This is a genomic window from Acinetobacter sp. 809848, from assembly GCF_000581275.1.
GTDB lineage: Bacteria > Pseudomonadota > Gammaproteobacteria > Pseudomonadales > Moraxellaceae > Acinetobacter > Acinetobacter pittii.
The window spans coordinates 57,672-115,342 of record NZ_JEXG01000004.1 but is presented as its reverse complement, the minus strand read 5'-3'; the positions used below and the strand labels follow the sequence as shown (position 1 = coordinate 115,342).

Here is a 57,671-nt window from a genome sequence, read left to right as displayed (position 1 = left end):
GATATTAAAGACTACATTAAAGCAGCTGATTGGATTTTAGCGAGCCCAGACTCAACCTCGATGGTTGCAGAGGTTATTATGTCCGGAAGCAAATTGCTAGTACTTTATGATGAAGTTGCAGTACAGGATGTGGCTATCAAACAACAATTAAACTCCTTAGCTCAACAGCGGTGGTTATATTTATTAAATTTTTTAGATGCTCATCAAATTGTTGAGGCTGTCCAAAAATTAAAAGTACAAGACCATACGGGAGAGATGACTCGAAAATTGAATAATATTTTGGGAAAATAAACTAAATATTTAGATTTTATTTTTTAATAATCGCCAACTTGATCATTCAATATATCAAATTCTAGATAAATTTAAAAAATAAAAAGAGCAGGAATCTCCTCTTTTTTATTTTGTTTGCTTTAATAATGCTTTATAAGGAGCAACGAAGCAAATTGATAAAATAAGTTGTATAAGTAGTTTTAGAATATAAATAGGTACAATGTAGAAAGGTAAAGTCTCCAGCGCTGTTATACAGGTTGGCATAATCCGATTATAATAACGACGACGAATAGCTAAAGAAGCATTTTTTCTTAATTCTTTTGATAGACATCTTTGGTTAATTTGATAAGCCTTATTCGCTTCTGGATGTTGATGGGAATAGGCTTTTAAAAACTGTGACATGCTTTGGCGGAACAAAATGACTTGACGTCTAACTTCAAAATGATCTTTTTTCTTTTTTGCCTGCGCAATAACGCTTGTATTATGATAACGAAAATAGTTTAAACATTCATGAGTAAAAAAAATATCGCCTTGTGTTACGATCTTTGCCCAAATTTCCCAATCGCCAATGAAGCGTAAGCTCGGGTTAGCCCCTCCCACATCAAAGTAAGTTTGTTTTTTGAAAATAACCCCACTCGCATTAGGAATAGTATTTTGAGTATTTAAAAATTTTTCTATATATTCAAGCCCTTTCATTTCAAAGTTGTTTTCGAAAAGTTTTGGGTCTACTTGATCTGTAAAATCTTTCCAAGAACCAGTTATTTCTCCTTTAGCGTTCATTCGATATGATTGGCTATACGCCAGTACTAAATTGTGGTTTTTCTCAAACTGTGGTACTAATTTCTCTAAAAAACGAGGATCTGCTATATCATCGGATTCAGCAATCCAGATCAGCTCTCCTTTCGCTAAATGCATCCCTTTGTTCCATTGGTAGAAGGTGGAGCCTGAATTTTTTTCATTGATAATGCAATGAGAAACTTTAGGATGTTTTCGGTATTTTTCTAAAATTTTAGCGCTATGATCTGGTGACAAATCATCTAAAAGGATTAATTCAAATTGTGAATAGCTTTGATTAAGAATACTATTAATTCTTTCTTCTAAATATTGAGCATGATTATAACTTGGGACAATGATACTAACAAACACTGAGTAGAACCTATAACATGAATACTGGTAACGATACTCTTAAAGCAATAGGTCAACAATCGTATCTATCCTATTTTTATAGGTATGATCTCGTTGAACCTTGTCCATTGCTAGTAAGGGATTAATAGAATTTTCTTTGAGTTTGCTTTGCAGTTCGGAAGGGTCTGAAAAAGTTATAATTTCATTTTCTATGCTGAATGCAAATTCAAGATCTTTTACATATTCACTGACTAAAATGCAACCGCAAGCAGGTGCTTCAAAACAACGCATATTCATGCCTTGTCGTATATTTACTTTATTAATGAGGTTAAGAACATACTTATGTTTACGGTAAAGTTCAGCGACATTGGGTAGACTAATATTATGTGGATGAATAATACTGTCATTTTTTACAAGATTATTCCAGCCTTTACCATAAATAGTAATTGGGAGCGGAATTCGTTCAATTAGTTCTTGTCTGTCAGGAGACCAAGCTCCTACAAATAAAAGTCTGTCATTTTTTTGTTCATCCTTCGGAAAAAAGATTTCAGGATTGTAAGCTAATGGAAGGTAGATTGAATGATCTAATCCTATATCTTTAGCATCTTTAATAAAACTGAAGTCGGTAAAGCAGTATAAGTCAATAATTTCTTTTGTTTTTTTTAGCCTTGAATCAAAAAAATCTCCGATCCAATGAGCTTTTTTGCATGGAAAGTCAGCTAAAACTTCTAGTAGATAATCATTAAAATAAAAGAGATCGGCAATCAATATTAGATCGGGCTGAAATGTTTGTAACTTTTTCTTTAGTAAATTAGCTGTATATATATCTTTATTTGGTAAAATTTTCTTAAGAAATCGTTCACAGGTATTATTGTGATTTAAAGCAAAGCCTTGAATCACATAATTAGGGTGTCGGTGAGAAGTGGCAAGAATATTTTCGAACCATTGCAATATACCCCCACGTTTACCAAGAATGAGTAATTTCTTTTGCATTACTCTTTGTCCGCATTTCCTTTTAAAACCATATAAATCAATGCAACAAAAATGAGCAATGCACCAACCAAGCTACTTACACAGAAAAATAAAATACGTTGATTTGTAGTCATGTTAAATAATTCATTTGCAAGAATATAGCGCATGAAAAACCATTGTGCGAGGGAGAATACAATCACGACTAAAGCATGTCGACGTACATCAGGGCGCATAGCCATAAAGCTGACCTCTTAATTAAAAGCAGCCTATTATGCCACTGACGTGCTTTTTCGCAAAGTATAGCTTATGAAAATTGAATGTTTGTTTAATACTGTCTAATAAGAAACCCTGCATAAGCAGGGTTTTTTAATTTGAAGATCTAAAAAATTATTTAGATTCTTCAGCTTTTGGCTTTTCACGTAAGCGGATACCCAAGTCACGAAGCTGGTTTGCTTCAACAGGAGCAGGTGCTTGAGTAAGTGGACATTCAGCAGTCTTAGTTTTCGGGAACGCAATAACGTCACGAATTGAAGTCGCGCCAGTCATAAGCATAACTAAACGGTCAAGACCAAATGCCAAACCACCGTGAGGAGGAGCACCATAACGAAGCGCGTTAAGTAAGAAGCTGAATTTCTCTTCTGCTTCTTCATCAGAAATACCAAGCGCTTCAAAAATCGCTTTTTGCATATCTAATGTGTAAATACGAAGTGAACCACCACCAACTTCAGTACCGTTCAATACCATGTCGTAAGCAACAGAAAGTGCTTCACCTGGATTGCTCTTCACGTCTTCTACGCTAGATTTAGGTAATGTGAATGGGTGGTGAACAGAAGTCCATTTACCATCGTCAGTTTCTTCAAACATTGGGAAGTCAACAACCCAAAGTGGAGCCCACTCACAAGTTGAAAGGTTCAAGTCGTGACCAATCTTGACACGAAGCGCACCCATTGCGTCATTTACAACTTTAGCTTTATCAGCACCGAAGAATACGATATCGCCATCTTGTGCGCCAACACGTTCCAACAGCTCAAGTACAATCGGTTCAATGAATTTCACGATTGGAGATTGAAGACCTTCAATTCCTTTAGCGAGTTCATTAACTTTAATATACGCTAAACCTTTTGCACCATAGATGCCAACGAATTTGGTGTATTCATCGATTGCACTACGTGGCAATGAAGCTGCACCAGGAACACGTAAAGCAACAATACGACCTTTAGGATCTTTTGCAGGGCCAGCAAATACTTTGAACTCTACTTCTTGCATTAAGTCTGCAACGTCAACAAGTTTCAACGGAATACGCAAATCTGGTTTGTCAGATGCATAGTCACGCATTGCTTCGCTATATGGCATACGGCGGAATTTTTCAAATTTTACGCCAAGCAAGTCGTTAAATAATTTAACAGTCATGCCTTCCATCAAATCCATGATTTCATCGTCGTTTAAGAACGATGTTTCAATGTCGATTTGAGTGAATTCTGGCTGACGGTCAGCACGTAAGTCTTCATCACGGAAACATTTCGCGATTTGGTAGTAACGATCAATACCACCCACCATCAATAATTGTTTAAACAATTGCGGTGATTGTGGAAGTGCGTAGAAGCTACCATTTTGTACACGACTTGGTACTAAATAGTCACGTGCACCTTCAGGAGTTGCACGAGTTAAAATCGGAGTTTCAACGTCTAAGAAACCGTGATCGTCTAAATAATTACGGATCAAGTTAGTTACTTTAGAACGGAAACGTAAGCGATCTAACATTTCTGGACGACGGATGTCCAAGAAACGATATTTTAAACGGTGTTCTTCTGACACGTTAATCGTGTCATCATTTAACGGGAATGGCGGAGTTTCAGAAGCAGCAAGAACTTCGATTTCTTTGCCTAAAACTTCGATTTGACCACTCACCATATTTTGGTTTTCAGTACCTTCATAACGGCGACGAACACGACCTGTAATTTTTAATACATATTCAGAACGTGCTTTATCTGCTGTTGCAAATGCTTCTGGAGTATCTGGGTCAATAACCACTTGAACGAGACCATCACGGTCACGCATATCAAGGAAAATTACACCGCCATGGTCACGGCGACGATGTACCCAACCGCATAGTGTAACGGTCTGGTCGATTTGGGCTTCAGTTAAAGAGCCACAGTAATGAGTTCGCATCATGATGAAGATTATCCAAACTATATTGGCTGAAAGGACGGATGCGTAAACCGCGCACCGTCAAAAAAGTAAGTTTTCGATTATGCCTTGTTGGATGGTTTGTCACAAGAACTAGATCAAAAAACCGCAGAAATTAACCTGAAAATGAGCAATTTGGCAGCAATTTTAAGTATTCATCCCATTCTTTGTTTTCGATCTAAAACCAAAAATAGTAAGCATCCTAAGCTAAAGGTACTTAACCAACCTTGCATAAATTCATTAATAGAGCGGCCCGTGAAATAATAGGTATCGGCATGCCAAATTTCATGAGGAATGTAGCGGGCATAATCCCAAAAAGAAAATAGGCCTAACAATGTAGATAAAATCAACAGACACCATGCGAAAATTTTAATTTTTTTACTTACTTTCCAGTGTTGTTTATAGCGCTGATAATAATGAACACACATCCAAGCAATAAAAGGTAGCGCAAGAGCAGAGGAGCCTAGCTGTAAAAGACGATGTAAGGGATAAGAGTGTCCCAAAAGATGAACTGTGGTCGCTAATACATCTTTAAATATAAAAGTCCGAAAGTCTGAGTGTGTTAGGCCATCCCAAATTAAATGAGTGGCAATCCCTAAAATAAGCGCGAGTAATGTTCCAATCAAAAATAAAAACATACGTTTTAAAGAGTGGAGGTCAAGATCATGTTGAATGCCCAAAAAACGATAAATTACAGGCCGGTAAAGTAAATACCAAATAGCACAGAATAATAATCCTAATGCAAGATTTGGGTAGAAAAGTCCTTTCCATTGATGTGTCAACATCCCTGACTGCATTGTAAATAAGCGGTAAAGATCGGGTGTCATACTTCCAATTGCTAGAACTGCAACTGGTAAAGTGTTTCGGCTAAGCTTTGAAAGAGGGGGTGCTATAACGGCATGAGAGATTGTAAAAGGCATTATAAAACAGAGATTACTCACATCATTTAATTGCCCAGTCTAACGAATCAGCCGATTGGAAATGTTTTTTATTGCAAAAAGACTGAAATGTTATAATATAACAAAACAAAAGGCGTAGCGATCAGAGAATCACCTCATGTTGTTCTATAAAAATATTTTGACCTTATCCATTTTAGCTGTCATATCCGTACCTTCGTTTGCAGCAGAAAGTGAAAATGTTGAAAAGCTAGAAACCATTCGAATTAAGGCTCATCCACTTGAGCAAACTTCACAAGATTTTGCTGTGGCAGATACTGTTGTTGATCAAAAGCATCTGTCGCAAGGCGCTGCTACCATTGGGGATGCACTCAGTAGTGAAGTGGGAATTTACGCGAATCAGTTTGGGGCTGGTTCGAGTCGTCCAGTCATCCGTGGACAAGATGGACCACGCGTTAAAGTACTTCAAAATTCATCAGAAAATATTGATGTATCGACCTTGTCTCCTGACCATGCTGTCACTGTAGATCCTGTGCTTGCAAAACAAGTCGAAGTAATTCGCGGCCCTTCAACTTTACTGTTTGGTGCGGGGACCGTCGGTGGTTTAGTTAACGTCATTGATAACAAGATCCCTACGCAAATGCCTGAAAATGGTTATGAAGGACAAGTTGGCTTACGTTACAACACTGGAAGTGATGAAAAACTGGCGAGCGCTGGCGTAACTGTTGGCCTAGGCAGCCAAGTTGCTTTACGTGTTGAGGGGTTAACTCGTGATGCGAATAATTATATTGCTCCCAATTATATTCATGAAGGTGAAAAAGAGCGCCGTGTAGACAATACTTTTGCGCAGGGTGACTCGGTTAATGTTGGTTTGTCTTGGATTTATGACCGTGGTTATACGGGTATTTCTTATAGCAACCGCAGAGACCAGTATGGCTTACCGGGGCATAGCCATGAGTACGAAAGTTGTAGCGCTCATCTAGGTGGAAGACCGCATTTGCATTGTGGAGACCATGAACATGAAGAGGGTGAAGAAGCTCACGATCATGAGCATGAAGAACATGAGCACGAGCATGGCGGCCCATGGATTGATTTAAAATCTGAGCGTTACGATTTTAAAACCGAGTTAAATGATCCATTTGCAGGCTTCCAAAAGTTACGTGCGCAAGCGAGCTATACTGACTATCAGCATGATGAAATTGAAGAGGGAGCAATTGCAACCCGATTCCAAAACAAAGGTTATGATGGACGTATTGAGTTGGTGCATAACCCGATTGCAAGTTGGGAAGGGGTAATTGGTGCACAGTTAGGTCAACAGAAATTAGATTTAACTGGCGAAGAAGCATTTATGGCCCCGACCACTACCAAAAAGTGGAGTTTATTTGCTTTAGAACATAAACAATGGAAAGACGTACATTTTGAGCTTTCTGCCCGTGCAGATCAGCAAGAAATTGATGTAGACGACAACTCTAAACAGGATTTTGATGGTTCGGCATTCTCTTACGCAGGTGCTGCGAATTGGGAGTTTGCACCGAACTATAAACTTTCTTTTGTCGCTTCACATCAAGAGCGTTTGCCTTTAGCTCAAGAGTTATATGCAAATGGTGGACATTTTGCGACGAATACTTTTGAGTTAGGAAATGATCAACTCAGTAAGGAAAAATCGAATAATGTTGAGTTAGGTTTGCATTTTGATAATGACAAACTTGATTATCATCTTCATGTGTACCATAACTGGTTTGATGACTACATCTATGCACAAACCCTTGACCGTTATAAAGACTTCCGTTTAGTTCAATACACTCAAGATAAAGCTCGTTTCTATGGTGCCGAGGGTGAAATTGGTTATCAAATTACCCCAATGTACAAGATCAGTGCTTTTGGTGACTATGTACGCGGTAAAATTGATGCAGAGGGTAATGCTCCACGTATTCCAGCGGGACGTTTAGGTACTAAAGTTGATGCAGACTTTGGCGATGGCTTTAGCGGTTCTGCCGAGTACTATCATGTCTTTAACCAAGATAAGATCGCAGCTTACGAGACCGAAACTGAAGGCTATAACATGCTTAATCTTGGCGTGGCATATTCTGGACAATATGGTGCAAAAACAGATTATCGTGTTTATATGAAAGCAAATAACTTGTTAGATGACACGGTTTATCAACATGCTTCATTCTTATCAAACATTCCACAAGTTGGACGTAATTTTACGGTGGGTGTTGATTTTAGTTTCTAAGGCTTTAACACGAAACTAAACTTGAAAAATCAATCCAAAAGACCTAATTTGAAAGCATCAAGTTAGGTCTTTTTTATGCGTATTTTTCAACGAATTCATCAAAAAATAAATTGGTCAGGGCGTCGTTATATGGCGGTATTACTTTGCGTTGTTGCTATTGCATATATTGCATCGGCGATTTACCACACAGTAAAACCATTACCACAAGGGATTAACTTTAGTGGGAAGCTTAGACATGCCGATGTCAAATTTTTAGCTGATAAAACCTACCTAGATGCGAAAGGACAACAGCAGGTTGATCAGCATATCTTTGATGAAATCTTGAAAATGATTGATGAGGCAAAAACCACAATTGTGGTGGATATGTTCTTGTTTAACTCAGAAGTGGGTGACTCCAAACTCAAGCAAAGACCATTAATGCAAGAGCTAACCGATGCATTAGTAAGTAAGAAAAGACAGAACCGCCAAATTCAGATCGTTATGATTACCGACCCGATTAACTCGGTATACGGTGGTATCAGCCCTGAACACTACCGTCAGTTACGTCAGGCAGGTGTTGATGTGATTGAAACGAATTTAGCCCCTTTACGAGCTTCTAACCCGTTTTGGTCTGGCTTCTGGTACATCTGCTGTCAAAATATTGGTAATAACCCTGAAAAGGGCTGGTTACCGAATCCATTCGGTGATGAAAAAATTACACTGCGCAGCTATCTAAACTTATTTAATTTTAAGGCCAATCACCGTAAGACTGTTGTGGTCGATACCGATGCTGGTTGGAAGTCATTGGTGACCTCAGCAAATCCACACGATGGTAGTTCTAGACACTCTAATGTCGCGTTGGTTGTAACAGGGGCAACAGCTGCTGATGTTCTTCAAACTGAAGCTGCAGTTGCACAAATGTCAGGCAGTAGCTCTCCATCGCTCATTTTAGGTGACTTTGAAAAAGACGTTAGCAAGCCTCAAGTGCAGGTGTTAACTGAAGGTGCAATTTATCAATCTGTATTGAAATTGATTAATTCAGCGAAGCCGAAAGAGCATCTTGATTTAAGTATGTTCTATTTGTCTGAACGTAAGATTATTAAAGCTCTAAAAAGTGCTCAAGAACGAGGTGTTGTTGTTCGTGTTTTACTCGATCCAAATAAAGATGCGTTTGGTCGACAAAAAAATGGTATTCCAAACCGTCAGGTGGCTTCAGAGTTACATGCTACCGGTATTCCAATCCGTTGGTGTGATACACATGGCGAGCAGAACCATAGCAAAATGATCTTGAAATATAACGCCCAACACGCTGAGTTGATCGTAGGATCTGCCAACTTTACGGCCCGTAATTTAAAAAATTACAACCTTGAAACGGATATGTTGGTCATTGGCAAAGTTCAAGATCAAGTCTTTAAAGATGCTCAAGATTACTTCAATACCTCGTGGTCAAACCTAAAAGATAGACAGATGAGCGTGGATTATGTGAAGTATGCTGATGAGTCTAAAGTGAAGTATTGGATTTATCGTTTTATGGAATGGTCAGGATTATCGACTTTCTAATTCTATTTTTTTATATAAACGTTGAGGCTATATGTTCACGACGGAGTCTTACTTAGTCTCACCCTAAAACTAGAGCTCATTCGTTACTTTGGTTTTGCCCAAAGTAACCAAAGGCATTTGTCATCCACAAAACCTGTTCAATATCTTCATTTAACCGATTTTATTGCAAAAACAATATATTCATAAATTTCGGGCAGGTTGTGGATGACATTTAGCACAAGCGAATATTGGAAAATATTAATTTCTATATCACTTAACCTACCCATCATTGAAATAATTTAAGGCGCTGGCGGAATCAATTGATCCAACGCTTTATCATCAAGTTTTTCGATTTCACTCAAATCCGTTTTAATTTTCCACTGTGACTCATCATCTACAGGATTCGGCAAACGCGCTTCAAGCCAATCGCAAACCACATCCGGAGAGAATTCAGGATGGTTACATTGAATAATCCATGATAAAAAATCTTTGGCTTCACCATTCATGTAAGGTGGCGGTGAAACAGGGAAGAATAATGTGGGTAGGCGTTCATTCGTCGATAGATAGTTTAAAACATGACCTAGTTCTTGAACTGTTTGCCATGCAAGTGCATGCTCTACGTCAATACTGAACTTAAACCACCAAGCATGTTCGCCATCTGCTCCATGAGCCATAATACGGGCTTCTTGTACACTTGGAACTTTGCAAAAAAATTGATGAAGACGCTCAAAACTGATTTCAGACACAGCAATTGACCTAGTTTGAAAAATGCTAATGGTAGCACAGATACAGATTCTTCATATTTTCTTTATAGTCATTACAAAGTTTAGCAATCAAAGCGGTTTTATTCATGGTTTCTCCTTGAGTCTCTTTTAATCTAGCTTCATATCAAGATTAAAAGGAAATAGGCCATGAAAAAGCCAATCGTTCTTGTACTTTCGACATTAATGTTAGGTATATCAGCTACCGCGATGGCCGATTCTGGACACCGTTGGAACAATGACCATGGTAAAAACTATGATCGATATGAGCATCGTGATGACCGCCGTCATGATTATCGTAATGATCACCGAGCGCCAGTTTGGTCAAATGCTGATCGTGGTAAGCATTATGGTAACTATGTTGCTTTTAAACGTGGTGAACGTATTCCTGCCCAATATCGCCATAGCCGCTATTATGTTTCGGACTGGAGAGCACACCGTTTATATGCGCCACCACGTGGATACCACTGGGTTAAAACCCCTAACCAATACTTATTAGTAGACTCAAGACACAACATTTACCGAGTTCGTTAAACGTAAAAATAAAAAGGCCTCAATAGTGAGGCCTTTTTCTATGCTAACTCGTCATCTTGCGGTTGAGGGGTTTTCAAATTATTAGAAGTTTTTGCATGTTTCTCTTTCATCACTGATGGGTAGTGCCATGAAGCAAATCGAACGACTAAAATAGATAAAGCTAAAATCAAAATTGAGCCCGTAATAATGACTTGATCGATATCCGCTTTATGATCATGTTGAATATCTGAAATGAGTAGACGGGTTAAGGCCGTAATCGCGACATAAATAAGAAAACGTACAGGCATATGGTTGGTTTTAAAGTAAATTCCAACCATTGCTCCAAGCTCTAAGTAAATAAATAATAATAAAATATCATCAATTGAAGCATACTTTTTGACGGTCAGAATTTCAAAAACCGTATTGGCTGCCGACCATGCCACCATACACCCGATAATGAATAAGGCTAAATAATGGAAGGCTTCTACGGCGTAATGACCGAAACGGTCGAGTATTCGTTCGTATTTTTTAGGATCAGGCATAATAAGATCTTTTGTTCACTTCGTAATGTTTAGAAATTAAACAAATTTTGTGCCAATGGAAATAGTAAATACAAAATAAAAAACGCCTGATTATTCAGGCATTTTTATGAAGATTTAATTCAACTCATGTAGTAAGGTGATATCTACTATAAATACAAAGACTATTTCAAATTTTTATATTCTTGAATGACATCTTCAAATGCAATATGACCTAAAAAGTTGCCTATACTCTTTACGGATTGTTCTTGTTCAATTGCATGTGCAAATTTAACCGCCGCCTCATTTTGTAATTGTTCATAAAGTCGTTTGCAGTTTGGAAATTGATCAATATCAATAACATTATGATATTTCAACCATCGTGCGATACCTGCGTAGTATCCGTCTACAAAAGACAATTGATCGCCCATTAGCCAAGTTTGATTTATCAGACTATTTTCTAAAGCTGTAAATGCTTTTTTAACTTGGACTGCTCCATATTCACGTAATGCTTGTTTATTACTTTCTGATGAAGAGTGTTCAAGACTATACCAGAGTGGGCTAAATGCATTGAATAAAGTCGTATTCAAAAAAGCTAGTTTCTGATTAAAGAGATTAAATTGTTCTGTTCCTTGTTCATAATGAAAAGCCGCATTCAGGCTTTTTGCCATGACATGGTTCAAGATAGCCATGCTTTCCGTTAAAACTTTACCATTATCGTAGAGCAGTGCAGGCGTTTCACCCATTGGATTAATTCTGCGATATTCCTCGGTGTTGCATTGAGCTGGCATCTCGATTCTACAGAGTTGATATGGTAAACCTGACCATTCCAATGCAACTATTGAACCAAATGAGCATCCAGAAGGTACGCCATAAAATAAAGTGAAAGTTGACATGATGATTACTCTTTTTTGATGTGTAAAATCATCATAAGTCGACAGAAAAGTTTCTAGTAGTCATGTATTATGAAACTTATTGTCTACATATATGGACATTGAAGAATGCTACTTAGACAAAACTTGAATGATGTTTATCTCTTTGTTGTTGCTGTAGAGCATCAAGGATTTTCTGCCGCAGCTAAACAGCTCAATTTACCTAAATCAACTATTAGTAAGCGTGTTGCAATATTAGAAAATAAGCTGGGCTTAACGTTAATTCATCGTAGTTCACGTAGTTTTGTCTTAAGCGAATCAGGAAAACTGTTTTATCACCATGCCAAAAATGCAGTAGATGAGTTTCGTTACGCAGAAGAAAATTTATTAATACAACAACAAGAGCCAAGTGGTGTAGTCAGGCTCAGTGCTTCTGTACCCATTGCTCAGTATCTTCTATCTGATTGTTTGCCTGAACTTGCAGAACGTTATCCTAAGCTGTTATTACAAGTAGAGGTAACTGATCGTTACGTTGATGTTATGAGTGAAAACTTTGATATTGTGATCCGTAGTCATTTTCAACCATTGCCGGATTCTGGATTAATTCAACGTGTGCTTAAAAATGATAAAATCATTGCTGTTGCAGCGCCTACCTACTTAATGAAATCGGCTCCTATACATACACCAGAAGATTTGCTTAAACATGAAGGTATATGGCCTGAATTGCAAATGAATCCATGGCATTTTCAAAATATAAATGGTCAGAAAGAGATAGTACGTCCAAACATCCGCTTTGTAGCAAATGAGTCAGAGATTTTAAAGGGGGCTGCAAAAAGGGGATTGGGTATTACGCTTTTACCTGAAACTTTTTGTATGAATGAACTATCTGAGAGCAGCTTAATTCATGTTTTGCCAGATTGGTCTGCTGGTAGCGTAACGACAAGTTTATTGATGCTGACAAGACGAGGGCTTTTACCCAGTGTCAATATTACAGCCGACTTCTTGGTCGAGAAATTAAAAACGTAAAAGTTATCTATCTTTTATGATTAGAAATAAAAAACGCCTGATTATTCAGGCGTTTTTATAAAGAACTTAATTAAGCTTGATTTGTAAAGTAATCTTCACTAAAGCCCATAATTAAGTCAGAACCAGCTTTGATTTTAGCAATACGTGCATCAATATCCGGCAAGATACGTTCAACAAAGTACTGAGCCAAAGCAAGTTTGTTTTGGTAGAAATCACCAGACTTATCTTTAGCAGCGGCAGCAATTTTTGCAAACATGTATGAGAAGCTGAGTAAACCAACCGCATGTAAATAATCAACCGCAGCTGAGTTCGGGAACTCTACATTTTCAGCAGCTTGCTCAATAATAAACTGAGTGATTGCTTCAATTTCAGTTGCAGCATCTAAAGTTGCATCTTTAATGAAGTTCAAGTCAGTGTCTAGGTCATTTGCAAAGTCACGGATTTCAGTGATGTATTCAGCAATGAATGCACCGCCACATTTAATGGTTTTACGACCAATTAAATCTTGAGATTGAACGCCGTTGGTTCCTTCGTAGATTTGAGCAATACGAAGGTCACGAATACATTGTTCCATACCCCATTCGCGGATGTAACCGTGACCACCAAATACCATTTGAGCATCTAAAGTTGCTTGGAAGGCTGTATCTGTGAGGTAAGCTTTTGCAATTGGAGTTAAAAGCGCAACACGGTCATTGGCTTTTTTCACTGCTGCTGCATCAGTTGAGAATTTAGTAATATCTAGTTGTTGACCTACATAGACTGCAAATGCACGAGATGCTTCATTATTGACACGTACATTTAACAACATACGACGTACATCACCATGCACTAAAATGCTGTCAGCAGGTTTATTTGGTGATTGAACACCAGCTGCACTGCGGCCTTGTAAACGGTCAGTCGCGTATTGAGCAGCATTTTGATAAGCAAATTCAGATGCACCTAAACCTTGAATACCCATTGATAAACGTTCGTAGTTCATCATCACGAACATTGCAGCAAGGCCTTCGTTTTCTTTACCAACGAGGTAACCTTTAGCTCCATCAAAGTTCATCACACAAGTTGCAGATGCTTTGATACCCATCTTATGTTCAATAGAACCTGGGCCAACATGGTTACGGTCGCCTAAAGAACCATCTTCATTTACAAGGTATTTCGGTACGATAAATAACGAGATACCACGTGAACCAGCAGGGGCATCTGGAGTTTTAGCAAGTACCAAATGAATGATGTTTTCTGCTAAATCGTTGTCACCGCCAGTAATGAAAATTTTAGTACCGGTAATGTTATATGTACCGTCTTCATTACGTTCTGCTTTAGTTTTGATAATACCTAAGTCAGTACCTGCATGTGGCTCGGTTAAGCACATGGTACCTGACCATTCACCTGAATAAATCTTAGGTAAATAAGTTTCTTTTTGTTCTTGAGATGCATAGCTGCTTAAAGCCATACCAGCACCTACTGAAAGTAGCGGGTAAAGCATGAAAGATGGGTTAGTCGCAAATAACATTTCATCAGAAAGAACGGTGAGCATTTTTGGCATGCCTTGACCGCCCCATTCTTCATCGGCACCTAATCCAATCCAACCACCTTCTGCATATTGACGAAATGCATCTTTAAAACCAGCTGGTGTGAATACTTCGCCGTTTTCATAGCGAGCACCTTCTTCGTCACCGGTACGGTTTAATGGATGAGTCACGTTCTGAGCAAATTTAGCCATTTCTTCTAAAATTGCTTCAGCTGTTGCAGCATCTACATGAGCGAGTTTCTCATTAGACTGCCAAAATTGTTCTGCTTTAAATACATCATTTAAGATGAATTTCATATCAGCTAAAGGAGCATTGTAAATTGGCATAATCGTTCACCTTTTTTGTGCACATTGGCCTGTGCTAGATATCCTGTAAAACGAAATGGATATGGAATTTAAAGTGTAAATTTATCATTGATTTTATAAAAAAAGGACCGTCAAAACTGAGCAGTCCTTTTTTGTTTTTTAACATTGCATATCGCAACTAACTATGGTTAGAAAGCGAAATGTTCAGCGTCTAATGACATTAATGGATCTAGACCACCAGCGATCACATCTACGTGAGAACGTACACGTGGCAAGATTTTCTTGAAGTAGAAACGAGCAGTAGTTACTTTCGCATTGTAGAAGTCAACATCGGTTGTACCTTCTGCCAATTTCTCTTGTGCTACAAGCGCCATACGAGCCCATAGGTAAGCTAAAGTGATATAACCTGCGAAGTATAGGTAATCTACAGCAGCAGCACCGACTTCATCTGGGTTTTGCATCGCACGCATACCGATTTGCATAGTAAGATCGCCCCATTCTTTGTTAAGCGCCGCAAGCGGTTCAACAAATTCTTTCATAGCAGCGTTGTCTTTGTTTGCTTCTACGAATTTATGGATGATCTTAGTGAAGTCACGTAGCATTGCACCTTGAGTTTGCAATACTTTACGACCTAACAAATCAAGTGCTTGGATTTCAGTTGTACCTTCATACAAGCAAGCAATACGTGTATCACGTACGATTTGCTCCATGCCATGCTCAGAAATAAAACCATGACCACCGAAGACTTGTACACCGTGCTTAGCAGATTCAGAACCTGTTTCAGTTAAGAATGCTTTTGCAATTGGAGTCAATAAAGACAAGATGTTGTCAGCAAACTTACGCTCTTCTTCAGTTTCGCCTTTTTCAACGATATCTGCGTATTGAGCAAGTAAGTAAACAAGGGCACGACCGCCTTCAGCAAACGCTTTTTGAGTTAAAAGCATGTTACGAACAGCAGGGTGAACGATAATAGGATCTGCTTCTTTTTCTGGAGCTTTAGGACCAGAAAGTGAACGCATTGCTAAACGTTCTTTCGCGTAAGTCAACGCACCTTGGAAAGATGACTCAGACGCTGCTAAACCTTGAACAGCAGTACCAATACGTGCTGTGTTCATGAAGGTGAACATACAGTTCAAACCACGGTTTTCAGGTCCAATCAAGTAACCTTTAGCTTGGTCAAAGTTAATGACACAAGTTGCGTTACCATGAATACCCATTTTGTGTTCGATAGAACCACAACGTACCGCATTACGTTCGCCAATAGATCCATCTGCATTTACATTGAATTTAGGAACGATGAATAATGAGATACCTTTAGTACCTTTGGGTGCACCAGGTAGGCGAGCAAGAACGATATGGATGATATTCTCAGCCATGTCATGTTCACCAGCAGAGATAAAGATTTTCTCGCCAGAGATTGCATAGCTACCATCTGCGTTTGGTTCTGCTTTAGTACGGATAATACCTAAATCTGAACCTGCATGAGACTCAGTTAAGCACATCGTACCTGTCCAAACACCTGAAACAAGGTTTGGTAAATAAGTATTTTTTTGTTCATCAGAACCGTGATGTTCTAATGTACGTACAGCTCCGTGAGACAAGCCTGGGTACATGCCCCATGCCCAGTTAGAGCTACCTACCATTTCAGAAATTGCGATACCTAAAGAGTTAGGTAAGGCCTGACCACCGTATTGTTCTTCTGCTGATAAAGACGGAAAGCCAAGTTCAATATATTTTTGATAAGCTTCTTTAAAGCCTGTTGGAGTAGTGACTACGCCATCATTCCAAGTACAACCTTCGCGGTCGCCAACTTGGTTTAAAGGAGAAAGTTCATTTTCACAGAAATCCGCCGCAGCTTCTAAATATTGATCAACCAATTCACGGCTTACGTTACCTTGGAAATCAGGTAATTTTGCATAGTGTTCTTCAGCATTTAATAATTCATGCAAAACGAATTGCATATCACGTAAGGGCGCTTTGTATTGTGGCATATCGGGTTCCTCAATACTGGTGAAACCAGAGTTATAATCTTAATCTATGATAATGTGCCATGAGGCACCTTGGACTATTACATCGTGCAACAACTTGCATAACTGTACAAGCACCTCAGGACCTTTACTTTGTGACTGCAAAGTCAAGAAAAAAATGCTGAAACTATGTAAGTGCTTTGAGTGTAAATACTTTTGGTTATGTTTATATGATACAAATAGTCAAAATCGTAAACACTTATGTATAAACAAAAGGCGCCTATAGGCGCCTTTTGTTTTATGATTTTTAGAATTATTTTGCTGGGGCTGGTACTGGAGCAGGAGCGTTAACTGGTGGTTGAGGGCGCTTTGGTTCAAAACGAAGGTTACAAGTACCTTCAAGTGTCTTATCTCCAACTTGAACATTTACTGTTTGTCCATTCGCTTTACCATCACATGCTTTTTGGATTTGTTCAAAGCGAGCTTGACGTTCTGCGCGGTGCTGTTCCCATGCAGCTTTTTGTTCTGGAGTGAACTCACGGTGCTTCATACGGTGGTGACCCTCACGTGGGCCATCTTGCATCATTCCATGCTCTGGTTTAGGTGGTTGAGTTGTCGATTGACACGCAGCCAAACTTCCCATTGTTACAATTGCCGCACTGAATAATGCAATTTTTGCCGTCATTTTCATATTTAAAGCCCTTTAATGTTGTGTTTTCTGATGGCTTAAAGATTAGATAATAAAGATGTAGAAACAATGGAGAGTTTTTCTTTTCGTTGTTGGTTACAATGCAAAATATAGCGTAAAAATGAGAGAGTGCTTTTGAACGTTCTACGTGTTCCCATTGCATTACGGTTATTTTTGACAGTCTTGCTCACCACATTGCTTATTGCGACTGCAAGCTTGAGCGTTTTGCACTGGACCATGCAAAAGAACTTTGCCAAATATGTGGCTGACGTTGAAATGCAGAAACTAGACCGCCTCATTACCAATCTTGGCGATGTCTATACGGTGTACCATGATTGGGGGAATGCGATTCAGGCACAGATTTTACAAATCGAAGGAACCGCGGCTCCCGATGACTACGATCGTCTTTCGCAGTGGTGGCTCCGTCGCCAATATGACATTGCCATACAGCAGCATTCTTTCGATGAACATGCCCTTATTAATATTTCACCGCAAGTTGCACCGACAAATAAAAATACTATTTTTAGTGATGAAGAGTTAAGAGCACTCGAGCAAAATTTACCTTCACAGTATCAACCTTTTGAAGGATTACGTTTCCCTTTAAGTGCAAACCAGTTTCGTCCAAGTGATGATAAAAATAAATCAAAGAAGGGAAGCTTAAAAGATATTGAAACCCAAAATGGGAAGAAACGTTTTATCGCTTTACCAGACCGTTTAGGATTGAGTTCGCGTCTATCTCTATATGATGCACAGCACCAGTTTGTGGTAGGTGAACCGCCTTCTTCAGATCAAATGTCATTTCGCCCGATTATTTTAAACAATAAAGTCGTGGGATATTTAGGTTTAAAGCCTGTTTTAGATAAAGAAGATGCTTTGAGTATTAATTTTTTTAGTAATCAAAAGCGTTATTTACTCTTAATCTATGCTTTAACCTTACTATCAAGTTTAGTTGCAGCACTGTTAATGGCGACTTATTTTAAAAAGCCAATTCAGCGTTTATTAAATGCAACCAATGAATTAACCAAAGGAAATTATCAACACCAAGTGGTCATTAAGCGAAATGATGAGCTAGGTGATTTATCAACCCAGTTGAACCATTTGGCAGAGATTTTACATCAGCATGAAGAGTCACGACGTCAATGGGTGGCAGATACTTCTCATGAGTTAAAAACTCCTTTGGCTGTATTGCAAGCACAAATTGAAGCGATGCAAGACGGGATTCGAAAAGCAACCCCAGAACATTTAGATGCGATGATGCGTCAGGTTTCAAGCTTGAAAAAATTGACCCAAGATCTTGCAGACTTAGCGCAGGCAGATGCTCAGCAGCTTAAGTGTTATTTGAGTTCTGTAAATCCTTGGGAAGTAGTATTACAAGAAGTTGAAAACTTTAAACCAAAACTTGAGCAGGCTGGTCTCGAAATTCAAGTTGAAGGAACAAGTTCTCCGCTATTATTAGATCGTGATCGGTTTAAACAGATTGTTGTTAATTTAATTAGTAATAGTATTCGTTACACGGAAACAGGTGGCAAAATTCATATTCATACAAGTCAGACTCCTCAAGAGTGGACTTTGTATGTGGATGACAGTCCGTTTGGTTTAAGTGATGAGCAGTTATCCCGTTTAGGTGAACGTTTCTATCGCGTAGATGATTCGCGTACGCGTAGTACAGGTGGAACAGGGCTGGGCTTAGCTTTGTCTTGTAAGATTGCGCAGGCGCTTGGTGGTACACTCAGTTTTGAACATTCACCATTAGGTGGTTTACGTTGTGTACTTACTTTTAAAAAGCAGAGTTAAATATAAAAGGAAAAATATCTCATGAAACATGTGATGTTGGTTGAAGATGAAGTCGAATTAGCGCATTTGGTGCGTGATTATCTTGAAGCTGCCGGTTTTGAAGTAAGTATGTTTCATGATGGTCAAGATGCCTATGCGAGTTTCCAGCAACGTAAACCTAATTTAATGATTCTGGACTTAATGGTTCCACGAATGGATGGTTTAACGATTTGCCGTAAAGTTCGTGAACAGTCAGACTTACCGATTATTATGGTCACTGCCCGTACCGAAGAAATTGACCGAGTATTAGGTCTTAACATGGGTGCTGATGATTATGTATGTAAGCCATTTAGTCCGAAAGAGTTAGTTGCTCGTGTACAAGCTGTGCTACGTCGTTTAGAGCGTAAGGCCGAGCCTGAGCAAAATGATTCTTTCCGCATCGATAAAGCACAACAAAGAATTTGGTATCAACAAAAATCATTGAGCTTAACGCCAACCGAATTTCGTTTACTTGAGCTATTTTTAGAGCATGTGGGGCAAGTTTATTCACGTGCACAATTATTAGATCACATTAATCCAGATAGCTTTGATGTTGCCGATCGTGTGATTGACAGCCATATCAAAAACTTGCGCCGAAAAATTAGTGAAGCAGCTGAAACTGGTAACCGCCATGAGTGGATTCAAGCAGTTTATGGTGTAGGTTATCGCTTCGAATATCCTGAAGAGTAAGTCTTTATAAAAGTTATTCTGTGGATAACCACAATGTTATCCACAGAAAATGTGGATAGTTTTAAAGATTTTATGGATAAATTATAATCTCGGTATGATTGGGTGCTAATTGCCAAATTTCATCTATATCTGCAATACAGTCCAGCCTTACTAAACTTTATCCTTCTTTTAAATATTTCTTTTTTATGTTTACTCACGTATCTGAGGGAATAGTGGCTTAAAATAGCTCACAATTTAAGTTTACCTCTTAAGCTTCTAAGTTATTTGGTTAGCTTAAATAAGAGGCTAAGAATAATAATAAGTTATATACTATTTTCTTTATGCTTTATAAAAATTCAAATATGAAGAAACTATTCATGGCTTTTGCTTTCACGATTACTACGTCAAGTTTTGCTGGCTTACCTGAAATGATGAAGATTTATAATAATCCATCATTAGCACCCAATACTGACTATTGTGCTGTCACTGATGATAATTGTAAGGCTTTTACTGCCTTAGCTAAGCATTGGCAGAGTATTCCCAAAAACTATCGCTATCATGGATTCGATATTAGAAAGCAAGCGGCTGATGGTGATGGCTATGGATTAAACAAAGGTTATTATTACCGCCAAGATCGAACAATTGAGCTTATAGAAGGTGGGGAAGTCTACTACGATTTATCTAGTCCAAGAAAAGAGGCCATTTTTGCTAGAGGCTTAGCTGTCCTTCTTTATATTGAAGATAAAAATGGTTGGGCAAAAGACTAATTATTTTTTTAATAGCAAAAATAACTTTTATATATTAAATAAAATAGGTAGCAATGAATTTTCAACTGCTATGTTTCCTTCAGTTTTTTATCAGCTCTTAAAGTACCTGACATTCATTGTGGGGTAACTGAGAAGCATGTTTCTACTCCTAAGAACAAAAGAATCCTAGCAGCTATAGAAGTACCTTTAATGAGCGGCTATCTATATACCCATCAATCTGTATTGAAGACTAAAGGGGGCAAGAGTCGCCCCAAGTTAAGTAGATGCACCTATTTGATCCTTCTACTAATCAAAATGACGTCGATTATTTAGAGAGTTTAGCTGGTGCAATTAGTACGGAGCCTATCAAAATAGGTCAAAACAATTTATATCCAGCCTATAGTTCTAAAGATGATTAGAGACCTTCAAAAAAATACTTAGGAATGGAATTCAAGTTTGATTTATAAAACTACTGCGACTCAGGTTGTCGCTTGTGTGTTGATACTTAAAAAAACACTATATATAGTATTCAGGGAAATAATGTGATGAGATTCACACTATAAAAAACTAGAACATTTTAGAATATACCCTATAGGTATCTCTATTTGGCTCTAATTGCGATTATTTTGCGTTATTCGCAATGAAGCGGGGTGTTTTCATATTCTCTATAGCAAATCGCTATATGGAGCTTAAAATGACAAATAAGCGCACACCCCACTTGACACATCACTTTTCTATGTTATTATTTATAGTGCAAAGTTTATATTTTTGTAGACGCAAAAAAGCCGCAACAGAGATGTCGCAGCTTCTTTGAAAAACTTAGATAAACCAAGCAAATGTATAAGGTGGATCAAAGTAGTCAATATTGATAACAAAATTGCAGTTTTGTTATCGACTTCTTAAATCTAGGAACCAATTGTACAGTTTCTTGTACAACTCTACAACTTAAAAATTGTAAGCGAGCTACAGATATGCAATAGGTTCCTATTTTTGAAGCGACTATTTCCACCGCCTTTAAACTTGTACATGGAGGAAATATAAATGTACAAACTACCGAAAATAGGTACACACAAGGCGCAGTTGTTAATTCAATTGTTAAATGGAAATGTCGTTCGTAATTCTAAAGCTAAAAATGATTTAGATAGTGCGAACCCAGCAACAGCAATGAGTCAACTTAGACTTGATGATAATTGGAATGAATATATCGAAAGAAAAAGCATTCCTAGTAAATCAAGTACGGGGCATGATGTATACGTTAAAGAGTATTACATGGATGCTGCGACTATTATGAAACTCAAAGCTAATGATCCAAGAATTGAAAAATACTTAGATCAGCATCGCAAGTCATAGATAAACTTAGCTTTAAAAAGAAGGTATCTTTCGAGATGCCTTTTTTATTACTCAATTAATCATGAATCTAATTTCATATATTATTCTTTAATGTTTAAGAAACTCTCTTAAGTGTTGAGAATGACTTAAGAGAGTTTAGTTTTTTTAATATTAAGATGAACAGCTTACTGCTACATCTGGAACATCACTTGGTAACGGCCCTAAATCTTGTGGTTGCTCAAGCTCTGGTTGTCTTGTGTAAGGATGATTAAGTAGTTTAAATAAACGATCTACTTCACTAAAATCATCTCGTTCAGCTGCTTCAATAGCACGCTGCGCCATGTGATTACGCAAAATATAAACTGGATTTGCTTTTTGCATATTCGCATCCAGCTCATCAATATCTTGATGTTCACGAATGCTTTCATATTGGTTAAGAAACTCATCAAACTGTCGAATATCAAGACAATCATCTCGTAAAGCTTTGAATTCTTTATTTTGAAGACGAATAAAACTTTGAGTGTAATCGAGTTGTTCAGTTTGTAAGACTCTTAAAAACGCAAAACTACAATCAAGGCTGTCTTTATGGAAATGAGGAAGTCCCATTTTTTGACATAAACCTTGTCCATAGTGTTCTAAAAAGATTGGTTCAAATTGTTCTAAGCAACGTGCTAACTCTTCTTTGAACTCATCTTTTTGTTCAGATTCAGCGAGAGGAATTAAGTTGTTTAGCCACGTCCATAAGTTCCAATGGCCTATACTCGGTTGATTTTGATAAGTATAACGACCTTGGTAGTCTGAGTGATTGTTGATCCAGTTGGGGCGGAAACGCTCCATAAATCCATATGGCCCAAAATCGAGTGTTGAGCCGGTAATATTTAAGTTATCAGTATTCATCACGCCATGAGCAAACCCAACCAATTGCCATTTCGCAATCATGATCGCAGTACGCTCAACTACCTTTTTGGCAAAAGATAAAGTTGGATTTTCGGTTTCTAGACATTCTGGATAATGCCATTCAATACATTTTTGAGTGAATTCTGACAGCAATTCAGGCGCATATTGATTAATCCATTCAAAATGCCCTAAACGGATATGACATTCAGATGTTCTGAGTAGCATTGCGCCTAACTCTAGTTTTTCGCGCTGTACGCCTTGAGTCGAGGTTGTGAAACCGACTGCATGACTAGATGCGACACCTAAAGCATTTAAAGCATGTCCGGCTAAATATTCACGTACCACAGAGCGTAATACTGCTCGTCCATCTCCCATTCTTGAATAAGGGGTAGGGCCTGCACCTTTGAGGTGTAGATCGATGGTTTGACCCTTTGTATTGAGTATTTGCGCAATCAGTAAACCACGACCATCACCGAGTTGTCCTGCCCATTGTCCAAATTGGTGGCCAGCGTAGACCATCGCCAGAGAAGGGAATTCAGAGAAAGTACGCTGTCCGCTACAGATTTCCACCCATGCATTTTTTTCGTCTTCTGACCATTGCAGTTCATCAGCCAAAGCACTGTTAAAATGTCCTGCTTTTGCACCACGTAAAAGTGATGGCTGCTGAACATGAAATAATTTAGACGGAAGTGAAGGGTAGAGCGGATTAAACTGCATAGGCTTAGCAAAATAGAAAGAGCAGATTTCACTATACCATAGTTAAAAAGCAGGCATAAAAATAGCTCCCGAAAGAGCTATTTTAGATCAGAATTTATTTTAGTCTGACACCACATTGGTATTCTTTTTAACACTACGCATGAGTGTTTCTAAGCATTCGCGGTGATGACTTAAACGGTGTTCAAGCAATTGGAAATCAACTTTAAGCTTATGATCCATTCTATGAATCTTTTCAGCCATTGCTGCTTTTTTCGCTTGTAACTCTTGTTCTTTAAGTTTTGCCCAATCATTTAATGTATGTGTAAATGCTTCGTACTCTTGTGCAATACGTTGCTTCATTTGAGTAATGTCTGCATTTACATCATGACCATAAATAGCGAGGTCTTGTTCAGCGTATTTAAATTTCATCGCCAGTTCTGCTTTTTTAATATTAAAGCTTGGAATACGACGTAAATTTTTAGCTAAACCAATTTTAGAACATGACCAGATCAACCATTTTGTTGGGTCATATTGCCACCATTTCACACCATTACGATAGTCGTATTGGAAGATATGGTGATAGTTGTGGTAACCCTCGCCCCAAGTGGCAATAGCTAACCAGAAATTATCACGTGCTGAGTTTTCGTCTGTATAAGGACGTTTACCAAACATATGGCAAAGCGAGTTAATAAAGAATGTAACTTGATGGCTAATGATTAAACGTAAGAGACCACCTAGAAGGACTACACCCCATAGGTCGCCAGTTGCCCAACCGATTAAACCTAAAATACCAACATGAACTGCAACTACAAGTAGCGCGTAATATTTATGCTGGAACATGACCAATTTATCATTGAGTAGGTCTGGTGCATTTTTAAAGTCTGGCTCAGATGGTGAATGATCGCGGATCATCCAACCCATATGGGCATACCAAAAACCACGCTCAATTGAATACGGATCTTCATCAACATCATCAACATGTCGATGGTGAGTACGGTGACCAGATGCCCAGAACAAAATACTATTTTGTACGGCAAATGTTCCACCGATCATTAAAAGAATTTTAAGCGGTAACGACGCTTCATAAGCTCGGTGAGCCCAAAGGCGATGGTAACCAGCAGTAATCCCCATACTACTTAGAGCTAAAAGAAAAAATAAGCTTACCCATGCGCTTACACTAAAATCATAAAAATACGCATAAATCGGGATTATGATTGCGGCAAGAATTGGTAAACCAATTAAGGTAATGCTAGCGGTCCAGTTAATTGGGGCTTTGAGTGGGGCGGAAGTCATATCCGGCAGCGCTCCTAGAATCCTTGTGAAACAAGGTACAAAGACAAAACGACATAGCAAAACCAATCATCAAGATATATTGCTATTCTATCCTTCATATTAGCACGTGCTTAGTGAGAATCACTAGCATTATTGTACAGATGTATTGAAAGAACCGTAACAGAATTAAACTATGTCAAAGAGTTTTTCAAGCAGGAGAAGTTGTTTAATGAACGTACAACGATTGAAAAAAAAGAACAGCATTGATATTTCAAGAAAATTATCATTGAAGTGTGTCTTAGTCACAGTCAGTCTTGTATTAGCCGCATGTCAAAGTGCACCCGAACAAACTACGAAAAAAGTTCAAACAAAAAGAACAGTACACCAGACTCAAGCACCTGTTGTAAAAAAGAGAGTGAGTCCAGATGGCATTCAAGATATTGATTGGCAGATCACTCAGATCAGTGGTCATAAGGCAAAATTCTTTAACCAATGGCCCACTCTTTCACTGAACTCAGCAGTCAAAACAGTATCGGGACATACTGGCTGTAATGCTGTTTTTGGCCGTTATACATTTAATTTCAGTCAGCAAAAACTTGATATGCAAGTAAATGCAGGCCATTCAAGCTGTGATGGTGCTTTGGCTCAAGAAGCAGAGCTGGTAGATGCTTTGCAACGTATTCAACGCTTCCAACTCGTAGGTAATACGCTATATCTACTTGACCAGAGTGGTCAGCGCCTCATTCAGGCACAAAAGAAATAAAAGGTGGTTTTTACCACCTTTTTTATATTTATAGGGCTTCTAACATCGTGGTTGGAATATCTGTAATTAAGCCCTGAATCTCTAAATCACGCAGTCTTTTTGCTCTTTCTACATCATTGACTGTCCACACACTAATGTTCAAACCAGCTTGATGTGATAGTTGGATCATTTCATCTGTCGCCAGCTGATCGTGCCAACCAATATGACCGCACCCATATTGATGCGCGAGTTCAATTGCTGTTGCCCCAATAGGAAGTTCAACTAACAATCCACGTTTAAATTGAGAGTTGATATCGCGTAAGGCTGTTAAAATTTGAAGATCAAAACTTGTGATGGTGACGACTTTCTCAAAACCATGTAATTCCGTCTCGAGTTTTTGAACGAGCTTTTCGGCCAATGCCATATCTCTTACAGCTTTAACTTCAACTTCAATATGATCGAAATTATCAAGTAAGTTTAAAACACCTGTAAGGGTCGGTGTTGGTTCAGAAGTTGGCCAATTGGGCCAGCCTTGCCGATGATCGAATGACAACGCTTGAGCCAAAGTCGATTGCTCTACAATTTGATCGACTCCAGCTGTACGCAAAAAATTGTCATCATGAATAACAACTAACTCTTGGTCTTGAAGCTGACGAATATCGAATTCGACACCACGAATACCTAAATTTTTTATGTGCTGAAACCCACCAAGTGTATTTTCAGGAGCTTCTCGGCGTGCACCACGATGACCAATAATGCGCATAATTTTCTTCTATGAAATATTTTGACTATGGTCTCTTTAAAAAGAGCAGAGACCATGTTTAATCTAATCTATTTTTAAATAATCTCATTAATATTTTTTTGCCAAAGTACTTCTTGGCCACCTTCAGCACGCTGTAAAGCGCGTGATGCGACAAATAACCAGTCAGATAGACGGTTTAAAAGTTGGAGTGCTGTAGCTTGAATATTTTGATCACGAGTCTGTACTGACATGAGCGATCGTTCTGCACGGCGGCAAACGGCACGGGCTTGATGAGCATAACTACAAGATAAAGAACCAGACGGTAGGATAAACTCTTTAAGCATCGGTAAGTCTTCATTCATACGGTCAATTTCTTTTTCAAGAAATTCAATACAAACCGGCTGGAGTAGATTGTAATTTGGAATACAAACCTCTCCACCTAAATCAAAAAGCCAATGTTGAATCAGACTTAAGCTTTTATCCCAATCAGCCTTATCATTTACTTGGCTATCTGTGATTTGAGCACGAAGTACCCCAATAATGGCGTTGAGTTCATCAACATCACCAAGTGCTGTAATTCGTAAATCATCCTTGGCAACACGAGAACCATCGCCTAAACCTGTTGTACCTGAGTCGCCTGTGCGTGTATAGATTTTGCTTAAACGGTGTCCCATGATGGATATCCTGAACATAAAAAAGGGATAATGTCGGTCAGAACATTACCCCGAAACTGGAGTTAAGAAAATATTTTTATAGTTGGCGTGAGAAATTAATAACGGAAAGTGACCCCAACAGAAGCTTGACGGCCTGTATTAACATACCAGTCATTTGAAGGATAAGTATTTAATACTTCACGATACTGAACATCACCTACGTTTTGAATATTGGTAAATACTTTCACGTTAGGAATAATATTCCAGTAAGCATTTAAGTCCACAGTCGCGTAACCAGGCACTCGCATAGAATTGGCTGAGTCTGCATAAGATTTCGCTCTAGCAATTAATGAAGCACTAATTCCATATACTGCATTTTCTAAACCTGTGCTTATAGTGAGAGTCTGGCGAGGACGGTAGGCAATTTCTGTATTATCTTTTTCATTTTCTGTTTTTACGTAAGCATATTCAGTGGACAAGAATAGATCATCCTGACGCCACTTAATTCCAGCTTCACCACCTGTAAAGTTTGCTTTAGCTATATTTGTATTAGTACCAGCATTGTAGGCGATAAGATCTTTAATTTTTGTATGATAAACAGAAAAATTAGTACTCACATTTGATGTAAGATCGTAGTTCATACCCATTTCATAAGAAGTACTTTCTTCTGGGGCTAAGTTCTCATTGCCTCCCCATTGAGAATATAGTTCATTTAAGGTCGGAGCTCTGAAAGCACTGCCGATATTTGCATATACACTAGCATTAGGTAAGAAATGATAGCGTATAGCACCTTGTCCAACAGTATGAGTACCAAAGCGTTGGTTGTCTTCTAAACGAACACCGATTTGGGTGTCAAAAAGATCATTTTTGAGTTGATGCTGTAAATAATACCCTGTGCTATTTACACTTTTATCTGAGTTAAGAATGGTATTACTTTTATAATTTGCATCGTTATAGGTAGCACCAACTAAAATATTTTGGTTTGGAGTGAATTTCCATTTCAGGTTTAAATCACTCTCATTATTTTCAGTATTGTAATATGAGCCATAAGCAGGAACATTTTGTTTATCCTGAACATTTGCATAGTGTGCATTAATGATGAGATCAGGTAAAATATTATAAGCAACTTTAGTGTTAATAACTCGATTTTCGAACTGACGTTGTGCTGTATTGGTTATGTAGTCATTACTAAAAACGTTAGTGCCTTTATTTTCACTAATTGAAGCAGAAGCATCTATTAAGTTTTCTTGGAAGAAACCTATTTTAGCGTGATAGCCTTTTTGATCATAACCGGCTTTTTCATTTTCTGGCTGGCTTTCAAAAATACGTGTTCCATCACTTTCTAAGCGTTGCCCACCTACTTGTGCATAGAACCCTTGGTCAGTCACGAGATTGGCATTAACAATAGTCTTATAAGTATTATTTTCACCATAAATACCAGTTAGCTCAGCTCCTGTTTTCTCTGGTTTTTTAGAAATTAACTGGACGACACCACCAATCGCATCACTACCATATTGAACAGATGCCGGCCCTTTTAAAATTTCGATTTGTTGAACATCTGTTGTATCTAAAAATGCCGGATATAATGGACCAAGCTCATTTTGACTATTTAAACGAGCGCCATCTTTAAGAACTAATGTATGAACTGATTTAGTGCCGCGAAGTGAAATTTCAGAAATCTGACCTAGACCACCGCTTTGTTTTATATAAACAGAAGGATCGCGTTGAATAATATCTGAAACGTTTAGTAATGGATTCTGTTCAATTGTTTTTTCATCAATTACTGAAATACGCGCCGGAACCTCACTAGCTTTTTCAGCACTTTTTGAAGCAGTCACTACAATTGGATCAAGCTGAGTTACATTCGTTGTATCTTCAGCAAAAATAACAGGTGAAAACCCCATCGCAATAGCGATAGCCCCTACCAGACGAGTAGGTTGAAAAGACTTAGACATAACATGCTCCATACATTCACCCCACGTGAATGATCGGGTAGATAGATGAAACAAGTAGGTCTCCGGACTTCAGCGCCATATTTAATTTATGGACATATTCACCTTCCCACATCACTGCAGTGGTGTAAGTCGAGAACGACTTAAAAAATATGCTTTACATTGTTACCGTTGCGGGGGCAGTGCCGGACTTTCACCAGCTTCCCTAAAGCATGAATTGCTTACACTTGCTTCCAATTTTACGCAGTATAAAGTGGCGATTTACTTCATACAATGTCATTTGGAGCAATTCCCTGAGAACTTTTACGCAAGGGACAAAAATTGCATTACAATGGCGCTTATTTTAAGAAATGGTTGTAGTTTAGGCAGATCATGAGCCCATCAAACCAAAAACGTACACGAGCAAAAATCTGTGGAATTACTCGCATTCAAGATGTTCAGGCAGTTGTTGCTGCTGGAGCAGATGCGATTGGTTTTGTTTTTTTCCCGCCAAGTCCAAGACATGTAACGGTTGAACAGGCCCAAGAATTAGCAAAAGTAATTCCACCTTATGTACAAATGGTAGGTTTGTTTGTAAATACGAGTGCTGCTGAAATTCAGGATGTACTTGATTGTGTTCCCCTAGATGTATTACAACTACATGGCGATGAAACTCCAGAACAATGTCAGGAAATTGCTCGCCATTGTAAACGTCGCTGGTATAAAGCGATTCAGGTTAAACCTGATCTGGATGTAGTTGCTGAAATTCAAAAATATCAGGCAGCTGGTGCCAGTGCTGTATTGCTCGATGCGTGGCATCCTGAGCTCAAAGGGGGCACAGGACATCAGTTTGACTGGTCTAAATTCCCAAAACTTGATATTCCCTTAATCTTGGCAGGTGGTTTAACCCCTGACAATGTCATTGACGCTATTCATACTACCGGTGCTTTTGCAGTAGATGTGAGCGGAGGCGTAGAGTCCGCAAAAGGTATAAAAGACCAACAACTCATTGAACGATTTATGCAAGGAGTCCAACGTGGATCAGCAAAACAATGTGATTGACTATACACAGTACCCAGATGCTGCAGGGCATTTCGGTATCCATGGCGGACGTTTTGTGTCAGAAACTTTAATGGCGGCATTAGAAGATTTAGAAAATCTCTATTCCCGCATGAAAAATGATGAACAGTTTTTGGCAGAATTCGACCGTGACCTCGCCTACTATGTAGGTCGTCCTAGTCCACTTTATTATGCTGAGCGATGGTCAAAAGAGTTAGGTGGTGCGCAAATTTACCTTAAACGTGAAGACTTGAACCATACAGGCTCACACAAGGTAAACAATACGATTGGTCAGGCGTTATTGGCAAAGCTTTCTGGTAAAAAACGTATTATTGCCGAAACTGGTGCTGGGCAGCATGGTGTAGCAACAGCAACAATTGCAGCACGTTTAGGTCTTGAATGTGTTGTTTATATGGGTGCTGAAGACGTTAAGCGTCAAGCCATGAACGTTTATCGTATGCGTTTGTTGGGTGCTACAGTTGTTCCTGTACAAAGCGGCTCTAAAACGCTGAAAGACGCCATGAACGAAGCGATGCGTGACTGGGTAACCAACGTTGATACGACGTACTATGTGATTGGTACAGTTGCAGGTCCGCATCCATATCCTCAACTCGTTCGTGACTTCCAGTCGATTATTGGTCGTGAAGCACGTAAACAGATTTTGGAACAAGCAGGTCGCTTACCAGATGCATTAGTTGCCTGTGTAGGTGGTGGTTCAAATGCAATGGGCTTGTTCTATCCATTCTTAAACGATGCCAACGTGAAAATGTATGGTGTTGAAGCAGCTGGTTTTGGTATTGAAACTGGTAAACACTCTGCGCCATTAAATGCGGGTCATGTGGGTGTATTGCACGGTAACCGTACTTACTTGATGAGTGATGAACAAGGCCAGATTATTGAGACACATAGTATCTCGGCGGGCCTTGATTATCCGGGTGTCGGTCCTGAACATAGCTTCTTGAAAGATATGAAGCGCGTAGAATACGTGCCGATTAATGATACAGAAGCTTTGCAAGGTTTTCGTGATTTAACCAAAATCGAAGGGATTATTCCTGCACTTGAAAGCTCTCATGCGATGGCCTATGTGTCTAAGCTTGCACCGACGATGTCTAAAGATCAGATTATTATTGCGACTGTTTCAGGTCGTGGTGACAAAGATTTAATGACAGTTGCACGCATTGATGGCGTAGAAATGGTCGAGATGTAAGAGGATACAATGCCAAGTTTGTTTATGGTGATGTTAGGTGGGCGTCATGCACGTGCTAATACAGAAGTTCATGATGTAGTCATGGCGGTAGGAGATACTTTGGAAGAAGTTTATCCTCAACTTAAACAGGCTTGGTTTGGTGAGGCTCAAGGATTGCATATTGATGCTTGGGCCAAGCTCTCAGGAGTTAGCTCTCAAGGACAAAATTATCAAATTCACTTTACAGATGCTGCTCCACAACCAGATGATTTAAAATTATATTTAATTAATCTGGGGGGATATAATGCAAGTGAATTCGGTGAACTTCACCGTTATGAGTTTGTGGTTGCACCGAATGCGGTAGTTGCCAAACAATTAGGTAAACAATTTATAGATCGGCAGTGGCAAAAAGCACATACAGATCGAGTCATTGATATTGATGACTGCTTAGCAATAGATTGTGTAGCAGGGCGCTATATTCATTTAATAAAAGGCGATTTTGCTGAAACAATTTGGGAAAATACGTATTTGACCGTGGTATAGGTCATTTGAAATCTAATATTCATATGGAAGTGGGTAAATGGATTTAATTCAAGAAAATGGACAGCCTCGCTACGGGCGTTTTGAATCTGTACCGTCAACCATTCACGTACAACATTATATTTATAAAACCCCTTACGGTAAGGTCCTTAAAGGCTGGCGTAAGCAATTAAAATATAAAAAAATTAAATTCTGCGGCATTCAACATAAACACTATAGTATTGGTCTGGCAATTGCAGATATTGGCTGGGTTGGGCACGGTTTTTTCTATATTTATGACCATGAAACAGAGCAAGTCATCGAGTGGAATGCGATTCAGCCTTTGGGGCATAAAACCTACCTTGATGAACAGCCCTTATTTAATCAAAGTTATTTTTCTAAATCGCCTTATCAGTTTGATATCCAGCATGCGAATGGTGTGCGATACATTCGAGTCACTAAATATGGTGAGATTCAGCTTAGCGCTCGTATTTTTTGTGCTGGAACCGATATATTAAGTTTGTGTACACCAACTGGCATCAATGGTTGGACTTATACCCAAAAGCAGACCACATTGGCTGTAGAGGGAATGTTTATTAATAAGCAAAACCAAGTCGTACAATTTGATGAAAAGACATTTGCCTCTTTAGATGATACCTGCGGTTTTTTGCGACCTGAAACGGCTTGGTTCTGGCTTTCATGTAATTTCTGGGATGAGCAAGGGCGTCGTATTGGTTTAAATTTAGCTTCTGGTGTTAATGAAAGTTTTGGTAATGAAAATTGCTTATGGATTAACGGAGTTTTATTTCCACTAACTGATATTTTATTTGAAAAAGTAAATGATGAGCTTTGGCAAATTAGCTCTTTAGATCAAAAACTTAATCTACAGGTCCATATTGGTTGGTGCCGATACGAAAATATTAATTTAAGAATGATTGGCAGTCAGTTTAACCAGTGGCAAGCTAAAATTAGCGGAACGATTGAGCATGAGGCAACCGATATCATCAATTGCAATGAGCAATACGGTTTACTAGAACAACATTATGCAAAATGGTAACAAGCAGGTTATAAACCTGCTTGCCAGAATGCCTCACCAGCTGCAATAGGATCATTGGTCTTTTCGAGTGTTTCAATCCAAACAGGATATTGACGAATGACTGGATGCTGACTTGGATGAAAGTCTTTTTTAAACCAATCTAAATATTGGTTTTTCATAGCGGTTAATGTGCCATTTTTGCCAAAGAACCAAGGTAAACCTTTAAGATTCATCAAGAGTCTTTCTCTTGGACTAAAGCCATCACATTTCAACATGATGTTGGTGCGATAGAGTGTAAAGCCAAACATCAGTACTGTTGTAAGAACCAATACAAAACGACGAGTTGACTCAGGAACTTCACCCACCTGTTTCATGACATCAAAAGCAACATCGCGGTGCTCCATCTCTTCAATGGCATGCCAAGCAAACAGTGCTCGGACATAGGGGTGAGCATTTTCCAAAGTTTTTTTATGGCTATAAAAGGTTTCTGCCATTAGCGCTGTTAAATGTTCCGCTGCCGCTGTCATCGCAATATTGTATTGTGGTGAGCGTTTGGTGAGTTCAAAACGAAAAATTCTTTTAAGTGTGGCTGTGAACTGGTCAACAGGCATACCTTGCTCTTTCATGAGCTGATTCATTTTGTCATGAGCAATACCGTGTTGAGCTTCTTGTTTAATAAAGTCTGCAACCCGTTTTTGTAGTTCGGGATCATCAATTTTGTCTCGGAACATACGGACACATTCAATAAAATAACGCTCTCCATCTGGAAAGGTTAAGCTGAGCGCATCAAACATACGAGTCAAAAAAGGATCATTATTAAACCAAAAGCGAGGCGCTTCGTTTAAATGAAAATCCAGATCTTTACGAACTACTGGCTCGACCTGATAAGAAACATGTGCGTTCATATTTTTATTTCTCGCATCTAACATGTTCATTAGTATGTCGCTAATAGTCGGCTTTGTTTTGACAGTTATTGCCAATTTTTATACAGTTTGCGACAAGATGGCATTAAAAAAAGGATGAGCCATGCAGGATTTTACGATTTCAAATGGCTACTTTTATCTTTGGAATACTTATCTAAAAGAAAAAGGAATCGATTGGCAGGCATTAAACCTTACAGATGTTCAGGCCCGTCAAGTTCAAAATATTTTAGCTTCATCTATTGATGCTCAATCTTCTTTAAACTTTTTTCTTGAACTTTTAGAGCTGACAGAGTCTCGTCTACAAGTTTCTAATTTAGCCCTAGAAATGGCAACTTGTATTACACCTGCCAATTTTGGTGTACTGGGATATATGGCTTCTCGGAGTGGGAGCTTTGCAGAGGTTCTTGAATATGTCATGAAATTCCATCGTCTCGTGATTGACGGTGAGCAAGTCGTGCCTATGCAAGTTGAACAAGATGCTTCTAATATCCGTTTGTATTGGCCCTTAGTTGATGCCAGTAATATCATACTTTGTGAGCTGACTTTAGCTGCTATGGTTCAGCTTGCTAAACAAATTGCTCCTTTCCATGATTTTCTCTTGCAGCATGTTGAGTTTGTGCACCGCTCACGTGGTCCATTAGTTCACTATCAGCGTTTCTTTCAATGTAAATTATCATTTGAGCAACCTTACTATGCATTAACTTTTGCAAGTGAGGGATTGAATGTTCGTCCTCGACATGCAGACCCCAGCTTAATGCAACTTTTAGTGAAACAAGCAGAAGAGGCATTAGCTCAGCGGAAAATACATACAGATTTAGCCCAGCAAATACATTGGATTGTTCATGAATATTTTAAACACAAGCAACAAGCCCCTAAAATAGAGGATATTGCCATCGAGTTGAATATTTCAGTACGAAGCTTGCAGCGTCAATTACAGTCATTAAATACTTCATTTAAATTAATTTTAGATACTGAACGCATGAAACGCTGTGAAATATTACTTCACCAAAATGAAAGCCTCACCACAATTGCTGAACAGTTGGGATATTCGGATCAGTCGGCACTTGCACGGGCTCATAAAAATTTGACAGGACAAACTTTACTCACGCGGAAAAGGGAATTACAACTCGCCAATAAAAATATTGCGAAATAAGTTTTGTGTGATTATTTTTTGATCGGACGGCAATCTAATAATGGCTCGAAAATAGGAAGCTTTGATCATTGAGAAAAGTTTCAAAATATTGATAAATGTACACCATGGGTTGTATGAATCATACAATCGAATATCGCCATAACGTTAGACCTGTTCAATGGACAAAAAATAGCGTTAAAATGCGATGTTCTTGTATTTCTACAAACAACTCCTCAATTTTAAATAATTCAAGGAAAGCACAACCCTATGTCACGTCTTGCCACCCGTTTTGAAAAGCTTAAGTCCCAACAACGTAAAGCGCTTGTATCTTATGTTATGGCGGGTGATCCACAGCCACAAGTAACGGTTCCGTTACTGCATAAAATGGTTGCAGCAGGAGTAGATGTCATTGAGCTTGGTTTACCATTTTCAGATCCAATGGCTGATGGTCCGGTAATTGCGCTTGCAGCTGAACGTGCGCTTGCGGCAGGGACTAACACGTTGGATGCACTCAACATGGTAAAAGAGTTCCGTGAGCAGGATCAGGAAACACCTGTTGTTTTAATGGGTTATCTGAATCCGGTTGAAGTGATTGGTTACGAGAAGTTTGTTTCTCATGCGAAACAATGTGGTGTAGATGGCTTATTACTTGTGGATTTACCACCAGAAGAGTCAAAAGAATTTGGTGCGGTGTTGAAACAACATGATATGGACCAAATTTTCTTACTTGCACCAACTTCTACAGATCAACGCATTCAACATGTGACAAATCAGGCAAGTGGTTTTATTTACTACGTTTCACTTAAGGGTGTAACTGGAGCAGCAACACTTGATACGGCAGAAGCTGCTGCACGTATTCAAAAAATCAAAAATGCCACTAATATTCCAGTGGGTGTTGGTTTTGGTATTAGTGATGCCGCTTCAGCAAAAGCAATGGGTAGCGTTGCTGATGCCGTGATCGTAGGTAGTGCTTTCGTTAAAAATTTTGCAACGTTGGCAGCGGATGACGCTGTTGAACAGACGGTGAGTAAAGTCAAGGAGCTTCGAGCAGCGCTCGATGAGTTAGTATGAATCAAGAAGTGAAACCAGGGAAAGTTCTTAGCCCTTCGACACCATGGACAAAACGTCCGGTTCCAGGTATTGAAGTAGCAGATGAGCAACAAATTCTCAAAGCAACATTTACTGAGCCAACGATTGAATGTCCTGAATGTCATGCACTAGTGACACGTACAGCAATTTCTTTCAATGCATATGTTTGTCCGCAATGCGACGAACACTTACGAATGAAAGCTCGTGACCGCTTGAACTGGTTCTTTGATAATGTTGTAACTGAATTGGGTCAAGAATTTACTGCAAAAGATCCATTAAAGTTTGTTGACTCTAAACCGTATCCAGATCGTATGCGTGAAGCGCAAAGCAAAACTGGTGAAACGGAAGCGTTAATTGCCATGCAAGGTAACTTAAATGGCGTAGATATGATTGCATGTGCTTTTGAGTTCGACTTTATGGGCGGCTCAATGGGTACAGTTGTCGGTGACCGTTTTGTAAAGGCCGCCGAGCTTGCAATTGAAAAACGTCAGCCATTAATCTGTTTCGCAGCTTCTGGCGGCGCGCGTATGCAAGAAGGTATGTTGTCGCTTATGCAAATGGCGCGTACTTCTGCCGCGATTCAAAAATTAAAAGATGCTGGCTTACCATATATCGTTGTGTTAACACATCCTGTGTATGGTGGTGTAACAGCTTCTTTAGCAATGTTGGGTGATATTCATATTGCTGAACCTAAAGCGATGATTGGCTTTGCTGGTAAGCGTGTAATTGAGCAGACTGTACGTGAAACTCTTGAAGAACCGTTCCAACGTGCTGAATATTTGCTTGATCATGGTGTAATCGATCAGATTGTTCATCGTCATGCTTTACGTGATACTGTATCTCGACTTGTATCGAAATTGATGAACTTACCTTGAACCAACAAGCTCCACTTTCAATAGACTCTTTAGATACATGGCTCAATTATTGGAGCCATGTTCACGTTACAGGGATAGATCTTGGTCTGGAACGTGTAATTCCTGTTGCAGAAAAGCTGGGTGTAACTCAGCCTCATGCTAAAGTTTTTACAGTAGCCGGAACGAATGGTAAAGGCTCAACCACAACCACACTGGCTGCGATATTAAACGCACAAGGTTATAAAGTTGGGTTATATCAGTCACCGCATATCTATCGCTTTAATGAGCGAGTTAAATTAGGTGGGGTAGAAGTCGATGATCAAATTCTGATTGATGCTTTTGTTCAAGTCGATCAGGCTCGTCGCGATTGTGATTTAAGCTTATCTTTTTTTGAAGCAACCACTTTGGCTGCTTTTGTTATTTTTAAACAACAACAATGTGATGTATGGGTGCTTGAAGTTGGTCTGGGCGGACGCTTAGATGTTGTCAATGTGATTGATCCCGACATTGCAGTAATTACTAATATTGGCCTAGATCACACAGATTGGCTAGGCGATACCGTCGAAAAAATTGCTTTTGAAAAAGCAGGCATTATTCGTCCATATATTCCGGTTATCTTCGCGGGTGAGCAACCATTGCCGCAAGCAATTCAAGATAAAGCACAAAGTTCACAAGCAGACTTATATACCGTTAATCGTGATTATTTTTATAAGCTCGCAGAAGATGGACAAAACTGGTACTTTGCTTCGGAAGGAACCACTTTAAAACTTCCTTTAGGTACATTAGCGATTGAAAATATTGCAGGAGCGGTTGCGGCCATTTTAAATAGTGGACTTGAGATTTCTCAGTCAGCATTAGAAAAAGGTATCCAATCTGCTCGCTTAGCTGGACGTTTTGAACAGCGTCAAGTGGATGGGAAGACGGTCATTTTTGATGCTGGGCACAATCCACATGGTGTTGAATTTTTGTTAAAGCAATTGCGAAATTTCTTAGAATACCATAAACAGTACACAGAAGTTGTCGCAGTATTTTCAATGCTGGCAGATAAAGATATAAAATCAGTAGTCGATTTATTGAAACCTACTGTTTTACATTGGAAAATTGCTGAATTGAATGTGCCGCGTGCTGCACCGATTCAGCAACTCAATGATGCCTTGCAAGGCCAGACAGTACAACAATATGGCAATATCAAAGAGGCTTTTAAATCAGCGCTTGAGCAAACAAATAACAATCAGCTGATTTTGGCCTGTGGTTCGTTTCATACTTTAGAAGCGATTTGGGAGTATTTGGAAGAATGTCAATGAATAACAAACAACGCTGGATGGGTGGCGTTGTTTTACTAGGAGGTGGTGTTTTATTGGCAGCATTGCTTCTAAAAGGAAATGAGGAAATAAAACAGGTTGAAGCTCAACCATCCGCATCCACATCGCCAAAAACTCAAACTAAACCAAAACAGACAACTGAAGGGCAAATGGTACAACTACAACCGCTTGCGGTTGATGTTGAAACTGAAAAACGTTTGCTAGAAGAACAGCGTCGTGCGCGTGAAAAGGCCGTTGCTGAACAAGAAGCACGTGCAGCTGAGTTCTTAGCAATGCAGCAGCAAGCTGAAGCTGATGCTGCTCGTAAAGCTGCAGCAGAGTACGCTGCTATTAATGCGCGCCGTACAGCGGCTCAAGAAAGTTCAGATAATATTCCACCGGAGTTAGTGGGTGAGGCGAAAGCTAAAAACCAGCAAACCAATACGGTGAATAAAACAACTGATACTTCAAAAATAGATGCAGACAAAAAAGCTGCTGAAGCAAAACGCCAAGCAGAAGCAGACAAGAAAGCGGCTGAAGCTAAACGACAGGCAGAAGCAGACAAAAAAGCAACTGAAGCAAAACGTCAAGCGGAAGCAGACAAGAAAGCAGCTGAAGCTAAACGACAGGCAGAAGCTGATAAAAAGGCTGCAGAAGCGAAACGCCAAGCAGAAGCAGACAAGAAAGCTGCAGAAGCGAAACGCCAAGCAGAAGCTGATAAAAAAGCCTCTGATGCTAAACGAAAAGCTGAAGCTGAAAAAGCGCGTGAGCTGCTTGAAAATGGCGATAAAAAGTGGATGGTTCAAGTCGCTTTGGCTGCTAACCAAGCCAATGCAGATGCAGTTGTTTCTAAATTACGAGCTAAAGGCTATAAGGTCACTACAAGCCCAACCAGTAAGGGTATTCGTATTATGGTTGGACCTGCAAAAGACCGTGATACAGCAGATGCTGCGCGTAAGAAAATTACTTCTGATTCAAGTTTAAACATGAAATCAGCGTGGGTGATTGACTGGGTACCGTTAGACCAACGTTAACCAAATTAAAAATTCCACTCAAGATGTCACTAAGATGGATTCGACAGTTGCTGTTGAATCCATCTTACATTTTCAGGTGTAAATAATCGGTCAATGTTCTTCCAAATAATATGATAACCGTAACCCCCTTGTTTCATTTCCTTAACCGCATCATTAATTGCCCAATTTTCAAAAATAATGCGATACATGGCAACGCTGGCCCCTGTACGATCTGAACCATGGTAGCAGTGCAATAAAACGCGCTGATCATTCTGCTTGGCAATTTTGATTTGTTGCATGACTTCTAAGAGATCTTGTCGGTCAATTGCCCAAGTGTTGATAGGAATATGTACAAGATTAAAATTTTCATTTTTAAAAACTAAACTATCTGCGTCTTTGGCTCTTAAATTAATGATCGTTCCAATTTGATGATCCTTTAATTCAGAAATCATTGCTGTATCAGGTTGTTCACTGCGATAAACATCATTACTAATTTGATAAAAGTTATGAGTCTGAGAAACTAAGCTTCCCCAATCTTGTGGTCGATGCTCATGGGCGATACTTTCGTGCTGCATACACCCTTGTAAACTTATACAGATGACAAGTGTAAGGAGCGATAATTTTTTCATTTTTGATACCGTTTCAGCTCATCAGGGTCGTGAGCACAAATTATTTCAATCTTGGGTTCATGTTGAGCTAAATGCTGTAAACGCTTGAGGTTAAAAAGACGCTTTTCATTATCTTCTGCAAATGTTTTTTCCACCAGACCAAGTGATCTTAATTTATTTTTAGGGTTTAACTCTAGGTGTGAGTAGTAGGCATCTCCACAAAATAATACCCATTGATTTTGTTGCTTTATGGCAATCCCGCAATGTCCAGCTGTATGTCCTAACAGCGGTATCATTAAAATTTCATCTTGAAACAGCGGAAAACCTTTAACTTTTTCGAGGTTGAACCATGCTTCACCTTTTTGATATTCAACGAAGTTCCAATACCGATGATCTTTATATTGATTGGTTCTATAGCGAAGTTTGCCTTTAAAATTTGGAAGTTGGGCAGCGTTGTATTCTGCTGCTAAAACATGAACTGTGGCATGAGGAAAATCTGAGATACCACCAGCATGGTCGAAATCAAGATGAGTGACAAAAATATGCTGTACATCTTTGGGACTAAACCCGAGCTTTTGGATTTGTTGGATCGCACTAAATTCAATATTATGCTCAATATTGCCTAAGCGTTTAACTAATGAGCCTAGGCGCTGCTTCATATGTAAGTAATCTTGCAAGCCAAAGCCAGTATCGATAAGCACTAAGCCTCGATCAGTTTCAACTAAAAGACAATGACAGATTACCTCAGCTCGGAAGCCTTTTTGTCCAAATAAGGGGGCACAAACTGGGCACATACTGCCACACTTTAAATGATGAATTTTATAGATCATGATTTTTATTTTTTTACCAAATCGTTTCGAGTTATAACTGATCTAAACAATAAAAACCATGAGTATTCAATACATAAATAAAAAAGCCATCACTACGGATGACTTTTTCGGGTGTGATATTTAATCTAAATGTGCCTACGCGCTTCGCTTGTCTTGTAAGGAATTTTTCAGATGCTTGCCTACGCACTGCGTTTGTCTTGCAAGCAATAAAACCTTTAGTCGGTTTTATTGCTTTCAGGCTGTGGCGTGAGGCGTAAATAAGGTTTAACAGCCGTATAACCTTTAGGGAAACGTTGTTTAATTTCTTCTTCATCTTTAAGTGATGGCACAATCACGACATCTTCACCTTGCTGCCAGTTCGCAGGCGTAGCGACTTTATGTTTATCTGTTAATTGTAATGAATCCACAACACGTAAGACTTCATTAAAATTTCGGCCCGTCGAAGCAGGGTAGGTAATGATTAAGCGAACTTTTTTGTTAGGATCAATAATCACTAATGAGCGCACTGTTAGAGTTTCACTGGCATTAGGGTGAATGAAGCCATAGAGCTCAGATACTTTACGATCTTTATCTGCAATGATTGGAAAGTTTACAGTTGTGTTTTGTGTTTCATTAATATCGTTGATCCAACCTTTATGAGACTCTACATCATCTACAGACAAAGCAATCGCTTTAACATTACGCTTCGTAAATTCATCTTTTAATTTTGCTGTGTAACCTAACTCTGTTGTACATACTGGCGTATAGTCGGCTGGATGTGAAAATAAGATTCCCCAACTATCCCCTAAAAAATCATAAAAATTAATTGGGCCTTCGCTCGATTCTTGTTGAAAATCGGGGGCAGTGTCTCCTAATCGTAGTGTCATGATATTTCCTCAATTGCTCATAATTTGTTATTCGATTGAATGAATATGCAGCATTTACTTTATGATTAAAATTATTGTTTTTATATTTTATTATGAAATTTTTATATAAGTGTAAATATATATGACTAAAACTCATTATTTTAAGTGCTTAATCAATGTAACTTTAAGGTAAATTTGCTAAATTAGATTTCTCGGAAGTTATGCTTAATAGATGAGCGTTAATGGTGTGTTTTTGGTGCTCGGCACATTAAGGGGAGATTAGATGAATGAAAAACCATTCGTCTAACTATCAGATTTTTTTTAGGGGTTTTGTGCAAACCCCTTGTACTTCAAATTTCTGGCACCATAATAAACGACTGAGAAAAAGTTTATTCATTTGACCAAGCAAGATTTAGAGAGTTTATCCATGTTGGCAAGTCTGATCGGAGGTATCTTCGGTACAAAAAATGAGCGTGAACTCAAACGCATGCGCAAAATTGTTGAGCAAATCAATGCGCTCGAGCCGACGATATCAGCTTTAAGCGATGCAGACTTATCTGCAAAAACTCCAGAATTCAAACAACGTTATAATAATGGCGAAAGTTTAGATAAATTACTTCCAGAAGCGTTTGCAGTTTGTCGTGAAGCTGCTAAGCGTGTGATGGGTATGCGTCACTATGACGTTCAGTTAATCGGTGGTATTACCTTACATGAAGGTAAGATTGCCGAAATGCGTACCGGTGAAGGTAAAACCCTTATGGGTACTCTGGCGTGTTATTTAAACGCTTTGAGTGGCCAAGGTGTACATGTCATTACTGTGAACGATTATTTGGCACAGCGTGATGCCGAATTGAACCGCCCATTATTTGAATTTTTGGGTCTATCAATTGGTACGATTTATTCAATGCAAGGTCCGTCAGAAAAAGCGGAAGCTTATCTTGCAGATATTACTTACGGTACCAATAACGAATTCGGTTTTGACTACTTACGTGATAACATGGTGTTTTCTTTAGCAGAAAAGAAACAACGTGGTTTGCACTATGCCATTATCGATGAAGTTGACTCCATCTTAATTGATGAGGCTCGTACACCATTAATTATTTCTGGTCAAAGTGAAGACTCTTCGCATCTGTATTCTGCAATCAATACGATTCCTCCTAAATTACATCCGCAAAAAGAAGAAAAAGTTGCAGATGGTGGGCATTTCTGGATTGATGAAAAGCAGCGTTCAGTTGAAATGACCGAGGTTGGTTATGAAACTGTTGAACAAGAACTTATTCAGATGGGCTTGTTGGCTGAAGGCGAAAGCTTATATTCAGCAACAAACCTAAACCTTGTTCACCATGTATCTGCTGCCATTCGTGCACATTTCCTATTCCAACGTGATGTTCACTACATCATTCATGATGGTGAAGTGGTTATTGTCGATGAGCATACGGGCCGTACGATGCCGGGTCGTCGTTGGTCAGAAGGTTTGCATCAAGCTGTTGAAGCAAAAGAAGGCTTAGAAATTCAGCCTGAAAACCAAACTTTAGCGACAACAACATTCCAGAACTACTTCCGTCTTTATAAAAAGCTTTCAGGTATGACAGGTACTGCTGATACTGAAGCTGCGGAAATGAAAGAAATTTACGGTCTTGACGTTGTGATTATTCCAACTCACCGTCCAATGATTCGTAACGACCAAAACGATTTAATTTATTTAAACCGTAACGGCAAATATAACGCGATTATTCAAGAAATTATGAATATTCGTGGGCAGGGTGTTGCTCCAATTCTTATTGGTACAGCAACCATTGAAGCCAGCGAAATTTTATCTTCTAAGTTAATGCAAGCTGGTATTCATCATGAAGTTTTGAACGCAAAACAACATGAGCGTGAAGCTGACATTATTGCTCAAGCGGGTAGCCCGAATGCAGTAACGATTGCAACTAACATGGCTGGTCGTGGTACGGATATTATCTTGGGTGGTAACTGGAAAGCGAAACTTGCCAAACTTGAGAACCCAACTGCAGAAGATGAAGCACGTCTAAAAGCGCAATGGGAACAAGACCATGAAGATGTATTGCAAGCAGGTGGTTTGCATATCATTGGTTCTGAACGCCATGAATCACGTCGTATTGACAACCAGTTACGTGGTCGTGCCGGTCGTCAGGGTGACCCTGGTGTTTCTCGTTTCTATTTATCTCTTGAAGATGACCTGATGCGTATTTTCGCAGGTGACCGTGTCGTTGGTATGATGCGCGCGATGGGTTTAAAAGAAGACGAAGCGATTGAACATAAAATGGTGAGCCGTTCGATTGAGAATGCTCAGCGTAAAGTTGAAGCGCGTAACTTCGATATTCGTAAGAACTTATTGAAATACGATGATGTGAATAATGAACAGCGTAAGATCATTTATTCTCAACGTGATGAAGTATTAGCTGAAAATACCTTAAAAGAATATGTTGAAGAAATGCATCGTGAAGTGATGCAAGGCATGATTGCTAACTTTATTCCACCAGAGTCAATTCATGACCAGTGGGATGTGGAAGGTTTAGAAAATGCTTTACGTATTGATTTAGGTATTGAGCTACCAGTTCAGGAATGGTTAGACCAAGATCGTCGTTTAGATGAAGAAGGTTTGGTTGAGCGTATTAGTGATGAAGTGATTGAGCGTTATCGTCAGCGCCGTGCTCAAATGGGTGATGAATCTGCAGCAATGCTTGAGCGCCATTTCGTTTTAAACTCTCTTGATCGCCATTGGAAAGATCACTTGGCTGCAATGGATTATTTGCGTCAAGGTATTCACTTACGTGGCTATGCGCAAAAGAACCCTGAGCAAGAATATAAGAAAGAAGCTTTCAACCTGTTCGTAAACATGTTGGGTATTATTAAAACTGATGTTGTGACTGATTTGTCTCGTGTACATATCCCAACACCAGAAGAACTTGCAGAAATGGAAGCTCAACAACAGCAGCAAGCTGAATCAATGAAGCTTTCTTTTGAACATGATGATGTAGATGGTTTAACTGGTGAAGTTACACTTTCTCAAGAAACCATGAACGAGTCTGCCGATCAGCAAGCTTTCCCTGTTCCAGAAAGCCGTAATGCCCCATGCCCATGTGGTTCAGGACTAAAATATAAGCAATGTCACGGTAAGATCTAATCTGCCTTCTCAAAAAAAGCAGAACAATTGTTCTGCTTTTTTTATGTTTGTAGTAAGCCTGTGAATAATGTTTGCAGTTTTAAGCATTAAATGCTATTTACTTCTCATCCAGAGTGTATGTTGGAAAGACAATGAAAAAAGTATTACAACCTTTATTTTTAACTGTTCTTGCTGTACCAAGTTTTGTTTTTGCAGCAGAAGCAGCTTCAGCCCCTCAAACGACAACGGTTGACAAAGTACTTGCAGCAAAAGGCCCAACTTCGGCTCAAGCTGTAGTGAAGCAAGAAAATACTACAGTGATTAGTCCACGTACAGGTATTCGCTATACGTTGGGTAACACAGGTAATCGCCCAATTATCTTACAAACTACAGCGATTGCTCCGGCAAACTCAGCAAACATTAATCGAATTGTGGCAAGCAACCCAGCTCTCTCTGCAAAAAGCCAAGAAAAAGCAAAAGTTGCTTTAATCGGTGAAGCAGCTGTAGCAGGACCAGCAGCAGTTGCAGCAAGCAATGTAACAGCGCCAGCTGCAACAAATAGTGTTGCTCCAGCAAATCCTGCATCAATGAACTAATTCATATACGTATAAAAAGCCAGTTCAAATTGAACTGGCTTTTTTATGGGGGTGTCTTTAAAACTTTAAATCTGATTATTTACATCATCATTTTTTGTTTCACGAATGAGTAAGAACGCAACTAATGATAAAAGTGATGCAGCAGTCAGATAATAACCAACTGCATATAAACCATAAGTTTCAGCAAGCTTAGTCGCAATCAGTGGGGCAAAGGATGCACCAAAAATACCAGCCAAGTTAAAAGTTAATGCTGAACCTGTATATCGAACTGAAGTTGGGAAAAGTTCAGAAAGAACTGTACCAATTGGACCATATGTTAAGCCCATAATTGCCAAGCCAGTACATAAGAAAAGGAAAACGATTAAAGTATTTCCAGACTCTAACATACTAGAGAAGAACAAGCCGAAAATCGCAGCAGCAATACAAACGCCAATAGAAGTTGTTTTTCGACCAAATTTTTCTGCAAAAATAGCCGATAAAGGAATGAATGCGGCAAAGCAAAGTGTGGCAAACAATTGAAGTTCTAAAAACTCTCCACGCGCATAACCCAGTTTAGTGGTTCCCCAGTTTAAGGCAAATACGGTAGTAAGATAGAACACAACAAAGGTGCAGATTGCTGCAACTGTACCAAGAATAAGCTTACCTGTATGTTTGGTTAAAACTTCTTTAAATGGAATATTAACTTCTTTTTGCTTATCTAAGACTTTCTGGAAAGCTGGAGTTTCATGAAGTTTTAAACGAATATATAAGCCAACAATAACCAATACAGCACTGGCAATGAATGGAATACGCCAACCCCATTGCATGAATGCTTGCTCAGGAATAACTGCACTCAATAATAAGAATGAACCTGTTGCCAGAATAAAGCCAATTGGAGCACCTAGTTGCGGAAACATGCCGTACCATGCTCTTTTACCTTCTGGGGCATTTTCAGTCGCTAATAATACTGCGCCGCTCCATTCACCGCCTAAACCTAAGCCTTGTCCTAAACGACAAACAGCTAATAGTAATGGTGCGACAATTCCGATTTGAGTATAAGTCGGAAGTAAACCAATACATACGGTTGAAATACCCATGGTCAGTAAAGCTGCAACTAGAGTTGCTTTACGACCGATACGGTCTCCTAGATGGCCAAATAATGCGGCGCCGATAGGACGAGCAATAAAGGCAATTGCAAAGGTTGCCAGAGATTGTAAGACTGCGGCACTGCCACTACTAGCAGGGAAAAATAGGTGAGGAAAGATAATCACGGCAGCTGTTGCATAGATATAAAAGTCGAAGAACTCAATAGTTGTACCGACTAAGCTTGCAAACAAAACTCGTGTTTTTGAATTAGTGGCTACTACAGGAGCAGCAGTCGCAGAGGTTGACTCCATATAAGTCCTTATATCCGTTAAAATTTATTTTTAATGACTATTCTTTTTAAAGACGTATTTTTCTCAAAGAATAGCGTGAAAGAACATCATCCATGACTCTTTCAGGATCACTGAATATGAGTGAAAAATGGACTAAACTACGTACCAATAGATTGCAAGAAAATGTGCCCCTGCACCTAAAAGCACAAAAATATGCCAGATCGCATGGGTATATCTTACCTTTTTTAACGCGTAAAACAATGCTCCAACCGTATAAGCTAATCCGCCAATAATTAACAAAATCAACGCGTCTTTACTGAGATAGGTGCGCATATCATCCATAACAAATACAGCAAGCCAACCCATAAGAACATAAGCAAGTAGCGAAATTTTCTGAAAACGATGAATAAAAACTAACTTGAAAAGTGTACCAATTGCAGCAATGCTCCATAGAGCAATAAGTAAAATATGAGCTTTTTGCGTAGGTATAGCAATGCTTAAGAACGGGGTATATGTTCCCGCAATTAAATAATAAATAGCAGTGTGGTCGAGTTTTTTATACCAGTAGCGTAGGTTTTGTGTTTGAGCAAAATGATAGAGTGTAGAACTGGTAAAAACTAAAATTAGGCTAAATGAATATACCCATAAGCCCACCCACTGAGCAGTTGAAAGATAAGATCCCTTTATAATTAAAAAGATAGAAGCTACAACTGCCATAACAACACCAGCACCATGACTATAGGCATTAAATAGTTCTTCTTTTGGATCGTAAGTTTCCAACACAGATTTACTCATAACTTTAATTTTTTTGATTAAAAATACAAATGTATAGAAATACAAAACAGTCGTAAAGTTATTTTATTTTTAATCCTAGACCCTTTAGACTTCTATTTTATATGAGTCTTCAATTTTTCAGGTATATCCGTGTCGGTTTTCTCCTTTGAGCAAGAACAGCAATTCTTTCATGAAATCAAGCAAATGCTTGACCAACAAGCTTTTGAGCGTTTGATCTTGAGCCAATATAAGGGAGAGTTGGCGCAGCTGGAAAAAATTACTTTCCGCGTTGTAGAGCTACATGGACAAAAACAGCTTTCAGCTCTATACCATCACACTACTCAAGATGTGACTAAAAACTATTCATTTCAAGAAGGTTTGCAACAGATTGAGCAATTAATCGCACAGTGTAAGCAAGCAAACTTATTTTCAACCACTCAAGAAATTCAACTTAAAAAAAATAAGAAAAAAGCCATATTAAATATGGGTAAAAAGCAGGCAGTAAATACGACACAAACGGTTCAGGCACATGACCGTGAAAAGCAGCGCTATGTACAGCAAGGCAATGCATTTTTAAAAGAGCTGGGTATTACTGATGAGAAAGCCCAAGTTATTCCAAGCATGGCTCGTAAATGGAAACAGATTAATAAATTTATCGAAATTTTTGCGAGTGCCTATGAACAGATTGATGCATCTCAACAAGAGTTACGCATTGTCGATTTTGGATCAGGGAAAGGTTATTTAACTTTTGCATTGTATGATTATCTGCAACAACAGCAGAAAACACCATTGATTACTGGTGTAGAGCTACGCCGTAATTTGGTGGAGTTTTGCCAGAACGTTGCAGACAAAGTTAATTTCAATCATCTAGACTTTTTTGAAGGCGATGTTCGTAGTTATCAACCAGAAAAGTTGGATGTAATGATTGCCTTACACGCGTGTGATATTGCGACAGATTTTGCCATTCATACCGGAATCCGTTTAAACGCTTCAATGATTATGTGTGCGCCATGTTGCCACAAAGAGTTACGCCCTCAATTACATAGCCCAGAAGTTTTACAACCAATGCTACAGTTTGGTATTCATGCTGGACAACAAGCTGAGATGCTGACTGACACTTTACGTGCGTTACTTTTAAAAGCGTATGGTTATGAAACCAAAGTTTTTGAGTTTGTATCGCTTGAACATACCAGCAAAAATAAAATGATTTTGGCGACAAAACGCAAAAACGTTTCACAGCCTGACACCAAGATTATGGCTCAAATCCAAGCATTGAAAGAAATGTACGGAATTAAAAAACAAACGTTGGAATTATTATTGCAAGATCAGTTGCCGATCGAAAATATCGGCTGTAAGTGCTAGGACGGTGAATGGATGTATAAAATTGTAGAGGGTGGTTGGGAACAACTTGAGCAAGATGCCAAATACATCCGTGAACAAGTCTTTATCCAAGAACAGGGAATTGCACCTGAAGATGAATGGGACGACTTGGATGCCACAGTTCTACATTTTATTGTCTATGACAAAGAGCAGCCTATCGCTACAGCACGTTTGTTGCCGCAGCATAGCGTAGGGCGTGTTGCTGTTTTAATGCCTTATCGAAAGCAGGGTATTGGTAAAATTTTAATGCAGCATATTATTGACTATGCACGTCGTCATAAACTGCCTTACTTAAAGCTTTCAGCGCAAACCTATGTGACCGCTTTTTACGAAGCTTTAGGCTTTAAAGTACAAGGTGAAGTTTACCAAGACTGTGGCATTCCACATATTGATATGGTTTTGAAGTTAAATTGAGACTTCTTTTTAGAAATCTCAATTTTAATTTATTTCATTGCATTCCAACTTTCGATGGCCTGTAAGCCAGTTTCTAAACCGACTTCATAACTGTAGCGAAGCTTTTTTGGATTGGTAGTTAAACGGCCAGCCATATTTTTAAGAGGCGGTGGACACACTTCTAAAATTTGCTGGTCTGGATTTTCACCACGAACAAAATCGACCGAAGCGTTATAACGAGCACAGCGGCTACGCAAGCTACTAGCGAAACCATAATGATGTTTAAACGCATATTTTGCGAGGAATTGATCACCTCGACTACTTGCTTTGAAATAGTTTTTCGGACGAGTACGTAAAACTAACAGTTTTTTGACGCCACTTTGCTGAGCCGTCCAGCGAACGGGTAGGGCATCTGCAACACCACCATCAAAATAAGGTTCACCCATAATATCGACGGGATGACGCGTTAAAACTGGAATTGAGCTAGAAGCACGAAGCGCATTGAGTAAATTGTCTTTACCCGCACGAAGATATTCTGCATGACCTGTTTTGGCATGCGTCAACACCATATAAAAATCAGGATTTTTGGCAAAAAGACTCTGTTGATCAAGAGGATGCTCTTGCTCACCAATTTCCCACATCCATTTTAAATCAAGTAAATCGCCGCCCTTAAAAAAGCGCTTGTAATCGATAAATTCAGGACGCAGTGAATGATCAATATAAAATGTTAAAGTGCGGCCTTGCTGGCCTGCTAGGTAGTTGGCGACATTAGTTGAACCAGACGATACACCAACATATAAATCGAATGGGTTGAACTGTTGTTGTAAAAACGCGTCAAGTACACCACTGGTAAAGGCACCACGCATGCCTCCACCTTCTACAACCAGTGCGTTGCGGGAAAAATCTGTCATTTGAAAAATATCTGATTACTGAGTTGATTGCTTATGTTCTTGCATATCCATTTCAGGCATGTTGTCACTATGTTGAGAGTGTTGCTCTGTAGAGTGTTCAGCCTTTTGCTGCATTTGCTCTTGTTGTGCTTTGCGTTGTGCACCTGGCATATAGTCAGGTTCATTACTCATTGCTAAATAGAAAAAGCCAAGGAAAATTGCACTTAAAACACCAACGATCAGAACAAATTTCCAGCCTAAAATTGCTGACTCGGAAGAATTTTTATCGGACATAAGAATTTCTCGAATGTGCTGTAGAAGCACAAAAATGAAGTCTATTTATAGCATATTTAGGTCGGTGGCAGGAATCTTAAAGGTCATAAAGAAAAACCCATATAAATAAAATATATTTATATGGGTAAGGTTTATGCAGTTTTTTAAATATTCAATAAGACTAAATTACTGAATATTTTGTTTCTGCTCAGCTTTGGTTTTTAGTAAAGCTGGTGGTGTAAAACGTTCACCATATTTGGCAGCTAATTCTTCGGCACGTTTTTGTGCTTTATCAGTACCATACTGATTTAGGAATTGAATTGCTCCTCCAGTCCAAGGTGCATAACCAATCCCAAAGATAGAACCGACATTGGCATCAATTACAGACTCCAATACGCCTTCTTCATAACAACGTAAAGTATCTAAGGCCTGTACAAACAGAATGCGATCAATCATATCTTGTTCAGAAATATCATGATCTTTTTTCCAGCGGTTTAAGCCTTCCCATAGATGCTTTTTACCATTTTCAGGGTATTCATAAAAACCAGCTCCAGCAGCTTTACCTTTACGGTTTAACTCATGAATCATGGTGTGAACCACTTCATCTACAGAAGTTTTAGGTAAATCTTTTCCTTCGGCTTGTAGAGCTTTGCGTGCTTCACTGGCAACATGTTCGGTTAATGTTAAAGATACTTCATCTTGAATAGCGAGGGGGCCAACTGGCATACCAGCTTTCAGTGCTGCCATTTCAATACGCGCTGGGTGGACACCTTCGGCAAGCAAGCGCATACCTTCTTGAATGAAAGTACCAAACACACGACTGGTAAAGAAACCACGGCTATCATTAACAACAATCGGTGTTTTTCCAATTTGTTGTACAAAGTCGTAAGCTTTGGCAAGTGTATCTGCGGAGGTGTTTTTACCTTTGATAATTTCAACCAACTGCATTTTGTCGACAGGGCTAAAGAAATGCAGACCGATAAAAGCTTTATCATCCTTACTTGCTTGCGCTAAACCTGTAATTGGCAGGGTTGAGGTGTTTGATGCCATCACACCGTTAGGCGCTAGATATTGCTCGGCTTCTTGAGTGACTTTAGCTTTAAGTTCTTGATTCTCAAATACGGCTTCAATAATTAAATCACAACCTTGTAAGTCTTCGGCAGAAGCTGTAGCCGTAATCAGTGATAAAACCTGATCACGTTTTTCTGCGGTCATGCGGCCTTGTGAAACGCGTTTATCTAAGAGCTTTTGTGAATACGCTTTGCCTTTCTCTGCATTTTCAACAGATACATCTTTAAGTACAACTGGAATGCCTTTAATGGCTGTTGAATAGGCAATGCCCGCACCCATCATGCCTGCACCCAACACACCCACTTTCGTGGCTTGCCATTTTGCAACGTCGGCAGGACGGCTCGCACCAGACTTAATTGCATTTAAACCATGCCAGAATGTACCGATCATATTTTTAGAAATTTGGCCTGTGGTAAGCTGAGTAAAGTAGCGAGACTCGATGCGCAACGCTGTATCAACATCAACTTGAGCACCTTCAACTGCGGCAGCCATAATCGCTTCAGGGGCAGGGTAACAACCTTTGGTTTTGTCTCTTAACATGGCTGGGGCAATTGCAAGAACTTGTGCAACTGCTGGAGTTTTTGGATCACCACCCGGGATTTTGTAACCCTTTACATCAAAAGGCTGTTGAGATTTTGGATTGGCTTTTATCCAAGCAATTGCTTTATCTAAAAGCTCTTGATCATTTTCGGCAGTGTCATGAATTAAACCTAAAGATTTTGCTTTATCAACACCGAACTGTTTGCCTTCCATTAAGAAAGGAAATGCATTTTGAAGCCCAAGCAAACGTACCATACGTACAATACCACCGCCGCCTGGTAACAAACCTAAAGTAACTTCTGGTAAGCCAAATTTGCTTTTCGGGTCATTGATTGCAATACGGTGATGGCAACTTAATGCAATTTCCCAACCACCGCCAAGTGCTGTGCCATTTAATGCTGCAACGACTGGAATACCAAGCGTTTCAATTGTACGTAAATGACCTTTTAGCTTTTCAACCATATTGAAAAAGTCAGTTGCGTGTTCAGGCTGAACTTGAATCAGCTCATCTAAATCACCACCTGCAAAGAACGTTTTTTTAGCCGAGCGGAAAATAACCCCTGAAAGTTCTGTTTCTGCTTTAAGTTTCTGAGTCGCTTCATCGAGCGAGTCACGAAACTCGGCATTCATAGTGTTCGCAGATTGACCAGTTGAATCAAGCGTTAAAATGACAATATTGTCGGCATTTTTTTCGTATTGAATTGCACTCATCTTCTATATCCCTAATTTTTATACGCGTTCAATAATGGTGGCAATACCCATTCCACCGCCAACACAGAGTGTCGCTAAACCGCGCTTTTTATCTTGTCGTTCAAGCTCATCAAGCAAAGTGCCTAAAATCATGGCACCTGTTGCTCCTAATGGATGACCTAAAGCAATCGCACCGCCATTTACGTTGACTTTCTCAGCAGGGACGTTGAGTTCATTAATAAAACGCATAACAACTGCCGCAAATGCTTCATTGACTTCAAATAGGTCAATATCATCAATCGTGAGGCCAGCTTTTTCTAAAGCTTTACGTGCAGCAGGAGCTGGGCCAGTCAGCATAATGGTTGGATCAGTACCGACTAATGCAGTTGCCAAAACTTTAGCGCGTGGTTTTAAATTTTGTTCTTTGACAGCTTTTTCAGAAGCTAATAAAACTACAGCTGCTCCATCGACAATACCTGATGAGTTACCTGCGTGATGAACATGATTGATTTTTTGTACTTCCGGATATTTTTGTAAAGCAACTGCATCAAAGCCCATTTGGCCCATCATTTCAAAACTTGGGTTGAGCTTCGTTAGACCTTCGAGTGTGGTATTGCCTTTAATAAATTCATCTTTCTCTAAAATCACCACACCTGCATGATCTTTTACCGGTACAACTGATTGGTCGAAATAACCATTTGATTGAGCCGCCGCCGCTTTTTGTTGTGATTTCACAGCGAAATTATCAACATCTTCACGGCTATAGCCATCTAAGGTTGCAATGAGGTCGGCCCCAATACCTTGTGGAACAAATGATGACTTAAGATTTGTTTCTGGGTCTAAAGCCCACGGCCCACCATCCGAGCCCATTGGAATGCGTGACATTGATTCAACGCCACCAGCAACCACTAAATCTTCCCAGCCAGAGCGGACTTTCATGGCTGCCATATTGACTGCTTCTAAGCCTGATGCACAAAAGCGATTGATTTGTACCCCAGCAACATCATCATTCCAACCTGCTGCAATCGCTGCAGTTTTGGCAATATCACCACCTTGATCGCCAATTGGTGTTACGCAGCCCAAAACAATGTCATCGACTTTAGACGTATCGAGTTGATGGCGCTGCTGTAATTCATTTAATAAGGTCGTCAGTAATGTAATTGGTTTTACTTCGTAAAGAGAGCCATCTTTTTTTCCTTTTCCGCGTGGGGTGCGAATGGCATCAATAATATAAGCCTCGCTCATAACAGTTCCTTTTTTATTACTTAAACTTTGTTGTGTTTTGAGTGTACTGGTTTTAAAAGGCAACGCAATGACGATAAGCGCACCAGTCAGGTGATGATTTTTGCCAATAGAAATACAAAAAAGCCCAAGTTGAACTTGGGCTAAATGTGAAACTAAAGAGATTTAAGAATTAGTGATAACCATGTAGCTGGCGATATAGGCCAGGGGTTACACCCGTCCACTTTTTAAATGCGCGGTGGAAGGTACTGGTTTCACTAAACCCAACTTGTTGAGCAACATCTTCAAGCGTTAATTCAGGGTTGAGTAACAAGTGAATCGCAGCATCTCGACGTAAAGCATCTTTCACGCCTTGATAGCTTTTACCTTCAGCAGCCAAACGGCGGCGTAAGGTTTGCGGAGATAAATACAACATTGATGCAACGTCATTAAGCGTTGGCATTTCTTCACCAATTTGGCTTTTGAGTACTTCACGAATACGAGAAGTTAGCGAGTTGGTGTTCTTGAATTTTACCAAAAGCTGAGCAGGAGCTGCTTTTAAGAATTCTTCTAGCGTTTTTTCATCTTGGCGGATTGGCAAATCAAGATAATCAGCTGCAAAGGTAATTTCAGTACGCGGTGCATCAAACTGCATAACTGGTGCAAAAAATAATGCATCATATTCATCTGCATGTGCAGGACGTGGATAGCTAAAATGAACACGTTCTAATGGCAAGCGGCGTTCAATCAACCATGATGCTAGACCGTGCCAAATCATGAGCATGCTTTCAGTAATGAAATGGTCTGGATCTAAAGTTTTTGGAATGAGGGGAACTAGACGTGCTTCGTGTTTGTCACGTTCTAGTGTTACCGACCATTCATCGCCAAATAATTTGTAGAATTGAGATGATAGTTCAAGGGCTTGACCTAATGTTTTTGCGTGAATAATCAACTGACACATAATGGCAAAAGTGCCCAGACGACGTGGTTGTACGTCAAATCCAACGTGTTCATCCTGTGTGACCATCCACAACATTTTTATAAAACGAGTGTATTGTTCTGGTGAGATTCGAGCTTTAGGTTGACGTAATAATTCCGCTTCAATACCCACATGTGAAAGGAGCATTTCAACATCCATGCCAAGGCGTTTTACGCCTGTCAAAGCCGCATTCACGAAGTGGATGCTAATCGTATCGCGACTCATATTGAATCCTTCAGTCTCTTTGATGTTCACTTTAAATTGACCTAAATGACCGTCTAAAAAAATAAATTGGCGATTTACAACAGAGTAAAAGCACTTTTTACATGTTAAATTGCCGAAATGATCAAGGTAAATGGCTGAACATGACATTGTTTTAGTATATTTGCTTAACTAATATAAAAGAAAATTCGAATAATAGTGGTTAAAAATACGATGACGACAGCATTAAATGGACTTAAAGTTCTCGATTTCTCGACGCTCTTACCTGGACCTTTTGCCACCATGTATTTGGCCGATATGGGAGCAGAAGTCATCCATATCGAATCTCCATCACGTCCTGATTTAATCCGAATCATGCCGCCATATGCAAATGGTCAAGCAACAGCACATAGTTATCTAAACCGAAATAAACAGTCGATTGTTCTCGATTTAAAGGATACGGCGAGTATTGATCTGATTAAATCCAAAATTTCTGAGTTTGATATTGTCATAGAGCAGTTCCGACCTGATGTTATGCGCCGTCTCGGTTTAGACTACGCGACACTTGCCGAAATTAACCCACGTCTCATTTATTGTTCAATTACAGGTTATGGACAAACAGGGAGCTATAAAGACAGAGCTGGGCATGACATTAACTATTTAGCTTTAGCAGGTATTGCTGGATATAGCGGCCGACAAGACAGTGGTCCGCCACCACTCGGTATTCAAGTTGCAGACATTGCAGGTGGTTCACTTCATGCTGTCATTGCAATTTTAGCTGCGGTTGTCGAACGTGGACGTAGTGGAATGGGACAATATATTGATATTTCCATGACCGATTGTGTTGCTAGCCTAAACAGTATGGCCGCATCCGCTACACTTGCGGCACAAGTTGAACAAGCACCAGAGCATGGCATGCTCAATGGCGGTATTTTTTATGACTATTATATGACTCAAGATGGTCGTTATCTTTCAATAGGTAGTCTTGAGCCACAATTTATATCTGGTTTATCAGTGGCGCTTGATTTGCCTTTACTATTACAAAAAGGCGCTTCCTTAGATGTCGAAGACCGACAGGAAGTTAAACAAGCCATTCAAGAGAAAATTAAAACGAAATCATTTAAAGAATGGCATGAAATTTTTGCAAATCTTGATGTGTGTGTAGAACCTGTTTTAAGCCTAACTGAGTCCTTAAACTCGCCTTTAGCACAAGAACGTGGATGGATTGTGGATGTACCTTTGCAAAATAATACAGCGGATACAGAACCACAATTGGCTTGTCCAATTAAGTTTTCAAGATCGAAAATGAGATATTCCTTTATAGGTCAAAAACTTGGTGAAGGGCAGTGGTAAAGAGCTGGGGCCATTTTTCATACAATGTGTATTAAGATTATTATTAGATTAATCAATCGATTAACATTTTGAATAATTTCTTTACATAAAATTAGCGTACCCTTTATAAACAAAGACATAAAAGGTATGTAAACATGAAAACACATAAATCCTTGATGGCTTCCTGTTTATCCGTTTTATCAATTACTCTTTTTATACAGCATGCACAAGCTGCTGCTGCATTCGACCCAAATAGTCCTTGGATGTTGGGTGATTGGAACGGTCAACGCACCGCGTTACAAGCACAAGGTTATGATTTTTCTTTTGGATATACCGGCGAATATGCCGGTATTTTAGATTCAAAAAATACGTCTACGCATGGTAGTGCTTATACGGGGCAACTTGCACTAGGAACTCATTTTGACCTAAATAAAATTTTAGGTTGGCAAGATACTGAAGCTCAAATCACATTAACTTATCGTGATGGGCAGTCGCTTTCTGAACATTCACCAGCTTTAGCAGGGCACTTAAGCTCGGTGCAAGAAGTGTGGGGGCGTGAGCAAACTTGGCGTTTAACAGATTTGTGGATCAAGAAGAAATTCCTTGACCAGAAGTTAGATGTGAAAGTTGGTCGTTTTGGTGAAGGTGAAGACTTTAACAGTTTTGACTGTGATTTCCAGAACTTGGCGCTTTGTGGTTCACAAGTCGGTAACTGGGTGGGCGATCAGTGGTATAACTGGCCAGTAAGCCAATGGGCAATGCGTGTTAAATATAACTTGCAACCTGACTTATATACCCAAATTGGTGTATATGAATACAACCCAGAAAATCTGGATCGAGGCAAAGGTTTTAACTTAAGTACTGATGGTTCTCACGGTGCAATTATTCCTGCCGAAGTAGTTTGGTCACCTAAATTAGGCGCTCAAAGTATGGCTGGTGAATACCGTTTAGGTTATTACTACAGCACTGCTGACGCTGAAGAAATTACGAATAAGGCCCAAACATCTCATAAACAAGGGGTGTGGGTAACTGCAAAACAAAAATTATTCCAGCCTGCTGATCAAACAGATCGCGGTTTGACAGGTTTTGTGAACCTGACTTTCCACGACTCTGATACCAACAAAATTGATAACATGCAAAATGTAGGCTTGGTCTATAAAGGTTTGCTCAATCAACGTCCTCAAGATGAGTTGGCACTCGGTGTGGCTCGTATCCATATCAATGATGATTGGAACGATGTTCAAACTAAAGAATATGACACTGAATACAATACCGAGCTTTACTACGGTATTCATGCCACTAACTGGTTAACTATTCGTCCAAATGTGCAATATGTTCGTCATGTTGGTGCATTAAAAAATGGTGATAACACTTGGGTTGGCGGTATTAAATTCTCAACTGCATTCTAAGCGTAATTACTCCGAAAAACGGATTGTCGAGGGCTAAATCATTGATTGAATTAACCTGACCTTCCGTTTTTTCTTGATGCCTGAATTTGTTTTAGATGTATTGGTGATGCCATTTTTCTATAAGGTTCTTGGCACATCTTTCCTATAAAAATGATGATTGATAAGAGGTGGTTTAT

The 57,671-nt window shown here is 39.2% G+C and carries 53 protein-coding genes, 1 pseudogene and 1 riboswitch (2 of these 55 cut by a window edge); of the genes and pseudogenes, 26 read left to right on the top strand and 28 right to left on the bottom strand.

Annotated features, from left to right (window positions below):
• On the top strand, positions 1-291 hold the end of the coding sequence (locus J536_RS08440) for an ELM1/GtrOC1 family putative glycosyltransferase (RefSeq protein ID WP_005064198.1). The gene continues 753 nt to the left of window position 1, outside the view; only the last 291 of its 1,044 coding nucleotides appear in the window; its start codon lies off the left edge, out of view; its stop codon occupies positions 289-291.
• Between the two features lie 105 nt (positions 292-396).
• On the opposite strand, the gene J536_RS08435 is transcribed toward J536_RS08440, so the two are convergent.
• From J536_RS08435 to J536_RS08415, 5 genes are all read right to left on the bottom strand, one after another.
• Complete coding sequence (locus tag J536_RS08435) at positions 397-1,416, bottom strand: glycosyltransferase (RefSeq protein WP_017482205.1); 1,020 nt, start codon at positions 1,414-1,416, stop codon at positions 397-399.
• A gap of 39 nt (positions 1,417-1,455) precedes the next feature.
• Positions 1,456-2,388, bottom strand: a complete 933-nt coding sequence (locus J536_RS08430; RefSeq protein ID WP_002116205.1) for a CgeB family protein — start codon at positions 2,386-2,388, stop codon at positions 1,456-1,458.
• Positions 2,388-2,606, bottom strand: coding sequence for a hypothetical protein (locus J536_RS08425; protein ID WP_002116556.1), 219 nt, complete (start codon positions 2,604-2,606; stop codon positions 2,388-2,390). The genes J536_RS08430 and J536_RS08425 overlap by 1 nt, the downstream gene beginning before the upstream one ends.
• Before the next feature lie 148 nt (positions 2,607-2,754).
• Entirely contained in the window at positions 2,755-4,539 is a 1,785-nt protein-coding gene (gene aspS, locus J536_RS08420) for an aspartate--tRNA ligase (protein WP_032062597.1), read from the bottom strand.
• Positions 4,540-4,709: 170 nt separating this feature from the next.
• Positions 4,710-5,474, bottom strand: coding sequence for a DUF4184 family protein (locus J536_RS08415; RefSeq protein ID WP_032062595.1), 765 nt, complete (start codon positions 5,472-5,474; stop codon positions 4,710-4,712).
• Positions 5,475-5,610: 136 nt separating this feature from the next.
• On the opposite strand from J536_RS08415, the gene znuD reads away from it, so the two are divergent.
• Complete coding sequence (gene znuD / locus J536_RS08410; RefSeq protein ID WP_032062593.1) at positions 5,611-7,686, top strand: zinc piracy TonB-dependent receptor ZnuD; 2,076 nt, start codon at positions 5,611-5,613, stop codon at positions 7,684-7,686.
• A gap of 75 nt (positions 7,687-7,761) precedes the next feature.
• Positions 7,762-9,225 (top strand): phospholipase D family protein, encoded by a 1,464-nt coding sequence (locus J536_RS08405; protein WP_032062591.1) that lies wholly within the window; start codon positions 7,762-7,764, stop codon positions 9,223-9,225.
• A gap of 278 nt (positions 9,226-9,503) precedes the next feature.
• On the opposite strand, the gene J536_RS08400 is transcribed toward J536_RS08405, so the two are convergent.
• Positions 9,504-9,950, bottom strand: coding sequence for a hypothetical protein (locus tag J536_RS08400; RefSeq protein WP_002116392.1), 447 nt, complete (start codon positions 9,948-9,950; stop codon positions 9,504-9,506).
• Positions 9,951-10,115: 165 nt separating this feature from the next.
• On the opposite strand from J536_RS08400, the gene J536_RS08395 reads away from it, so the two are divergent.
• On the top strand, positions 10,116-10,499 hold the full coding sequence (locus J536_RS08395; protein WP_005064209.1) for an RcnB family protein: 384 nt from the start codon (positions 10,116-10,118) through the stop codon (positions 10,497-10,499).
• 38 nt (positions 10,500-10,537) lie between these two features.
• Here J536_RS08395 and J536_RS08390 read toward each other — a convergent pair whose 3' ends face one another.
• The gene (locus J536_RS08390) at positions 10,538-11,020 is read right to left on the bottom strand and encodes a phosphate-starvation-inducible protein PsiE (protein WP_002116490.1); all 483 of its coding nucleotides are present in this window, start codon (positions 11,018-11,020) and stop codon (positions 10,538-10,540) included.
• A 161-nt stretch (positions 11,021-11,181) separates the two neighbouring features.
• Positions 11,182-11,892, bottom strand: a complete 711-nt coding sequence (locus J536_RS08385; protein WP_032056714.1) for a glutathione S-transferase family protein — start codon at positions 11,890-11,892, stop codon at positions 11,182-11,184.
• Positions 11,893-12,015: 123 nt separating this feature from the next.
• On the opposite strand from J536_RS08385, the gene J536_RS08380 reads away from it, so the two are divergent.
• A complete protein-coding gene (locus J536_RS08380; protein ID WP_080776831.1) occupies positions 12,016-12,894 on the top strand; it encodes a LysR substrate-binding domain-containing protein in 879 nt (292 codons plus the stop codon).
• A 70-nt stretch (positions 12,895-12,964) separates the two neighbouring features.
• Here the strand turns inward: J536_RS08380 and J536_RS08375 are convergent, their stop codons facing one another.
• The 3 genes from J536_RS08375 to J536_RS08365 all read right to left on the bottom strand — a co-directional run bounded on the left by J536_RS08375 (position 12,965) and on the right by J536_RS08365 (position 17,383).
• Complete coding sequence (locus J536_RS08375) at positions 12,965-14,746, bottom strand: acyl-CoA dehydrogenase C-terminal domain-containing protein (RefSeq protein WP_032056712.1); 1,782 nt, start codon at positions 14,744-14,746, stop codon at positions 12,965-12,967.
• 167 nt (positions 14,747-14,913) lie between these two features.
• Complete coding sequence (locus J536_RS08370) at positions 14,914-16,716, bottom strand: acyl-CoA dehydrogenase C-terminal domain-containing protein (protein WP_005804712.1); 1,803 nt, start codon at positions 16,714-16,716, stop codon at positions 14,914-14,916.
• A gap of 289 nt (positions 16,717-17,005) precedes the next feature.
• Positions 17,006-17,383 (bottom strand): hypothetical protein, encoded by a 378-nt coding sequence (locus J536_RS08365; protein ID WP_032056711.1) that lies wholly within the window; start codon positions 17,381-17,383, stop codon positions 17,006-17,008.
• A gap of 132 nt (positions 17,384-17,515) precedes the next feature.
• On the opposite strand from J536_RS08365, the gene baeS reads away from it, so the two are divergent.
• Positions 17,516-19,174 (top strand): sensor histidine kinase efflux regulator BaeS, encoded by a 1,659-nt coding sequence (gene baeS / locus J536_RS08360; RefSeq protein WP_032062590.1) that lies wholly within the window; start codon positions 17,516-17,518, stop codon positions 19,172-19,174.
• Between the two features lie 21 nt (positions 19,175-19,195).
• Entirely contained in the window at positions 19,196-19,882 is a 687-nt protein-coding gene (locus J536_RS08355; RefSeq protein WP_002116101.1) for a response regulator, read from the top strand.
• Positions 19,883-19,952: 70 nt separating this feature from the next.
• Here the strand turns inward: J536_RS08355 and J536_RS26465 are convergent.
• Positions 19,953-20,027: pseudogene (locus J536_RS26465) on the bottom strand (L,D-transpeptidase catalytic domain protein); the annotation flags it as partial.
• 211 nt (positions 20,028-20,238) lie between these two features.
• Here J536_RS26465 and J536_RS08350 point away from each other — a divergent pair.
• A complete protein-coding gene (locus tag J536_RS08350) occupies positions 20,239-20,628 on the top strand; it encodes a hypothetical protein (protein ID WP_228130709.1) in 390 nt (129 codons plus the stop codon).
• Positions 20,629-21,648: 1,020 nt separating this feature from the next.
• Positions 21,649-21,957 carry a hypothetical protein gene (locus tag J536_RS08345; RefSeq protein WP_032062584.1) on the top strand — a complete coding sequence of 103 codons (309 nt, stop codon included), beginning with the start codon at positions 21,649-21,651 and terminating at the stop codon, positions 21,955-21,957.
• A gap of 150 nt (positions 21,958-22,107) precedes the next feature.
• Here J536_RS08345 and J536_RS08340 read toward each other — a convergent pair whose 3' ends face one another.
• A complete protein-coding gene (locus tag J536_RS08340) occupies positions 22,108-23,550 on the bottom strand; it encodes a protein adenylyltransferase SelO (RefSeq protein WP_032062582.1) in 1,443 nt (480 codons plus the stop codon).
• A gap of 99 nt (positions 23,551-23,649) precedes the next feature.
• Entirely contained in the window at positions 23,650-24,822 is a 1,173-nt protein-coding gene (locus tag J536_RS08335) for an acyl-CoA desaturase (protein ID WP_017385625.1), read from the bottom strand.
• A gap of 208 nt (positions 24,823-25,030) precedes the next feature.
• On the opposite strand from J536_RS08335, the gene J536_RS08330 reads away from it, so the two are divergent.
• Positions 25,031-25,564, top strand: coding sequence for an META domain-containing protein (locus J536_RS08330; protein WP_032056709.1), 534 nt, complete (start codon positions 25,031-25,033; stop codon positions 25,562-25,564).
• Positions 25,565-25,592: 28 nt separating this feature from the next.
• Here the strand turns inward: J536_RS08330 and J536_RS08325 are convergent, their stop codons facing one another.
• From J536_RS08325 to J536_RS08315, 3 genes are all read right to left on the bottom strand, one after another.
• Positions 25,593-26,306: a glycerophosphodiester phosphodiesterase gene (locus tag J536_RS08325; protein ID WP_032056708.1), complete on the bottom strand. Its 714-nt coding sequence runs from the start codon at positions 26,304-26,306 to the stop codon at positions 25,593-25,595.
• A gap of 74 nt (positions 26,307-26,380) precedes the next feature.
• The gene (locus tag J536_RS08320) at positions 26,381-26,959 is read right to left on the bottom strand and encodes a cob(I)yrinic acid a,c-diamide adenosyltransferase (protein WP_032056707.1); all 579 of its coding nucleotides are present in this window, start codon (positions 26,957-26,959) and stop codon (positions 26,381-26,383) included.
• Between the two features lie 95 nt (positions 26,960-27,054).
• On the bottom strand, positions 27,055-28,905 hold the full coding sequence (locus tag J536_RS08315) for a TonB-dependent receptor plug domain-containing protein (RefSeq protein WP_080776812.1): 1,851 nt from the start codon (positions 28,903-28,905) through the stop codon (positions 27,055-27,057).
• Between the two features lie 23 nt (positions 28,906-28,928).
• Positions 28,929-29,136, bottom strand: a riboswitch (cobalamin riboswitch).
• Between the two features lie 126 nt (positions 29,137-29,262).
• On the opposite strand from J536_RS08315, the gene J536_RS08310 reads away from it, so the two are divergent.
• Genes J536_RS08310 through J536_RS08295 form a run of 4 tightly spaced genes read left to right on the top strand, consistent with a single transcriptional unit; the run spans position 29,263 to position 32,690 of the window.
• A complete protein-coding gene (locus J536_RS08310; protein ID WP_032056705.1) occupies positions 29,263-29,931 on the top strand; it encodes a phosphoribosylanthranilate isomerase in 669 nt (222 codons plus the stop codon).
• Positions 29,906-31,135 carry a tryptophan synthase subunit beta gene (gene trpB / locus J536_RS08305; RefSeq protein ID WP_002116129.1) on the top strand — a complete coding sequence of 410 codons (1,230 nt, stop codon included), beginning with the start codon at positions 29,906-29,908 and terminating at the stop codon, positions 31,133-31,135. Before J536_RS08310 ends, trpB begins: the two co-directional genes overlap by 26 nt.
• A gap of 9 nt (positions 31,136-31,144) precedes the next feature.
• Entirely contained in the window at positions 31,145-31,657 is a 513-nt protein-coding gene (locus tag J536_RS08300; protein ID WP_005072710.1) for a DUF1543 domain-containing protein, read from the top strand.
• 37 nt (positions 31,658-31,694) lie between these two features.
• Positions 31,695-32,690: a DUF2804 domain-containing protein gene (locus J536_RS08295; RefSeq protein ID WP_032062580.1), complete on the top strand. Its 996-nt coding sequence runs from the start codon at positions 31,695-31,697 to the stop codon at positions 32,688-32,690.
• An 8-nt stretch (positions 32,691-32,698) separates the two neighbouring features.
• Here the strand turns inward: J536_RS08295 and J536_RS08290 are convergent, their stop codons facing one another.
• Positions 32,699-33,574 carry a metal-dependent hydrolase gene (locus J536_RS08290; RefSeq protein ID WP_005072715.1) on the bottom strand — a complete coding sequence of 292 codons (876 nt, stop codon included), beginning with the start codon at positions 33,572-33,574 and terminating at the stop codon, positions 32,699-32,701.
• Between the two features lie 121 nt (positions 33,575-33,695).
• On the opposite strand from J536_RS08290, the gene J536_RS08285 reads away from it, so the two are divergent.
• The 5 genes from J536_RS08285 to J536_RS08265 all read left to right on the top strand — a co-directional run bounded on the left by J536_RS08285 (position 33,696) and on the right by J536_RS08265 (position 39,002).
• Positions 33,696-34,745, top strand: coding sequence for an AraC family transcriptional regulator (locus J536_RS08285; protein WP_032062579.1), 1,050 nt, complete (start codon positions 33,696-33,698; stop codon positions 34,743-34,745).
• A 246-nt stretch (positions 34,746-34,991) separates the two neighbouring features.
• Entirely contained in the window at positions 34,992-35,795 is an 804-nt protein-coding gene (gene trpA, locus J536_RS08280; RefSeq protein WP_032062578.1) for a tryptophan synthase subunit alpha, read from the top strand.
• Positions 35,792-36,688: an acetyl-CoA carboxylase, carboxyltransferase subunit beta gene (gene accD / locus J536_RS08275; RefSeq protein ID WP_002116475.1), complete on the top strand. Its 897-nt coding sequence runs from the start codon at positions 35,792-35,794 to the stop codon at positions 36,686-36,688. Before trpA ends, accD begins: the two co-directional genes overlap by 4 nt.
• Positions 36,685-37,971, top strand: coding sequence for a bifunctional tetrahydrofolate synthase/dihydrofolate synthase (folC, locus tag J536_RS08270; protein WP_032062577.1), 1,287 nt, complete (start codon positions 36,685-36,687; stop codon positions 37,969-37,971). The genes accD and folC overlap by 4 nt, the downstream gene beginning before the upstream one ends.
• Complete coding sequence (locus J536_RS08265) at positions 37,962-39,002, top strand: SPOR domain-containing protein (protein ID WP_032062576.1); 1,041 nt, start codon at positions 37,962-37,964, stop codon at positions 39,000-39,002. Before folC ends, J536_RS08265 begins: the two co-directional genes overlap by 10 nt.
• A gap of 29 nt (positions 39,003-39,031) precedes the next feature.
• Here J536_RS08265 and J536_RS08260 read toward each other — a convergent pair whose 3' ends face one another.
• The 3 genes from J536_RS08260 to J536_RS08250 all read right to left on the bottom strand — a co-directional run bounded on the left by J536_RS08260 (position 39,032) and on the right by J536_RS08250 (position 41,285).
• On the bottom strand, positions 39,032-39,610 hold the full coding sequence (locus J536_RS08260) for a dual specificity protein phosphatase family protein (RefSeq protein ID WP_032056699.1): 579 nt from the start codon (positions 39,608-39,610) through the stop codon (positions 39,032-39,034).
• Positions 39,607-40,419 carry an MBL fold metallo-hydrolase gene (locus tag J536_RS08255; protein WP_005804695.1) on the bottom strand — a complete coding sequence of 271 codons (813 nt, stop codon included), beginning with the start codon at positions 40,417-40,419 and terminating at the stop codon, positions 39,607-39,609. Before J536_RS08255 ends, J536_RS08260 begins: the two co-directional genes overlap by 4 nt.
• Positions 40,420-40,634: 215 nt before the next feature.
• Positions 40,635-41,285 carry a peroxiredoxin gene (locus J536_RS08250; protein WP_005309671.1) on the bottom strand — a complete coding sequence of 217 codons (651 nt, stop codon included), beginning with the start codon at positions 41,283-41,285 and terminating at the stop codon, positions 40,635-40,637.
• Positions 41,286-41,691: 406 nt separating this feature from the next.
• Here J536_RS08250 and secA point away from each other — a divergent pair, with 406 nt between their 5' ends.
• Together secA and J536_RS08240 are read left to right on the top strand one after the other, a co-directional pair.
• Positions 41,692-44,412 (top strand): preprotein translocase subunit SecA, encoded by a 2,721-nt coding sequence (gene secA / locus J536_RS08245; protein WP_032056698.1) that lies wholly within the window; start codon positions 41,692-41,694, stop codon positions 44,410-44,412.
• 131 nt (positions 44,413-44,543) lie between these two features.
• Positions 44,544-44,987, top strand: coding sequence for a hypothetical protein (locus J536_RS08240; RefSeq protein WP_002116535.1), 444 nt, complete (start codon positions 44,544-44,546; stop codon positions 44,985-44,987).
• Between the two features lie 65 nt (positions 44,988-45,052).
• Here J536_RS08240 and J536_RS08235 read toward each other — a convergent pair whose 3' ends face one another.
• Complete coding sequence (locus tag J536_RS08235) at positions 45,053-46,363, bottom strand: MFS transporter (RefSeq protein ID WP_032062574.1); 1,311 nt, start codon at positions 46,361-46,363, stop codon at positions 45,053-45,055.
• Positions 46,364-46,495: 132 nt separating this feature from the next.
• Positions 46,496-47,137, bottom strand: a complete 642-nt coding sequence (trhA, locus tag J536_RS08230; protein ID WP_031944657.1) for a PAQR family membrane homeostasis protein TrhA — start codon at positions 47,135-47,137, stop codon at positions 46,496-46,498.
• Positions 47,138-47,266: 129 nt separating this feature from the next.
• On the opposite strand from trhA, the gene J536_RS08225 reads away from it, so the two are divergent.
• Both J536_RS08225 and J536_RS08220 read left to right on the top strand, forming a co-directional pair.
• Positions 47,267-48,478 (top strand): class I SAM-dependent methyltransferase, encoded by a 1,212-nt coding sequence (locus tag J536_RS08225; protein WP_032062572.1) that lies wholly within the window; start codon positions 47,267-47,269, stop codon positions 48,476-48,478.
• A gap of 12 nt (positions 48,479-48,490) precedes the next feature.
• Complete coding sequence (locus J536_RS08220; protein WP_005804690.1) at positions 48,491-48,910, top strand: GNAT family N-acetyltransferase; 420 nt, start codon at positions 48,491-48,493, stop codon at positions 48,908-48,910.
• 29 nt (positions 48,911-48,939) lie between these two features.
• Here the strand turns inward: J536_RS08220 and J536_RS08215 are convergent, their stop codons facing one another.
• From J536_RS08215 to J536_RS08195, 5 genes are all read right to left on the bottom strand, one after another.
• Complete coding sequence (locus J536_RS08215) at positions 48,940-49,800, bottom strand: patatin-like phospholipase family protein (protein ID WP_032005510.1); 861 nt, start codon at positions 49,798-49,800, stop codon at positions 48,940-48,942.
• A gap of 15 nt (positions 49,801-49,815) precedes the next feature.
• Positions 49,816-50,073, bottom strand: a complete 258-nt coding sequence (locus J536_RS08210) for a hypothetical protein (RefSeq protein ID WP_032062569.1) — start codon at positions 50,071-50,073, stop codon at positions 49,816-49,818.
• Between the two features lie 165 nt (positions 50,074-50,238).
• Complete coding sequence (locus tag J536_RS08205) at positions 50,239-52,374, bottom strand: 3-hydroxyacyl-CoA dehydrogenase NAD-binding domain-containing protein (protein WP_032062566.1); 2,136 nt, start codon at positions 52,372-52,374, stop codon at positions 50,239-50,241.
• Between the two features lie 18 nt (positions 52,375-52,392).
• Positions 52,393-53,598: an acetyl-CoA C-acetyltransferase gene (locus tag J536_RS08200; RefSeq protein WP_032062564.1), complete on the bottom strand. Its 1,206-nt coding sequence runs from the start codon at positions 53,596-53,598 to the stop codon at positions 52,393-52,395.
• Positions 53,599-53,767: 169 nt separating this feature from the next.
• On the bottom strand, positions 53,768-54,778 hold the full coding sequence (locus tag J536_RS08195; RefSeq protein ID WP_002116561.1) for an AraC family transcriptional regulator: 1,011 nt from the start codon (positions 54,776-54,778) through the stop codon (positions 53,768-53,770).
• 210 nt (positions 54,779-54,988) lie between these two features.
• Here J536_RS08195 and J536_RS08190 point away from each other — a divergent pair, with 210 nt between their 5' ends.
• From J536_RS08190 to J536_RS08180, 3 genes are all read left to right on the top strand, one after another.
• Positions 54,989-56,107 carry a CaiB/BaiF CoA transferase family protein gene (locus J536_RS08190; RefSeq protein ID WP_032062563.1) on the top strand — a complete coding sequence of 373 codons (1,119 nt, stop codon included), beginning with the start codon at positions 54,989-54,991 and terminating at the stop codon, positions 56,105-56,107.
• 155 nt (positions 56,108-56,262) lie between these two features.
• On the top strand, positions 56,263-57,495 hold the full coding sequence (locus tag J536_RS08185) for a carbohydrate porin (protein WP_075383779.1): 1,233 nt from the start codon (positions 56,263-56,265) through the stop codon (positions 57,493-57,495).
• 174 nt (positions 57,496-57,669) lie between these two features.
• Positions 57,670-57,671, top strand: partial view of a glucose/quinate/shikimate family membrane-bound PQQ-dependent dehydrogenase gene (locus tag J536_RS08180; protein WP_005064285.1) — a 2-nt sliver only. Its footprint extends 2,404 nt past the window's final position; a 2-nt sliver of its 2,406-nt coding sequence is all that appears in the window; the start codon is cut by the window's right edge — 2 of its three bases fall inside, at positions 57,670-57,671; its stop codon lies beyond the right edge, outside the window.

What these genes read in the sequence shown, in the direction of transcription:
- J536_RS08205 (WP_032062566.1), bottom strand. Translation starts at nt 52,374, where the DNA reads ATGAGTGCAATTCAATACGAAAAAAATGCCGACAATATTGTCATTTTA.
- J536_RS08200 (WP_032062564.1), bottom strand. Translation starts at nt 53,598, where the DNA reads ATGAGCGAGGCTTATATTATTGATGCCATTCGCACCCCACGCGGAAAA.
- accD (WP_002116475.1), top strand. Translation starts at nt 35,792, where the DNA reads ATGAATCAAGAAGTGAAACCAGGGAAAGTTCTTAGCCCTTCGACACCA.
- J536_RS08430 (WP_002116205.1), bottom strand. Translation starts at nt 2,388, where the DNA reads ATGCAAAAGAAATTACTCATTCTTGGTAAACGTGGGGGTATATTGCAA.
- J536_RS08330 (WP_032056709.1), top strand. Translation starts at nt 25,031, where the DNA reads ATGAACGTACAACGATTGAAAAAAAAGAACAGCATTGATATTTCAAGA.
- J536_RS08340 (WP_032062582.1), bottom strand. Translation starts at nt 23,550, where the DNA reads ATGCAGTTTAATCCGCTCTACCCTTCACTTCCGTCTAAATTATTTCAT.
- J536_RS08310 (WP_032056705.1), top strand. Translation starts at nt 29,263, where the DNA reads ATGAGCCCATCAAACCAAAAACGTACACGAGCAAAAATCTGTGGAATT.
- J536_RS08210 (WP_032062569.1), bottom strand. Translation starts at nt 50,073, where the DNA reads ATGTCCGATAAAAATTCTTCCGAGTCAGCAATTTTAGGCTGGAAATTT.
- J536_RS08345 (WP_032062584.1), top strand. Translation starts at nt 21,649, where the DNA reads ATGTACAAACTACCGAAAATAGGTACACACAAGGCGCAGTTGTTAATT.
- trhA (WP_031944657.1), bottom strand. Translation starts at nt 47,137, where the DNA reads ATGAGTAAATCTGTGTTGGAAACTTACGATCCAAAAGAAGAACTATTT.
- J536_RS08350 (WP_228130709.1), top strand. Translation starts at nt 20,239, where the DNA reads ATGGCTTTTGCTTTCACGATTACTACGTCAAGTTTTGCTGGCTTACCT.
- J536_RS08215 (WP_032005510.1), bottom strand. Translation starts at nt 49,800, where the DNA reads ATGACAGATTTTTCCCGCAACGCACTGGTTGTAGAAGGTGGAGGCATG.
- secA (WP_032056698.1), top strand. Translation starts at nt 41,692, where the DNA reads ATGTTGGCAAGTCTGATCGGAGGTATCTTCGGTACAAAAAATGAGCGT.
- J536_RS08285 (WP_032062579.1), top strand. Translation starts at nt 33,696, where the DNA reads ATGCAGGATTTTACGATTTCAAATGGCTACTTTTATCTTTGGAATACT.
- J536_RS08250 (WP_005309671.1), bottom strand. Translation starts at nt 41,285, where the DNA reads ATGACACTACGATTAGGAGACACTGCCCCCGATTTTCAACAAGAATCG.
- J536_RS08260 (WP_032056699.1), bottom strand. Translation starts at nt 39,610, where the DNA reads ATGAAAAAATTATCGCTCCTTACACTTGTCATCTGTATAAGTTTACAA.
- J536_RS08390 (WP_002116490.1), bottom strand. Translation starts at nt 11,020, where the DNA reads ATGCCTGATCCTAAAAAATACGAACGAATACTCGACCGTTTCGGTCAT.
- J536_RS08335 (WP_017385625.1), bottom strand. Translation starts at nt 24,822, where the DNA reads ATGACTTCCGCCCCACTCAAAGCCCCAATTAACTGGACCGCTAGCATT.
- trpA (WP_032062578.1), top strand. Translation starts at nt 34,992, where the DNA reads ATGTCACGTCTTGCCACCCGTTTTGAAAAGCTTAAGTCCCAACAACGT.
- J536_RS08235 (WP_032062574.1), bottom strand. Translation starts at nt 46,363, where the DNA reads ATGGAGTCAACCTCTGCGACTGCTGCTCCTGTAGTAGCCACTAATTCA.
- J536_RS08300 (WP_005072710.1), top strand. Translation starts at nt 31,145, where the DNA reads ATGCCAAGTTTGTTTATGGTGATGTTAGGTGGGCGTCATGCACGTGCT.
- J536_RS08355 (WP_002116101.1), top strand. Translation starts at nt 19,196, where the DNA reads ATGAAACATGTGATGTTGGTTGAAGATGAAGTCGAATTAGCGCATTTG.
- J536_RS08415 (WP_032062595.1), bottom strand. Translation starts at nt 5,474, where the DNA reads ATGCCTTTTACAATCTCTCATGCCGTTATAGCACCCCCTCTTTCAAAG.
- J536_RS08220 (WP_005804690.1), top strand. Translation starts at nt 48,491, where the DNA reads ATGTATAAAATTGTAGAGGGTGGTTGGGAACAACTTGAGCAAGATGCC.
- J536_RS08315 (WP_080776812.1), bottom strand. Translation starts at nt 28,905, where the DNA reads ATGGAGCATGTTATGTCTAAGTCTTTTCAACCTACTCGTCTGGTAGGG.
- J536_RS08290 (WP_005072715.1), bottom strand. Translation starts at nt 33,574, where the DNA reads ATGAACGCACATGTTTCTTATCAGGTCGAGCCAGTAGTTCGTAAAGAT.
- J536_RS08325 (WP_032056708.1), bottom strand. Translation starts at nt 26,306, where the DNA reads ATGCGCATTATTGGTCATCGTGGTGCACGCCGAGAAGCTCCTGAAAAT.
- J536_RS08425 (WP_002116556.1), bottom strand. Translation starts at nt 2,606, where the DNA reads ATGGCTATGCGCCCTGATGTACGTCGACATGCTTTAGTCGTGATTGTA.
- J536_RS08195 (WP_002116561.1), bottom strand. Translation starts at nt 54,778, where the DNA reads ATGAGTCGCGATACGATTAGCATCCACTTCGTGAATGCGGCTTTGACA.
- znuD (WP_032062593.1), top strand. Translation starts at nt 5,611, where the DNA reads ATGTTGTTCTATAAAAATATTTTGACCTTATCCATTTTAGCTGTCATA.
- J536_RS08370 (WP_005804712.1), bottom strand. Translation starts at nt 16,716, where the DNA reads ATGCCACAATACAAAGCGCCCTTACGTGATATGCAATTCGTTTTGCAT.
- J536_RS08255 (WP_005804695.1), bottom strand. Translation starts at nt 40,419, where the DNA reads ATGATCTATAAAATTCATCATTTAAAGTGTGGCAGTATGTGCCCAGTT.
- J536_RS08190 (WP_032062563.1), top strand. Translation starts at nt 54,989, where the DNA reads ATGACGACAGCATTAAATGGACTTAAAGTTCTCGATTTCTCGACGCTC.
- J536_RS08265 (WP_032062576.1), top strand. Translation starts at nt 37,962, where the DNA reads ATGTCAATGAATAACAAACAACGCTGGATGGGTGGCGTTGTTTTACTA.
- J536_RS08240 (WP_002116535.1), top strand. Translation starts at nt 44,544, where the DNA reads ATGAAAAAAGTATTACAACCTTTATTTTTAACTGTTCTTGCTGTACCA.
- J536_RS08365 (WP_032056711.1), bottom strand. Translation starts at nt 17,383, where the DNA reads ATGAAAATGACGGCAAAAATTGCATTATTCAGTGCGGCAATTGTAACA.
- J536_RS08320 (WP_032056707.1), bottom strand. Translation starts at nt 26,959, where the DNA reads ATGGGACACCGTTTAAGCAAAATCTATACACGCACAGGCGACTCAGGT.
- J536_RS08385 (WP_032056714.1), bottom strand. Translation starts at nt 11,892, where the DNA reads ATGTCAACTTTCACTTTATTTTATGGCGTACCTTCTGGATGCTCATTT.
- J536_RS08295 (WP_032062580.1), top strand. Translation starts at nt 31,695, where the DNA reads ATGGATTTAATTCAAGAAAATGGACAGCCTCGCTACGGGCGTTTTGAA.
- aspS (WP_032062597.1), bottom strand. Translation starts at nt 4,539, where the DNA reads ATGATGCGAACTCATTACTGTGGCTCTTTAACTGAAGCCCAAATCGAC.
- J536_RS08395 (WP_005064209.1), top strand. Translation starts at nt 10,116, where the DNA reads ATGAAAAAGCCAATCGTTCTTGTACTTTCGACATTAATGTTAGGTATA.
- J536_RS08405 (WP_032062591.1), top strand. Translation starts at nt 7,762, where the DNA reads ATGCGTATTTTTCAACGAATTCATCAAAAAATAAATTGGTCAGGGCGT.
- J536_RS08375 (WP_032056712.1), bottom strand. Translation starts at nt 14,746, where the DNA reads ATGCCAATTTACAATGCTCCTTTAGCTGATATGAAATTCATCTTAAAT.
- J536_RS08185 (WP_075383779.1), top strand. Translation starts at nt 56,263, where the DNA reads ATGGCTTCCTGTTTATCCGTTTTATCAATTACTCTTTTTATACAGCAT.